Raw genomic sequence first — 56,758 nt, 5'->3', positions numbered from 1 at the left:
AGGAGCGGCCCCGTCGCCGGCATTCGGGCCATAGCCGCGCAAGCGGTCATAGAGCGCGACCTGCTGATCGTTCAACAAGGCCCGGGTGCTGAGATGGTAGCGCAGATGGGCAAAACGCAGGCGGCCCTGCAGGTCGCCCAGGGCAGCGACCTCTTCGCGTAAGTTTTCTTCCGTGACCGCGCCTTCGCGAAAGATGCGATCGAGCTGCGCCTCGCGCATCAGGATCTCACGGCCCAATCCCTGCGCTTCGGACTGCATCTCTGCAAAGAGGCTTTCGACGGCCCCGCGCTGCGCCGGCGACAGGCCCAGCGCCTCGGCCAGGTCCAGCACGTGGCGCGGTCCCGGGTAGCCGTTCAGTTCCGCGGCCAGCGCGAGCCCCATCCCGCGCCCGACACTCAGGTCCTCGATCTGCTGGGGCGACAGCGCCTTGATGGGGCGGTCCTGCCAGCCTGCATAGGGATTTGCATCCTGCGCCGCGGCAGCGACGCCGGGAACGAGAAACAGAGCAACAGCGACCAGAGCGGCTTTGACCATGACCAAGGTCCTTTCCTGTAGAGCGATGGGTTCTCAGCCCCGCGCTGCGCGGTTGATGGCGTCGTGCCGCGCCCGCACCGACGCAGGCCAGCGGCTCTTGATGTAGGACAGCACGGCCCAGATCTCTTCGTCGGTCAGGATGCCTTCATAGGCCGGCATGTCGCTTTCGTAACCGCCGCCGGCAATGGCCGCGGGCCCGTACTTAGTGAGCGCGAAAAGCTGGACGTCGGGGTGATGCCAGGTGTGGCCGCTGGGATCGTGCGGCGGCGCCGGCAGGCGCCCGTCGGCGCGGCGCTGACGCCAGTCGGCCTGCCCCTCCAGGTTGGCACCGTGGCAGACGGCGCATTCGGCGGCATAGACGTCGCGGCCCAGCGCCACCAGCCGGGCGTCGTCCGGATCGATCCCGCCGGCTACCCGATCCTGCACGACGGCGAGGGTGCCGGCCGCCGCCGCAGCCAGGATCAAGGCAACAAAGGCGATGGTGACCCTCCGCCGTCCGACTCCGCGCACCGCAACAAGCCCGTTGTTCGTTCCAGACCCGGCAAAGGCTGAAGCTTCCCGCCGCTGGAAGGTCAAGCTGCCCCACTGGGCAGCGTCAGGGCGGCGCGACGGCTGAGGTCAGCACGGCCGTTGCCAGTAGGATGGCGATCACGAGCGCGATCTCCGCGGCGATCGAACGCCGCAGCCGCAGCGCTGCGCCCGGCTCGCCGGCGGCGAGGCGCGGAACCAGACGCCACTTGTTGAGCGCGGCAAAGCCGAGCAGCAGCACGACCAGCGCCAGCTTGACCAACAGCACCCGGCCATAGGCGGTGGTCACGAGCGGCGCGATGCCGCCGAGGAGCAGAGCGGCGAGACCGGCCCCGGCCAGCAGCAGACAGGCGACAAAGACGCCAGCGATGCGCCCGAAGCGCTGCATCACCGCCGCCACCCGCGCGCCCTCCGCCGCGCCCGCAAGCTGCAACAGCGGCCAGAGGCTGCCGATCCAGAACGCGACCGCCGCCAAGTGCAGGGTCAGGAGGGCGTGGAGCCACGGGGAATTCGGATCGTCCTGCGTATGCCCGACGAGGCCGAAGGACAGCGCGACCAGAAGGCCCCCGGCCAGCAGTGCCGGCAGGCACAGACGGGCATGCAACAGTCCGACGGACAGCAGCGCCAATCCGGCAAGGCGCAGCCAGACGGCGTCGCCCGCCGCCGTTCCGGCCACCAGCGCCCAGAGTTCCGCATCGAAGCCCCCGGCAAGCCCGGCCCCGCTGAGCAGCGCCACGGTCGCGTAGACTATGGCCAGCGATGCCGGAACCGCGATCACCAGAAGCAGCCCGACATGACGCCGGATCACCGCGACCTCGGCAGCGGTGAGCAGGGAGCGGAAGACGATCATGAAGGAAAGCGCACCGGTCGCCACCAGGGCCGCCCCGTAAGAGAGCAGCTTGGCGGCGAGAGTGACGGCTTCGACGGAAGACAAGAGAGACCCGGCCCCGCTTGACGGCGACCGTTACGGCGGCGGAGCGATGGTGAAGCTGAACGCGCCGCTCACCGGGTGACCGTCGGCGGAGAGCACGCGCCACTCCACGCGATACTGTCCGGCCTCCAGCGGCGGCAGGGGAACACGGCGTTCCCGTACAGGATCGAGACTGCGCCTGCCAGGCAGTTCGACTTCGTCACCTGCCGCGTTGTAGAGGCGCAGGGAGGTCAGCCGTACCGCTTCTTCAAAGGTCAGCGTCAGTTCCCGGGGCGCTTCGGCCAACGCGCTGCCGTCCGCCGGCGAGACCATGGGGCCCTTGGCGTGGGCGACGGCGTCGCTCCCAGGCAGGCAAAGCGCGACAGCCAGAAGGAACAGGCCTGCGGCACGGGCAGGCGTTCTAGTCCAGGAACGGATGGTCGGCATGACGGGCGCAGCTCCTCAGCAGTGTCCTGGTCCGGGCCGGACGTTCAGCTTATCAGCCTTCTCGCGACGGAAAGGTCAAGGATCAGGGAGGCCGGACCTCCGGGCGGGCCGTTCCGACCGGCCCGGAGGTGCCCAGCCCCCTACATTGCTGATCCTACTGCAGAGCCCGCTTCAGCGGCGGGATCCGCGAAAGAACCAGCAGGTCCAGCGCCAGAACCGTCAGCAGCGTGAGCCCGACCAGCGGGAACGCCAGGGAGAGCAGGAGCATCAGGAAGACAGCCCCCTTCCACAGCGGCAGATTGGCCGGCAGCGGCGGTGCGGCGAGGCGGGCGATCCCGCTCGGGCGACGCTTCCACCACATCACCACGCCGCTGATGCAGAGGAAGACAACCGCGAGGCAGAACAGCGCGTTCAGCGCCGTGTTCCACAGGCCCATGTCGCCCTGGTGCAACGCGATGCCCACCGCCATGGCCTTGGCGGCAAGGGCGTAGTCGTCGTAGCCCACCTCGGCCAGCACTTTGCCGGTGTATTGATCGACGTGGACGGTGCGGTCGCCGGTCGGGGTTTCGGTATCGCCGTCCATGGAATCGGCTGAGATCGTGTAGACGCCTTCGGCGCCATCCGGCAGGTTGATGCGGAACTGCTTTTCGAAGCCGATCGTCCGCGCCAAGGCCTCCACGCTGGTGAGGTTGACCGCGGTTCCCTCCGGCACGCCGGCAGCACCAGCTTGTGAGCCGGAGCTGGGCATCGGCGTCTGCTCCAGGCCCCAGGGCACCTCCTTCAAGGCACCGTGGTTCATGCTGGCATGGGTCTGGTCCGACAGCGGGACGTTGTCCCACTTCTCCGCTGGAAAGGTGCTCCAGGCCTGGACGAACTGGCCGCCCCAGATGCCGGCCCAGGCAAGGCCGGAGATCAGGAAGAACACCAGCAGCAGGGAGAGATAGAACCCGATGCTGACATGCAGCTCCTTCCACAGCGCCCGGCCTCTCGCGCTGAGCCGGGGAAGGAGCGCCCGCGCAAGGCCGGTCCCGTCGCGCGGCCACCAGAGATACAGGCCCGTGACCACCATGACGATGGCAAGGCCGGCGGCGACTTCGATCAGGCGGTCGCCCAGGTCGCCGATCAGCAGCGTGCCGTGGATGTCGCTTGCGAAGTAGTACCAGGTCGAATCCTTGTCGACCGATGACAGCACTTCGTTGGTGTAGGGATCGACGGCGACGATCATGCTGAGATCGTCCACCTTCACCCGGACCAGGGCGGTGCGGTCGGCGGCCGGCGGCGGCATGTATTGGCTGACCGTTCCGCCGGGATGGGCATCAAGCGCGGCCCGGGCCTGGGCGACGGCGGTGGTCATCTGCGCCTGCGGCACGACATAGAGCCGCTCGCCGAAGCGCGTTTCCACCGAATTGAAATAGACCATGATGAGGCCGGTCACGGCCAGCATCAGCAGGAAAGGAATGACGAAAAGCCCGGCGTAGAAATGCCAGCGCCAGGCGGCGAGGTAGAACTTGCGCGAAAACGCGGAGGTCGAATCGCGGGGCTCTGCAGAGGCTGCAGGCTCCGCCGAGACGGAAGAGGTGTCCATAAGACGATTCCCTTTGCGGCGGCCGGGGCCGCCGAAGCTGAGTGGTGCGGTTGAAGCGAAGGTCAGCTTTGGGAAGAGGGCGGCGCACGCGGGGCCAGGGAATGATGCAGCCAGTCCGGCCCCGCCGCCAGATCCGCCGGCAGAGCGGGAAGGGGTTTGCCCATCGCCAGGGGCGCGAAGGCGTAGGCATCGCCCAGGAGGGGCAGGGACAGCGTGAAGGTGCAGGCGCCGGGGCAGGTCCGGAAGGTATCGCCGTCAGCCGGTGCCGGCTCCTCCGACGGCTGCTCCCCATCGTTCTTCCCGGCACTGTCCCCGAAGCCGGCCGCAGCAGGATCGAGGCTGCGCAGGTCGATGATTCCGTTGGGTGTGCACAGCAGAAAGAAGTCGTCGCTGCCGCCGGGAGCGCCCGGCATCGCCTGGGCCGGCATGCAGGGCAGCAGCAGCCGCACGACCAGAACGAAGGCGATCACCGCCGCGGCCCACTGCCGCGGCGTCGCTGTGCGGCTACGCCCGCTCGCTCCCTGCCTGCCTGTTACCGGCGCGATCGCCATAGAGATTTGGAGCCCGCGCTTACACAGCGAGCCTCCCTGGCTTGTCCCGTCTTCGGGTCCCCTGTTCGATCCGGCAGTCTAGGCGCGGTGTTGGGCGGCCTCACCGGGACAATGTGTCGCGCCCCTGGTAGTGGGCATTGGGGGTGGGCATCGGGGGTGTCGCGCCCCGCAGAGACCGTCCCCAAGACTCCGCCCTGCTAACGGATGGCGCGCAGCACCGCTTCGCCGCAGGCCTTGGTGTCGGCGCTGCCGCCGAGATCGCGGGTGCGTGTCGCCGGGTCGGCCAGGGCCGCTTCCATGGCACGCTCCAGCGCCGCCGCCGCTGCGCTTTCACCCAGGTGGTCCAGCATCATGGCCGCAGTCCAGACGGCGGCGATAGGGTTGGCGATGCCCTGGCCGGCGATGTCCGGCGCCGAGCCGTGCACCGGCTCGAAGAGCGACGGGAACTCCCGCGTCGGATTCATGTTGGCCGCCGGCGCAATGCCGATGGAGCCGGCCACGGCCGGGCCGAGGTCGGAGAGAATGTCGCCGAAGAGGTTGGAGGCGACCACCACGTCGAACCAGTCCGGGTGCTGCACGAAGTGCGCCGTCAGGATGTCGATGTGGTACTGCGCGGTTTCGATATCCGGAAAGCGCGCCGCCGCCGCGGCGAAGCGCTCGTCCCAGTAGGGCATGGTGTGGACGATGCCGTTGGACTTGGTCGCCGAGGTGACGTGCCTGCGCTTGCGCTTGCGCGCCAGTTCGAAGGCGTAGTCGAGAATGCGGTCGACGCCGCGGCGCGTGAAGATGGAAAGCTGGGAGGCCATCTCGTGGTCGGAGCCGTGGTAAAGGCGCCCGCCGACCTCGGAGTACTCGCCTTCCACGTTCTCGCGCACGACGATGAAGTCGATGTCCTCCGGCCCGCGGCCGGCCAACGGCGAGGTGATGCCCTGGAGCAGCCGCACCGGGCGCACGTTGGCATAGAGATCAAGTTCGCGGCGCAGCGGGATCAGCAGGCCCCAGAGGGAGACGTGGTCCGGCACGCCCGGCCAGCCGACAGCGCCCAGGTAGATCGCATCGAACCCCTTGACCTCTTCGATGCCGTCCTCCGGCATCATGCGCCCGGTTTCGGCATAGCGCTGGCAGGACCAGTCGAAGCTCTGCCATTCGATGGCGAAACCATGCACGTCGGCCACCGCCTCGGCGGCACGCTGGCCGACCGGGATTACCTCCTGGCCGATGCCGTCGCCGGGAATGACGGCGATGCGGTAAGTCTTTCCTGTCATCAATCCTGTCCTTTGAAAAACGCGAGGAAGGCGTCCAGCACGGCGTCCGGGCATTCCTCGGCAAGATAGTGGCCACCGGGCAGAGGGCCGCCGCGCACATCCTCGGCACGCCGGCGCCAGAGGTCCAGCACGTCGAAACAGCGGTCGACGGCGCCGCCGGCTGACCACAGCGCCAACAGCGGGCAGGCGACCTTGCGACCGCCGTCCTCGTCGTCGTGGCGGATGTCGATCCCGGCGGAGGCGCGGTAGTCCTCGCAGGTCGCGTGGATGGTGGCGGGGTCGCGAAAGGCAGCCAGATAGTCCGCCAGCGCCGCGGCGCTGAACGGGCTCATGCCGGCCGCCCCGGCGCCGCAGCGCCAGCGCCAGAAGCCCTCCGGGTCGGCGGCCATCATCTGCTCCGGCAGGGGCGCCTTCTGGATCATGAAGAACCAGTGCCAGTAGGCGCGGGCGAAGGCCTCGGTCGTGCCGCGGTACATCTCGCGCGTCGGCGCGATGTCCAGCACCGCCAGACGCTCCACCCGCTGCGGCCAGTCCAGCGCCAGGCGGTGGGCGACCCGGGCGCCGCGGTCGTGGGCGCCGATCAGGAAGCGTTCGTGGCCGAGCTGGTCCATCACCGCGACCATGTCGGCTGCCATGGCGCGCTTGGAGTAAGGCGCATGCTCGGCATCGCTCGGCGGCTTGGACGAGCGGCCATAGCCGCGCAGATCGGTGGCGACGACGGTGAAATCCTGGGCCAGCCGCGGCGCCACCTTGTGCCACATGGCATGGGTCTGGGGATTGCCGTGCAGCAGCAGCAGGGGCGGCCCCGCACCGCCGGCAACGCCATGGATCGTCGCGCCGTCGCCGGGCAGGTCGAAACGTGTGAAGCCGTCGAACATGGCTTTTTGGGTAGCGAAGCGGCGGCGGCAAGTCCAATCGCCGCCATTGATCGCCTCAGGCTATTAATCGGTCTTTTGTCAGACCGTTTGGGGCGCCGGGAGATAGTCGAGGAAGCTGAGGGCGCTCTGCATCACCTCGCGCTCCCGCCAGACGACGTAAACCTCCACCAGCGGACCGCCGCCCTCCAGCGGACGGTAGACCACGTCGTCGCGGCGGAACTGGGTCACCCATTCCGGCACCAGGGAAACGCCGAGTCCGGCTGCGACCATGGCGATGATGACATGGCGCTCGTTGGCTTCCTGCAGAATGCGCGGTTCGTAGCCGCGGCTGCGGAAGTAGTCGTGCACCACGTCGAAGAGGATCGGCCGGTGGGAGCGGGCCGGGATGACCAGCGGTTCCTTGGCGATCTCCTGGGCCGGCACGGCCTCCCGCGCGGCCAGGGGGTGATCGGCCGGCAGCGCGGCGACGATGGGTTCGGTCAGCACCTGGCGCGCGGCCAGATGGCTGTCCTTGGGCCAGACCCGGACAAAGGCTATGTCCAGGTGACGATTGGATAAAGCATGCAGGGCCGGGGCCGAGAGCATCTCGTTCACCTTGATCTCGACCTCGGGGTGGTCGCGGCGGAAGCGGCGCACCACCTGCGGCAGCAGCCCGGCGGTTGCGGAGTCGACGCCGCCGACCTTGAGCAGTTCGGCCCCCTCGCCCGCGACGGTGCGCGCCGCCACCGCGGCGGCCTCCGCCTGCGCCAGGGTGGCCCGCGCCTCCGGCAGGAAGCTCTCGCCCGCCCGGGTCAGGCTGACCCGGCGGGTGGTGCGCAGGAACAGGCGCACGCCCAACTCGTCCTCCAGCCCGCGGACCTGGGCGGAGAGGGCCGGCTGGGCCATGTGCAGCCGCTCGGCGGCGCGGCCGAAATGCAGTTCGTCTGCGACCGCCAGGAATATGCGCAGTTGCTTAAGTTCCATTGGGGCATCGATTGGACGAGAGACCGGATCAGCTTGAATTCTTCATGGGGATTGTTCAATAAATTCTTCTCAATCCCGGAGCGACCGCCGCATAGCATCGCCCAACCGTAAAAGAGCAACAATCTACCAATCAGGGAGGATTTCCATGCGCATTCTTGCTGCCGCAGCCGCACCGGCCGCTGCGCTTGTCTTGGGAGCCGCGCTGCTGGCGCCCGCCGCCATCGCCGCGGACTACCCCAGCAAGCCCGTGACCTACATCGTCCCCTACAATCCGGGCGGCGAATCCGACGTCACCGCACGCTTCCAGGAGCCCTACTTCAAGGAAGTGACCGGTGAGGACGTGGTGATCCAGTACAAGCCCGGCGCCGGTGGCGCCACCGCCTGGGCCCAGCTGAACGGCTTCGAGGCCGACGGCTACACCATCATGAACGTGAACTTCCCCCACGCCATCCTGCAGCCGGCCATGAAGGACGTCGGTTACCAGACCGAGGATGTGAGGCCGGCCTTCGTCTTCCACTACACCCCCGATGCGATCCTGGTGCGCGCCGACAGCCCCTATCAGACGCTGCAGGACCTGATCGACGACGCCAAGGCCAACCCGGGCGCCACCACCTTCTCCGGCTCCGGCACCAATTCGGCCAACCACCTGGCCACCGTGCGCTTCGACCAGATGGCGGGCACCAAGTCCACCTACATCCCCTTCAAGGGCTCCGCCCCCTCCATCGCCGCGTTGCTGGGCGGCCAGGTGAAGGCGGCCATGAGCTACACCACCCAGGGCATCAAGGCCGGGGATCAGGTGCGGGTGCTGGCCATCGCGACGGAAGAACGTGTCGCCGCCTATCCCGACGTGCCGACCTTCAAGGAACTGGGCTTTGACTACGTGGCCGGCGCCTACCGCGGCGTCACCCTGCCGCAGGACGCCCCGGCGGAGGTGCGCGCCCGGCTCTCGGCCATCATCGGCGAAATCAACGCCAAGCCGGAGTTCAGGCAGAAGATGGAGGAGAACGGCTACGTCGTGACCGACATTCCGCACGATCAGGTCGATCAGTTCATCGCCGACCGCCGGGCCGAATACGCCTCGGCCATCGAGGCGCTGAAAGCGGCCAACTGACGCGCAGGCCGAAAGTCCTGACCTAAGTCCGGCGCGCGCCGATGCTCGAAGCCCTGGTTGCGGCTGTCTCGCCGCTGAACCTGGCCCTCGCCCTCTGCGGGGTGATGGCGGGAACGATCATCGGCGCGCTGCCCGGCCTCTCGGCGACCATGGCAGTCGCCGTGCTGGTCCCCTTTACCTTCACCATGGACCCGGCCTCCGGCCTCATCGCCCTCGGGGCGGTCTACACCGGCGCCATCTACGGCGGCGCCTACGCGGCGATCCTGGTGAACACGCCGGGCACCCCGGCGGCCATCGCCACCGCCATGGACGGCTTTCCCCTGGCCAAGAGCGGCCATGGCGATCTGGCGGTGACCCTGTCCTGCCTGGCCTCCGTCGTCGGCGGCCTGGTAGGCGCCCTGGCGCTGTTGTTCCTCGCACCGCCGCTGTCGCAGATCGCGCTCGCCTTCGGGCCGGTGGAGTATTTCTGGCTGGCGATCTTCGGCCTCTCGCTGATCGCCACGCTCTCGGCGGGCAACACCCTGATGGGGCTGATCGGCGGCTGTATCGGTCTGCTGCTGTCCACCGTCGGCTCGGCAGTGGTGGGCGGCGACGTGCGCTACACCTTCGGCCAGACCCAGTTGCTGGGCGGCATCCCCATCATCCCGGCGATGATCGGCCTCTACTGCATCCCCGTGCTGATCGATTTGGTGATCCGCCCGGAAGCCCACCTCGAACGGCGCAGCGAAAGCATGGCGGGCTTTCGCCTGCTGGAGGCGCTGGGCACCGTCTGGCGCTCCAAGTTCAACCTCGTCCGCTCGGCGGTGATCGGCACCGCAGTGGGCATCCTGCCGGCCGCCGGCGGGTCGGTGGCCGGGCTGGTGTCCTATGCGGAGGCCAAGCGCAGCTCACCGGAGTCCGAGCGCTTCGGCAAGGGCGCCAAGGACGGGGTCATCGCTTCGGAGGCCGCCAACTCCGCCACCGTCGGCGGCGGCTTCATCCCGACCCTGGTGCTGGGCATCCCCGGCACGCCGCCCGATGCCATCATCCTGGGCGCGCTGCTGGTGCAGGGCATCCGCACCGGCCCGCAGCTCTTCACCCAGCAGGGCGACATCGTCTACACCTTCGTGCTCGGCCTGATCATCGCCACCCTGCTGATGCTGCCCACCGGGCTGGTGGTCGGGCGCTATGCCTTCCGCCTCATCATCTCGGTGCCCAAGACCGCCCTGGCACCCGCCATCGCGCTGCTCACGGTGATCGGGTCCTACGCCATCGAGTCCAACGTCGTGCACGTCCTCATGATGGTGTCCCTGGGCCTTGCCGGCTGGCTGCTGGCCCGCATCGGCCTGGCCGCCTCGCCCATCGTCCTCGGCCTCATCCTCGGGCCCATCGCCGAGGCCGGCTTCGTGCAGGCCTGGCTGATCGGCGGCGCCCAGGGCAACATTCCGGCGATGTTCTTCGGGCGCCCGATCTCCCTGGCGATCATCGCGCTGATCCTCCTGACCCTGGTCTGGCCCCTGATCGCCAAGGCACGGCGCCGCCGTCTGGCAAAGGCGGTCAGCGATGGATAAGGGCGACTCGCGCATCGCCGACCTGCTGGCGGCCGCGCTCGCGCTCGGGCTCGGCGTCTTCGCGCTGTCGCGCACCGGGGAAATGTCGGAACTCGGCGCCGTCTTTCCGCGCACGGCGGCCATCCTGCTGATCCTGGCGGCGCTCGGTCTCGCCCTGCGCAGCCTGCTGCGCCGGCGCAGCACGGCGCCCGAAGCAGCAGAGCCGGCACCATCGCAATCAGCTAGCGAAGGCCCGGCGGTCTCCACCGAGGTTCTGGAGGCGCCGCGGGTCGACCGCCCGCGTCTGGCGGGAATAGCCCTGACCCTGCTGGCCTGGGCGCTGCTGCTGAAGCCCCTGGGCTTCCTGGTGACCGCCGCCGTTGGCCTCGTCGCCGTCGGCCTTGTCACCTACCGGGAGCGCATGAGCCTCACCGCCGCCCTGCTGCACGTGCTGGCCGGCGCGGTGCTGGTCGGCGGCTTCTACAGCCTCTTCGTCTGGGTGCTGAAGATCGCCGTGCCCTGAGCTGCGACGGCCGCTCAGAAAGGCAAAACCCCCGGGCCGGCCGGGGGTTTTGGAAACTGGTGGAGCCGGACGGAATCGAACCGACGACCTCTACAATGCCATTGTAGCGCTCTCCCAACTGAGCTACGGCCCCTTAGGGAAGACAGGCGATCGCTGCGGGACAGGCGCCCCGGACCGACTGTGCGCGGGAAATTAGGTATCCCACCGCCGCAAGGCAAGGAAAATCTCGCCGGGGAGACCCGCCACCAGCGCTTCCGGTTTCGGGCCCGTTTCGCCCCCGCGGCCCAGGGTCCGGGCCAGGTTGCCGGGCCAGGTTGCCGGGCCTTCAGGTGTCGTCTTTGTCTTCCTTGACCACGACTTCGGCCACATCGTCGTCGTCGCCCAGGTCGGAGGTATCCTCGATGAAATCCTCCTCCTCGTCGTCGCCGGCCTCCTTCAGCATGGCGTCGGCCTCGGCATCCTCGAGGTCGATGTCGTCATCGCCGGTCGCCTCCTCTTCCGTCTTAGGGGCGGCCTTCTTCGCCTTCGGTGCAGGCTCGGGCTTCGGCGCCGGGCGCGTACGGCGCGATTTCAGCAGAGCTTCGGGGTCGAACTCCACCCCGCATGACGGGCAGATGATCGGTGATTTCCGCAGGTCGTAGAACTTGGCTCCACAACTCTGACAGATGCGCTTGGTCCCCCACTTCGGATTAGCCACCAGCGCGTCCTCCAAGGATCTTCGAATTGTCTGGTCCCGGGTTTGGCAATTGCCATGATCGTGCATCGCTGTCAAAAGGTAATTCGGTGATGCGCCGAACGGCAGGTCTTGGCGTTTCGGCGGCAGCGCAGTCCCCGCCAGACCTGCCGCTCGGCGCAGGACAGAGAAAGACGTTCAGGTGCGACCCCAGAGCATGCAAGCCCAAGGTGCAAAAGGCGACAACGCGACGACGCGTCCCATGACGGCGCATCCCATGACGGCGCGGCCGACGGATGCCCTGACCGGCACCGTGCGGCTGCCGGGGGACAAGTCGATCTCGCACCGCGCGCTGATGCTGGGGGCGCTCGCCTGCGGCGAGACCACGGTGGACGGGTTGCTGGAAGGCGAGGACGTGCTCTGCACCGCCGCCGCGATGCGCGCGCTCGGCGCGGAGATCGAGCGCGACGAGGCCGGGCGCTGGCATGTCTGGGGGCGCGGCATCGGCGGCCTGAGCGAACCGGCGGATGTCATCGACATGGGCAACTCCGGCACCGGCGCGCGGCTTCTGCTGGGCATCCTGGCCAGCCATCCGCTGACCGCGGTGCTCACCGGCGATGCTTCTCTGCGCAGCCGGCCGATGGCGCGGGTGACCGATCCGCTGTCGGCCTGCGGTGCCCGCTTCATCGCGCGGGAGGGCGGGCGGCTGCCGGTCACCGTGATGGGCAGCCGCGATCCCCTGCCGCTCGACTATGAACTGCCGGTTCCCTCGGCGCAGGTGAAGTCGGCGGTGCTGCTGGCAGGGCTGAACGCCCCCGGCGAGACCCGGGTGGTGGAACGGGAGGCGACGCGCGACCACAGCGAGCGCATGCTGGCCTACTTCGGCGCGAGCCTGCGCCTGAACGAGATCGCGCTGGAGGACGGCACAGCGCGCGAGATCGTGCTGACCGGCCAGCCGGAGTTGACCGGACGCCCCGTGGAGGTGCCGGCCGATCCTTCCTCCGCCGCCTTTCCGCTGGTGGCCGCCCTGCTGCTGCCGGGATCGGAAGTACGCCTGCCCGGGGTCGGCATGAACCCGCAGCGCAACGGACTGGTAACCACCCTGCAGGAGATGGGCGGCGACATCGTCATCGAGAACGCCCGGGAGGTGGGCGGCGAGCCGGTCGCCGACCTGCTGGTGCGCGGCTCTGCCCTGCACGGCGTGACGGTGCCCGCCGAACGTGCGCCCTCCATGATCGACGAGTACCCGGTGCTGGCCATGGCGGCTGCGGCGGCGGAGGGACGCACGGTGATGGAAGGACTGGCCGAACTGCGGGTGAAGGAAAGCGACCGCCTGGCCGCCGTTGCCCGCGGCCTCGCCCTCTGCGGCCTTGCGGTCGAGGAAGGCCCCGACAGCCTCGTGGTCGACGGCGTGAGGGGCCGCCCGCCCGGCGGCAACAACCAGCCGATCGAAACCGAACTGGACCACCGCATCGCCATGAGCTTCCTGGTGCTGGGCATGGCCAGCGAGCGGCCGGTGCAGATCGACGACGCCACGCCCATCGCCACCTCCTTTCCGGACTTCACCGCCCTGATGCAGGGCCTGGGCGCGCAACTGGGCGATGTGTGAACCGGGTCCACGAGAACGCCGCGCAGGCCGCCCCGGCCGCGCGACACCGCAGGCTATGATCCCCGTCCTATGATTATCGCCGCCATGAAGCTCGCCTCATGATCATCGCTGTCGACGGGCCGGTGGCCGCCGGCAAGGGCACCCTGGCCCGGCGGCTGGCCGCCGCGCTCGACTTCGCCTACCTGGACACCGGCTCCATCTACCGGGCCGTGGCCGCCAGGGTTCTGGCCGCCGGCGGCGATCCGCAGAACCACGACGAGGCGGTCGAGGCCGCCCGAAGCCTTGGTCCCGCCGACCTGGAGCGCAGCGACCTGCGCAGCGAGGCGGTCGGCCAGGCGGCCTCCAAGGTCGCCGCCAACCAGGCGGTGCGCGAGGCCCTGCTGGCCTTCCAGCACCGTTTCGCGGCGCAGCCGCCGGAGGGCAAAGGCGGCGCGGTGCTGGACGGCCGCGACATCGGCACGGTGGTCTGCCCTGACGCTGATATGAAATTCTTCCTAACAGCGTCGATGGAGGCCCGCGCCCGGCGGCGCCATAAAGAGTTGCTAGAACGCGGGGAGAAGAGTATATACGCCCGCGTTTTGCAGGACTTGCGCGAACGGGATGCGCGCGACAGCGGGCGGGCGACCGCCCCGTTAAAGGCCGCGGCAGATGCCTTGCGGCTCGATACCAGCGAGATGGATGCCGACCAGGCCTTCGCAGCCGCGATGGCCGAGATCGAAAGGCGTCTGAAGCTGCCCGGCCTCTAGCGACAGGGCCCGGTTCACAGCGCGGACGCGGACAGGTCGGGGCCGGCCATGCGGATCGCTGTTTTGGGGATGGATCCGACAGTAAGCAGAGGATCACGCGGAAGACCCAGCCGCGTCCCGCGGAGTTTTGCAAAACTAGAGTGGTGCCCGGGATGGTCCCGGGAAGACCGGCGGGTGCAACCGCCCGGCCTGGATAGTGCAGAGACGAGAAAGGACGAACCGAATGGCTGAAGCAGCCAGCGAGAATGCCCCGGCGGCGGGTGAGAGTTTTGCCGCCCTCCTTGATGAATCCCTTGGCACTGACGACTCCCTTGAAGGCAAGGTTCTGCGCGGAACGATCGTGTCGATCGAAGGCGACAGCGCCATTGTGGACGTCGGCCTGAAGTCGGAGGGCCGCGTCGCGCTGAAGGAATTCGCCGAAGCCGGCCAGGTGCCGGAGATGAAGGTCGGCGACGAGGTGGAGGTCTACCTCGAGCGCATGGAGAACAAGAACGGCGAGGCCATGCTGAGCCGTGAAAAGGCCAAGCGCGAGGAAGCCTGGACCCAGCTGGCCAAGGCCTTCGACAGCAACGAGCGCGTCACCGGAACCATCTTCGGCCGCGTGAAAGGCGGGTTTACCGTCGATCTTTCCGGCGCCGTGGCCTTCCTGCCCGGCAGCCAGGTCGATATCCGCCCGGTGCGCGACGTCAGCCCTCTGATGGGCACGCCCCAGCCCTTCCAGATCCTCAAGATGGACCGCTCGCGCGGCAACATCGTCGTGTCCCGCCGCGCCGTCCTGGAGGAAACCCGCGCCGAGCAGCGCTCCGAACTGGTCGCCAACCTGAAGGAAGGTCAGGTGCTGCAGGGCGTAGTGAAGAACATCACCGACTACGGCGCCTTCGTCGATCTCGGCGGTGTCGACGGCCTGCTGCACGTCACCGACATCTCCTGGAAGCGCATCAACCACCCGACCGAGGTGCTGTCCATCGGCCAGCAGGTGAACGTCCAGGTGATCCGCTTCAATTCCGAAACCCAGCGCATCAGCCTGGGCATGAAGCAGCTTGAGGCCGATCCCTGGGAAGGCGTCGGCGCCAAGTACCCGGTGGGCACCAAGTTCATGGGCCGGGTCACCAACATCACCGACTACGGCGCCTTCGTGGAGCTGGAAGCCGGTATCGAGGGCCTGGTTCACGTCTCCGAGATGAGCTGGACCAAGAAGAACGTCCATCCGGGCAAGATCGTCTCCACCTCTCAGGAGGTCGAGGTCATGATCCTCGACGTCGACGAGCAGAAGCGGCGGATCAGCCTGGGCCTGAAGCAGTGCGGCTCCAACCCCTGGGAGGCTTTCCTGGAAAGCCACTCCGCGGGGACCGAGCTGGAAGGCGAGATCAAGAACATCACCGAGTTCGGGCTCTTCGTCGGCCTGCCGGGCGAGATCGACGGCATGGTCCATCTCTCCGACCTCGACTGGAACCTCTCCGGCGAAGAAGCGGTCAAGCAGTACAGCAAGGGCGACAGCGTCAAGGTGAAGGTGCTGGACGTCGACGTGGAGAAAGAGCGTGTCAGCCTGGGCATCAAGCAGCTTGGCGACGACCCCTTCGCCGGTTCCACCGAGAACCTGAAGAAGGGCGACGTGGTCACCTGCACGGTGCATCAGGTTGTCGACAACGGCATCGAGGTTCAGGTCGGCGACGGCGCCATCGGCTTCATCCGCAAGGCCGAACTGTCGCGCGACCGCAGCGAACAGCAGCCGAGCCGCTTTGCCATCGGCGAGAAGGTCGACGCAAGGATCACCGCCATCGATCCCAAGACCCGCAAGATCGCGCTGTCGATCAAGCAGCGCGAGATCGCGGAGGAAAAAGAGGCGGTGGCCGAATACGGCTCCACCGAGTCCGGGGCAAGCCTCGGCGACATCCTCGGCGCCGCCATCTCGGAGGCCCGCGCCAAGGCCGAAGGCGAAGAGAAAAAGGAAGGCTGAGCCGGCAACGGCCCCTCCTTTCCGGAAAGACCATTCTGCGGCCCGCCGATCCCCGGCGGGCCGCATTTTCTTTGGGCGGCCGTGGCCTTTCCGCCGCGGAATCTTGGAGCGAAGCAAAAAAACGTTTGTTCTGAAAGACTTACCTTGACGGCGCGCGCGTCCTCTGGCAACGTTTTGGGTACTTGAGATGAAAACCGCTTGCAGGCGGCGCTCAAGGGCAGCGCGGGCTCCGTCGCCGCACTCTGGCTGATTGCCACGTCAGGGGAACAACAGGGCGCAACAGCCTTGAGAGAACAGCGGCGCAGATCGGTGAGCTGCGGGAGGCAAACGGGCAGGGGACACCCGACCATTGCCGCGGTCGGGAGGGGAAACATGTCGTTATGACGAAATCGGAATTGATACAGCATATCGCTGATTTGAATCCGCATCTCTATCACCGCGATGTGGAACGTATTGTTACGACGATTTTCGACGAGATCTCCGAAGCGCTGTCCCGGGGGGACCGGGTCGAGCTCAGAGGCTTTGGCGCCTTCTCGGTGAAGAAGCGCGAAGCGCGCATCGGCCGTAATCCGCGCACCGGCGCGGCGGTCAACGTTTCGGAAAAGCACGTGCCGTTCTTCAAGACCGGAAAACAGCTGCGCGAACGCCTGAACGGACGCGAGGGCTGAAACGGTTTCGGTGCCGGCCCGCCGCGCGGCCTCGGTACCGGACACCAGCCGGTTAGACGCCGCCGCAGGCGCTGGGGACCCCGTCCCTCGCTTCATGTTTTTGCACGCTCGTGCGTCCGTCCAAGACGGCCTCGCGCAGTGCCTGCGCTTGGGCTAGACTGCCCCGATTGAGCGTCCAACAGCTTGGGTGGCACCCCCCGTGCGTTACATCTTCTGGTTCATGACCCTGTTGCTGACCCCGGTGTTCATTGTCTTCACCGTGGCCAACCGCGACCCGGTGGTGATCGACTTCTGGCCTTTTGAAATCCAGCAGGCGCTGCCCTTCTCCCTGGTCGTCCTGGCCTGCCTACTGTTCGGTTTCGTGGTCGGCGCCTTCCTGATGTGGCTGCGCTTCGGCGCGGCGCGGGCACGCGCCCGCCAGGCCCAGCAGCGCGCGGCCGTGCTGGAGCGCGAACTGACGAACCTGAAACGCAGCGCCGCCGCACATAGCCCCGCAAGCGCCGCCGGCCTGCCCTCGGCTCCCCCGGCATCCACCGCCGCCGACCAGACCCCAAGGCTTCCCGCGGCAGCCGGAAGTCCGTAATGCGCATCCTCTCCTCGGCGGAGGTGGAAGCGGTGCTGGACTATCCGAGCCTGATCGAGCGGCTGCGACAGGCCTTCCGCCGCGACATCAAGGTCCCCGTCCGCCACCACCACGACGTCGAGGTCACCGGCGCCAGTACCGGCACGTTGCTGCTGATGCCCGCCTGGCAGGTGGACCGCCACGTCGGCATCAAGATGGTCACCATCTTTCCCGACAACGGCGCCCGCGGTCTGCCGGCCGTCATGGGAATCTACGTCCTGCTGGACGGCAAGACCGGATCGCCGCTGGCGCTGGTGGACGGGCCGACCCTGACGGTCAAGCGGACGGCGGCCGCGTCCGCCCTTGCGTCCAAGTACCTGTCGCGGCCGGACAGCGAACGGCTCCTGATGGTCGGGACCGGCGCCATGGCCCCGCAGCTGATCATGGCCCATGCCGCGGTGCGGCCGGTCTGCAACGTGCTGGTCTGGGGGCGCAGTCTGGAGAAGGCCGAGAAACTCGCGCGGCGCCTCAATCGCCGTGACCTGCGGGTGGAAGCGACCGAGGATCTGGAAGCGGCTGCGCGAGGCGCCCATATCATTTCCTGCGCCACCTTGAGCCATGATCCGCTCATCCGCGGCGACTGGCTGCAACCCGGCCAGCACCTGGACCTGGTCGGCGCGTTTCGGCCGGAGATGCGCGAGAGCGACGACCGCGTCATGGAACGCGCGCGCGTCTTCGTCGACACCCGCGCCGGCGCGCTGAGCGAAGCCGGCGATATCCTGCTGGCCATCGAGGCGGGGGCGCTGAGCGAAGAGGATATCGCCGGCGACCTCTTCGAACTCACCCGCGGCGAGCGCAGCGGCCGGCGGTTTTACGATCAGATCACGGTTTTCAAGTCGGTCGGCACCGCGATCGAGGATCTGGCGGCCGCGCAGTTGGTCCACGAACGCGGCTGATCGCATTTCCCACCGATATCTCCCACTGGTATTTCCCACCGGTATTTCCCACTGGCCGGAGCCCCCTGCGGCAGGCATGCTCTCCGGACCGCAAGCGGTCTCGGGAAGGCAGCGCATATGCAGGTGATGCCATGGCTCAGAGGGGCAATGCTGTGAGGCTGCGCGCATGAAGGTGCTCATCGTCGGCGGCGGCATCGTCGGTCTTGCGACCGCCTGGGCGCTGGTGCGCCAGGGTCATAACCCGGTTCTGTTCGAGCAGGGGCCTCTGCCGCACGAAGGCGGGGCGTCCTACGACCAGCACCGCCTTATCCGGCTGCCCTATGCCGATCAGCGCGGATACTGCGCCATGGTGATCGACGCCCTGGCGGCCTGGAGCCGTCTGTGGGACGACCTGGGCGAGACCCCATACGCGGAGATCGGCAGCCTCGCGGTCTCCACGGAAGAAGACGACTGGACCGATCGCTCCCGCATTACGCTGGATGCGCTCAGCCTCGACTACGACACCCTGGACGCCGCGGACATCCACGCGCGCTATCCCTTCCTGGCGTTGCCGGCGGGGGCCTGGGGCCTGTTTAACCGGCGCGGCGGCCTTTTGTTCGCGGCGCGCATTGTCGATTCCCTGGTGCGCTATCTGCGGCACCGCGGCGTCGAGCTGCGCGACGAAACCCGGATCGTCGGCGTCGACCCCGCCGCCGGCTGTTTGAGCCTCGCCGACGGCAGCCGCGAGAGTGCCGAGGCCATTGTCGTCGCCGCCGGCGCCTGGACCGCCAAGCTGTTCCCGGAGCTGGCGCGCCGCGCGGTGCCCCACCGCCAGGTCGTGACCTATCTTGAGCCGCCGGAGGCCTATGCGGAGGCCTGGGCCGCCGCGCCGGCAATGGTGCATCTCTCCAACGCAGCCGACATCTATGCCGCCCCGCCGGTGGCCGGAAGCGAGCTGAAGTTCGGCGCCGCTGCCCACCGCCGCCCCGCCGACCCGGACACCCTCGATCCGCTGGGCGACGGCGAAGCGGCCGGCGTGGCCGCCGCCTTTCGCGGAGTGCTGCGGGATCTCGACGATTACAGAATCCTGCGCGGACGCCTCTGTCCCTATGGCATCGCGCCGGACAGCCGCTTCGTCACCGAACGCACCGGCGGCGTGACGGTGATCGGCGGCTGCAGCGGCCATATGTTCAAGTTCGGGGCGGTCATGGGTGAGGAACTGGCCAGGACCGCGACAGGCGAGCGCCCTTACGAGGACTTCCGCACCTGGGCGGAAGGGCGCGGCGGGCGCTTGGAAGAGGACTGAGGTCACCCGCGACAAAAGGCGGCGAAGCACCCGTTCACTGCCTCTGGTCGAGCGCGCGCGGCTCTGCTAGGTAGAGGCCATGACCGTGAAATCACAAGACGGCGCGATCGCGCCGCAGGAGCGTGTCTTCGTGGCCCTGGACACGCCGGACATCGAGCGTGCCGCGGCCTTGTCCAAAGCCGTCTTGGGCGCCGTTGGCGGCGTCAAGGTGGGAAAGGAACTGTTCACCGCCCAGGGGCCCGACGGTGTCCGCGTGGCCGCCGGCGGCGCGCCGCTGTTCCTGGACCTGAAGTTCCATGACATCCCCAACACCGTGGCCGGCGCGGTCCGGGCCGCGGTGCATCTGCGCCCGGCCATCTTGAATGTCCACGCCTCCGGCGGGCGGGCAATGATGCAGGCGGCCGCGCAGGCCGCCCGGGAGACCGCCGAGGACCTGGGGATCGAACGGCCGAAGGTGATCGGCGTCACGGTGCTGACCAGCCTCGACGCCGCCGATCTGGAAGAAGTCGGACAGCGCGGGCCGGCCGAGGATCAGGTCCTGCGCCTGGCCCGCCTGACGCAGGACAGCGGTCTTGACGGCGTGGTCTGCTCGCCGCGGGAAATCGCCGCTCTGCGCCAGGCCTGCGGCGCGGACTTTCTGCTGGTCGTGCCCGGCATCCGTCCGACCTGGGCGGCCAGCGGCGACCAGAAGCGGGTCATGACTCCGGCAGAGGCCATCGCCGCCGGGGCCGACCACCTGGTCATCGGGCGCCCGATCAACGCCGCCGACGATCCGCGCGCCGCGGCCCGGCGCATCGCCGAGGAACTGGCCGCGGCCGCAGAGCACGACGGTGGCCCCCACTCGGGCGGCCCCCACTCGGGCGGCCCCCAGTCGGGCGGCCCCCGGTCGGGCGGCACTACGGGATCGGGCGGCGCCACGGGGTCGGCTGGCGGCCCCCAAGAGGCGCGGGCCGGGTAGCACATGACGGCACAGCAATCCCCCCCGTCGGGACCGGTCGCCGAAATCCCGGTCGCGGCCACGGTCATGGCCAGTTTCGCCGCCGTCTTCGGCCGCCTGGCGCTGGTCGCCGAGGCCGCCAAAGGCGCCGCCGCCCTGCTGGTCGGCGCCTGGGTGATCTCGCTGATCCTGCCGGCCGGCGGCGGGGTCAGTCTGTTCCTGGTTCTGGTGAGCTTCGCCGCCAGCTGCCATTTCGGGGTGAACTGGTGCCGGATCATCCTCTTCGGGCCGGAAGCACTGCCCGCCAAGGCCCTCTCCTGGGGCGAGCTCCACTGGCGCTTCTTCGGCTACAGCGCCTTCCTGGTGCTCGCTATGATGCTGATGGCCGTTCCCCTGGCCTTCATCGGCTCCGTGCTTGCCGCGATCCTCGGTCTGATGGGCCCCACCGGACAGGTCGGCCCCGGCGCGGTCCTGGTGCTGCTGGTGATGTTCGCCGGGATGATCTATGCGCTTGCACGCCTGGGCTTCGTCCTGCCGGCGGCGGCGGCTGGAGAAACCTATGGCCTCGGCCTGTCCTGGCAACACACTGCCGGCCAGGGTTTCCGGCTGACCGTCGCCCTGGCGGCCGTCGCCCTGCCGCTCACCATCGCGCAGATCGCCATCTCCCTCGTTCTCCTGCAACTGTTCTTCGGGCTGTCCATGGCGGACCTGATGCCGCAGATCCCGGGGGAAGGATTGCCCGCCGAGCGCCCGGCCCCCGCCGTCAGCCCGGGTGAACCGCCCTCGATCCTGGGGGTTATCGTCTTCAACCTGATCCAGGCCGTCGCCAACTTTCTTGCCTTCGCGGTGGTCTTCACCTTCCTCAGCTTTGCCTTTCGCACCTGCACCGGCTGGGTTCCGGATACAACCGGCAACCTGCCGTCCACGCAGCCCCCGTCGAGCAGGGAAAACGACAAGACGTCCTGAACCGCCGGCTTCGGACTCGCGACCCAAAGCTGCCGTTCCTTGGGACGGCCGGCTGTGGCTGGGACGTCCGTGGACGCGACACTGGCGCCGAAACCGGGCGCGACGGGCCGCCGGCAGCGTGCTTTTCCTTGCCGTTCCCCGTTTCAGTCGAATAGACTCGCGCCAATTATCGTATTGGTTGATGGATGCGCAAGGGAGCCGAGGATTGACCCTGCAGGAAACACAGCCGCCGCTGGAAACGCAGCCTCTGATGAAGCTGGGCATCGCGGCCACCGTCAGCGGCGCCTACAGGGCTGTCTTCGGACGCTTCTGGCCGCTCTGCAAGGCAGCGGCCCTGCCCTTTGTCCTCAGCATCGTGATCGGCGCCGCCGGTGTTGTCGTCGCGGATACCCACTTTACTCTGGACCTCGCGGTTCAGCTTCTCAGCTTGCTGCCCCTGGTCATCTTCGGCATCGCCTGGGGCCGCATCGTGCTGCTGGGGCCGCGCAGCGGTGCCATACCGAGGCCCCTGCTGGGTATGCGGACCTGGATCTACTTCGGCTATCTGCTGGTCTACCTGCTGTTGTTCATCATACCGTTCCTGCTGCTGTTCGCGGGCAGCATCGGTCTCACCTACCTGGCCGGAACCACCGCGGCGGGCCCGGACCCCATGGCTCTGTTGGCGCAGGCGCTCTGGGTGGTTCCAACCGGCTTCCTGCTATACCTGCTGCTGCTCTACGTCTCGCTGCGCCTGGCCCTGGTGTTTCCGGCGGTGAGCGTGGATCAGCGACTGAGCCTCGCCGGCTCCTGGCGCCTGACCCGCGGCAACGGCCTGCGGTTCTTCGCAGCCATGATCCTGACCATGCTTCCGGTTGTCTTCGCGGTCATGCTTTTCGGCAGCTTCTTCAGCAACCTGCTTGTATCGAGTATCGATCTTGGGCAGCCGGGCGGAGGGCTGATCGGCCCGGACGGGTCGCTGAGCCTGACCGCCATGGCCCTGTTCTTCGGACCGACCATGGTCTTCTCGATCATCGTCCAGTACATCGCCTTCGGGCTGGTCGCGGCGGCGGTTGCTAAAGTCTATGCCCAGTTCAGCGGCTGGAGCGAAACCGGCGAGGACATGCTGAAGCGCTTCGAGTGACCTGCGCGGCCGAGCCCTCCGGCCCCGGTCGGCTGTCGATCGGCCGCTGTGGATCGCGTCCTCTGTGATACCCTGCAGCCCGGCTCTTCCCCGGCTTGGAGGTTTTGTTGTGATCGTCATCCTGTCCGTGCTGGCCCGCCGCCCAACCGGCCGCTCCCATTCTGGAAACGCACAGAGAGGGATCGTACGGGGGAGGATCGTACGGGGGGGATCGCACGGGGGGAGATCGCACGGGGGGGGATCGCACAGAGGCAGCTTGGAGCGCGTTGAATGATCACCAGCGAGCCGCCGCAGCAAGCCACCGGTCCGCTGCCCGTTGCGACGACCATTGCCGAGGTCTACACCGCGCTGTATCGCCACGCCGGATCCCTGCTGTGGTGCCTTTCGCTGCCGATTGCCTTGTCGATCATCTTTCTCGTGATCGTCAGCACCCAGATACAGTCTCCCAGCGCCTATGTGCTCTGGTATCTCTTCCTGGCGGTCCCCACCACCATGCTGGGGGTGCCCTGGCTGCGCCTTCTGCTGCTGGGGCCGGCCGCCCAGCCGCTGACCGTGTTCTCCAACTTCGGCGAGCGCCACTGGACCTTCCTGAAGTTCAATTTCCTGATCTCCCTCATCACCCTGCCGCTGGTCTTCCTGCAGTTCTGGCTGGAGGCGGGCAGTCTCGGCACCGCCGAAACGGCACCCGAGGGCGGACAGCCCCTGGCGCCTTTCGAAGATGAGGAAAGCACCCATCTGCTTTCAGGAGACCTGATCTACTGGGCGGTCTATCTGCCGCTGTTCTATATCCAGATACGCCTTTCCTTCGTGCTGCCGGCCGTGGCGGTGGACGAGCACTACGGCTTTGCCGAGTCCTGGCGGCACACCCAGCCGCTCGCCGGGCGGCTGTTCCTGATCGCCGTGATCGCGGTGCTCGGGCCCTGGCTGGTATGGTTCTACAGCCCGAGCTGGTCGGACAGCGCGGGCTGGCAGCTCATCGCCTTCCTGTTCTATCACGTGACCATCTTCCTTCATCAGGCCGCCCTCTTCGCGCTGCTGGCCTTTGCCTTCCGCAGCACGACCGGCTGGGTCCCCGCCGCCGACCGCAACGTCCTGCAGCGCTTTGAATGAGCACTATTGCGGCGGAAGGATCGTCCCTGCCGAGGCTGCCGGTTTGGCGGACCGCGAAGGCAGGGTACCGGGACACGTACAACAACCGTGACGCCTTGGTGCGGGCCGCAGCTTTGCCCCTCGTCATCGCCGTGCTGCTGGAAAGCTTCATTCCCGAGGGATCATCCGATCCCGGGCTCGGCATCCTTCGCACCGTGCTGTCATTTGTCGTCATTACGCTGTTCCAGGCTCTCTGGCTGCGCTTCTTGCTGCTGCGTTCGCCCGAGGCGCGGCCTGGCCTGATCAGTTACCCGGGGAAACGCTTTCTGCCCTTTCTCGGATACTACGTACTGCTCCTGGTCCTTTATATTCCGGCGCTTCTTTTCCAGTTCTCCGCCGCAAACTACGAAGGTCCAACGCCGGCTCTCACGATCATACTGATCGTCGCTCTCTATGCTCTTGCCTTCTACTTCGGTGCCCGTCTTGGCTTCACGTTTCTGTGGATCGCCGTCGACGCACCGCAGCGTCTCGGTGCTTCCTGGCGTGCCACCAGAAAGAACGGAATGCGCATCGTCATCGTGCTCTGCCTTACCGCGGTTCCCCTCTTGCTGCTGCCGTTCGGCGTGGGACTCCTCATGGCAGCAATGGATTCAGGGGTCGCCGCCCAGCTCGAAACAACGGCGTATGAGAGTTGGCTGCTCTGGATCTTGATCCCAGCCGGCAACGTTATCCTCTACCTTTACTACGCCCTCGCCTGCTCCGTTCTGGTTCAAGCGTTTTCAACCCTGACCGGCTGGAGCCTCCATCGCCGGGAAGTTCTGGAGCGCTTCGAGTAGGCGCCCGTTGACTTAAGCGCTCCAAGCAGCCTCCGTTAGGGTCGACGCGCAAGTCTGCAGCATTTCGACGCTGGAGGATGCCGCAGCACCGGGAGGCCGACCGCATCTTCAAGACCGGCCTGCTGGTCGATGCCGACGACGCCCCCATCGCTATCGTACCTCGGTTCACTGCTGGTCAGCCAACGGGAACGCTTGCAACGCGCTTGTCAGAACCCACCTATCAGGATCGAAGGACTTGCTAATGAATGCAGGAAGGACGCGAATTCTCCTCGACACCGCGATCCGACGGGGATGATGCCGGCTGGAGTTCATGATGCAAGCGAGCCCTGCCTCTTGAGTTGCCCTGCTTATTGAATTGAATGTGAGCGAGGCGGACCGATGAAGCTGCCTGTTACACGCATCGTGATTTCAGCTTATGGAGCTGTCATCGCAGACCTCTGGCGCTTTTTCCTTCTTACGGTTCCTGCTCTGGCCGTCATTGTGGCGCTCTGGCTTGTTCGGCTTTCGCTAGGCCCTCAGCTGCAGGGTTTCGCCAGCGCCTGGCTGTTGGTCGAGGCGCTGCCCTACATTCTTTTTGGTCTGATGTGGTTTCGAATTCACGAGTCGCCGGGAGCTCTCTTTCCGAAACCACTGTTCGGGACAGGAAGCTCCGCTTTCATTATCTTTGCAGTCCTTGCCTGTCTGCTCATCTGGCTACCGGTTTACCTCTTCGCCTTTCCGATGCTGTTCCAGTTTCTTGAAACAGCCCGGACCGGTGCACCACCGTCACTGTCGATGCAGTTCCAAGGGTATGTTCTGCTTCCAGGTACAATGCTCGTCTGGCTCTACGTGCTGAGCCGCTTGAGCCAGGTTCTGCCCGCTGCCGCACTCGATGAAGACCGGAGCTTAAAGGCCACCTGGGATGCCACCGCCGGCAATGGAGTACGTCTGCTTGCCGCCTACCTGCTGGCCGGGCTCCCGGTCCTGACCCTTGTCGGTTTGCTGGTTATCTTCAGCATTTCGCGTGGGCACTTCGGCGCCCCCAACAGCATCGCGATGGCAACCCAAGGAAGCTACGTCGCGGAGCGTGTACTGACAGGCCTCATGACCGCCGTCCTATGGCTTGCCTTTACGGCCCTTCTCGCAACCGTCGCCGCTGAAGCATATCGTCGTCTCACTGGGCGTCCCCCAAGACACCAGGTCTAGGTCTTGCCAAGCCAATCCCATTGACTTGACCGCTCCAAGCCGCCCTAATCCGGCGCCCGGAAGCCAAGCGACCGAAATGAAAATGAGCGTTGACGTAAAAATCTGCGGCATCTCGACGCCGGAGGCGATGGACGCGGCGGTGGAGGCCGGCGCGGCCTTTGTCGGGCTGAACTTCTATCCGCCAAGCCCGCGCGCCGTGACGCCGGAGCATGCGGCGGCCCTGGCTGCCCGCGTGCCCCAGGCGGTCATCAAGACCGGCCTGCTGGTCGATGCCGACGACGCCACCATCGCAGCCATCCTCGCGGCCGCGCCGATGGACCTGCTGCAGCTTCACGGGTCCGAGACGCCGGAACGGGTGGCCGCGGTGAAGGCGCGCTTCGGCCTGCCGGTGATGAAGGTGGTGAAGCTGCGCCAGGCCGGCGACCTGGAGGCCGTCGACCCCTACCTCGCCGTGGCCGACCGCCTGCTGTTCGACGCCAAGCCGCCGGCGGAGATGAAGGAGGCGCTGCCCGGCGGCAATGCGCTGGCCTTCGACTGGTCGATCCTGAAGGGCCGGCGCTGGCCGCTGCCCTGGATGCTGGCCGGCGGCCTGACGGCGGAGAACGTGGCCGAGGCGGTCGCCACGACCGCCGCACCGGCGCTCGACGTGGCCTCCGGCGTCGAGGATGCGCCCGGCGAGAAAAGCCCTGAAAAAATCAGGGTCTTTCTGACCGCCGCGAAAGCGCTCTAGCGGACCGCCTGGCGCCGCCCCTGGGCCGCCCGGGGGCCGCCCGAGGCCCAACCGGACGCGATAATCCGCCGAAAACGGGGCCGCGCGCGGGCATTGCGGCAGCGGCGCGTTTGGGGCACTCTCCGCCCTTCATCAATAAGAAACGCTGCGAACAAGGACAGAACGTCCCCCATGGGAACGCTGAACACTTTCCGCGCCGGCCCGGACGAGGCCGGTCACTTCGGGCTTTTCGGCGGCCGCTTCGTCGCCGAGACGCTGATGCCGCTGATCCTGGACGTCGAGCGCGCCTACACCGCCGCCCAAAAGGACCCGAGCTTCCAGAGCGAGTACGACTACTACGCCAAGCACTATGTCGGGCGGCCGAGCCCGCTCTACTTCGCCGAGCGCCTGACCGAGGAACTGCGCAAGGACGCGGCCCCGGACAAGGGCGCCAAGCTCTACTTCAAGCGCGACGAGCTGAACCACACCGGCTCCCACAAGGCCAACAACGTGCTGGGGCAGATCCTGCTGGCCCGGCGCATGGGCAAGACCCGCATCATCGCCGAGACCGGGGCCGGCCAGCACGGCGTCGCCACCGCCACCTTCTGCGCGCTCTTCAACCTGCCCTGCGTGGTCTACATGGGCGCCACCGACATCGAGCGGCAGGCCCCCAACGTCTTCCGCATGAAGCTGCTGGGCGCCGAGGTGAAGGCCGTGACCAGCGGCACCGGCACCCTGAAGGACGCCATGAACGACGCCCTGCGCGACTGGGTCGCCAACGTCGAGGAGACCTTCTACATCATCGGCACGGTCGCCGGCCCGCATCCCTATCCGGCCATGGTGCGCGACTTCCAGTCCGTCATCGGCCGCGAGGTGCGCAAGCAGATGAACGAGGCCGAGGGCCGCCTGCCCGACGCGCTGGTCGCCTGCATCGGCGGCGGTTCCAACGCCATGGGGCTGTTCCACCCCTTCCTCGACGACAAGGAGGTGCGCATCGTCGGCGTCGAAGCGGCCGGGCGCGGTATCCCGACCGGCGAGCATGCCGCCTCGCTGACCGGCGGGCGCCCCGGCGTGCTGCACGGCAACCGCACCTACCTGCTGCAGGACGACGACGGCCAGATCATAGACGCCCATTCGATCTCCGCCGGCCTCGACTATCCGGGCATCGGGCCGGAGCATTCCTGGCTCAACGACATCGGCCGCGCCGAGTACGTCTCCGCTACCGATACCGAAGCGCTGGAGGCCTTCCAGCTCTGCTCGCGGGTCGAAGGCATCATCCCGGCGCTGGAGCCGGCCCATGCGCTCGCCCACGTACGCAAGCTGGCGCCGGAAATGGACCGCGACGCCCTGCTTGTCATGAACATGTGCGGGCGCGGCGACAAGGACGTCTTCACGGTGGCCGAAGCCCTCGGCGTGAAGCTTTGAGGGGTGTGAAGCTGTGAGCGCAGAGAGCAGAATTGAGCGGCGCTTCGCCGCCCTGAAGGCCGAGGGCCGCGGCGCCCTGGTCACCTTCGTCACCGCCGGCGACCCGGACCCGGAGACGGCGCTGGAACTGTTGAAGGGCCTGCCGGGCGCGGGTGCCGATCTGATCGAACTCGGCATGCCGTTTTCCGATCCCATGGCCGAAGGGCCGCCGATCCAGGCCTCCAGCCTGCGTGCGCTGAAAGCCGGCATGACGCTGGCGAAGACGCTGGAGACCGTGCGCGCCTTTCGCGCCGGCGATGCCGACACGCCGATCATCCTGATGGGCTACTACAACCCCATCTACAGCTACGGCGTCGAGCGCTTCGTCACCGACGCCAAGGACGCGGGCGTCGACGGCCTGATCATGGTCGACCTGCCGCCGGAGGAAGACGAGGAGCTCTGCCTGCCGGCACTGAAAGCCGGCATCCACTGGGTGCGCCTGGCCACCCCGACGACCGACGACGCGCGCCTGCCGGTGGTGCTGCGCAACACCAGCGGCTTCGTCTATTATGTTTCCATCATGGGGATCACCGGGACCAAGGCGGTGCCGGTGGACCATGTGCGCGAGGCGGTGGCGCGCCTGCGCCGCCACACCGAGCTGCCGATCGCCGTCGGCTTCGGCATCCGCACGCCCGAAGCCGCCGCCGCGATCTCCCAGGCCGCCGATGCCGCCGTGGTCGGCTCGGCCATCGTCGACGCCATCAAGGCTGAGCTGGACGCGGACGGCAAGGCCAGGCCCGGGCTGGTGGCCAAGGTGCTGGCCTTTGTCGAGTCCCTGGCCGACGGCGTGCGCGGCAACCGCGCGGCCTGACCCTTTAACCCCGGAGGTATCGCCTCATGAACTGGATCACCAACTACGTCAGGCCGAAGATCCGCGCGCTGGTGACCAAGCCGGATGTGCCGGAGAACCTCTGGGAAAAGTGCCCGAGCTGCAGCCAGATGATCTTTCACCGCGAGCTGGAGTCGAACCTTCGGGTCTGCCCGCACTGCGGCTATCACATGCGCATTTCCGCGCGCCGTCGCCTGGAGATGCTGTTCGACGAGGGGGCGTTCAAGACCATCGAGCTGCCGGAAGTGCCGCTGGATCCCCTGCGCTTCCGCGACCGCAAGCGCTACACCGACCGCCTGCGCGAGGCCCAGGCCAAGAACGACGGCGACGAGGCGATCATCGTCGCCCACGGCACGCTGGGCGGCCACCCCACCGTCATCGCCGTCTTCAACTTCGCCTTCATGGGCGGCTCCATGGGGATTGCGGTGGGCGAGGGGCTGCTGGCCGCCGCCCGCCTGGCGGCTCTCCAGGAGGCCGCGCTGATCGTCATTCCCGCTTCCGGCGGCGCACGCATGCAGGAGGGTATTCTCTCCCTCATGCAGATGCCGCGCTCGGTGGCGGCGGTGGAGATCGTCAAGGAAGCGGGCCTGCCCTACATCGTCGTGCTGACCGACCCGACCACCGGGGGCGTTTCCGCGTCCTTCGCCATGCTGGGCGACGTGGCCCTGGCCGAGCCCGGCGCCATCATCGGCTTTGCCGGCCAGCGGGTGATCGAGGAGACGATCCGCGAATCCCTGCCCGACGGCTTCCAGCGGGCCGAGTACCTGCTGGAGCACGGCATGGTCGACATGGTGGTGACCCGCGCGGAGATGCGCGAGACCCTGGCGCGGATTCTGGGGCTGCTGCGCGACAAGGTGCCCAGCGCCGAGGTGGTCACCCTGCCCGTGGGCGATGAGGGTGCGCCGGAGGACGAGCCGGAGCCGGAGATCCCGCCGCTGCCGGCGGAAGAGGGCAGTGACGTCCGGACCTGACGGGGCCGCCGCGGCCCGCGGTGCTCCACCACCGAACACACCCACCAGCGATGCGGTGCTGGAGCGGCTGACCCGCCTCCACCCGAAGATCATCGACCTCTCCCTCGGCCGGGTGGAGCGGCTGCTGGCACGCCTGGGGCATCCCGAACAGCGTCTTCCCCCGGTGATCCATGTCGCCGGCACCAACGGCAAGGGCTCCCTACTGGCCTTCCTGCGCGCCATGCTGGAAGCCGGCGGCCGGCGCGTGCAGGCCTATACCTCACCCCATCTCGTGCGCTTTCACGAGCGCATCCGCCTGGCAGGCGGGCTGATCGACGAGGCGGCACTGATCGCGCTGCTGGAGCGCTGCGAGGAGGCCAACGGGCCGGAGCCCATCACCTTCTTCGAAGTGACCACCGCCGCCGCCTTTCTCGCCTTCGCCGAAGAAGCCGAGGGTAAAGCGGGCGCAGGGGACAAAGAAGGAGCCGACATCCTGCTCCTGGAAACCGGCCTCGGCGGGCGCCTGGACGCCACCAACGTCCTCGACAAGCCCCTGCTGACCGCCATCACCTCCATCGGCCTGGATCACCAGCAGTATCTCGGCGACACCCTGGCGGCCATCGCCGGGGAGAAGGCGGGCATCCTGAAGCCCGGCGTGCCTTGCGTCGTCGGCCCGCAGCCGGACGAGGCCCTGGCGGTGATCGAGGCGGCGGCGCAGAGGGTCGGTGCGCCGCTGCACCGGCACGGCCGGGACTGGCGCTTCACCCCGAGACCGGACGGCTTCCGTTTCGAGGATGCGAACGGCGTTCGCGACTGTCCGCGGCCCAATCTGCCGGGTCCGCATCAGGTCGCCAATGCCGCCCTCGCGGTTGCCTGCGCGCGCCGGCTGGAGGGTTTTGGCCTGGACGAGGCCGCCATCGGCAAGGGCATCACATCAGCCGACTGGCCGGGCCGCCTGCAGCGCCTGACCCGCGGGCCCCTGGCCGAGGCGCTGCCGCCGGGCTGGGAGCTCTGGCTGGATGGCGGCCACAACCCGGACGCCGGCGCCGCCCTGGCCGGGACCCTCAAGACCTGGCAGGACCGACCGCTGCACCTGATCTACGGCATGCTGAACACCAAGGGGGCGGAGGGCTTCCTGGAGCCGCTGTCGCCGCTCGCAGAAGACCTGAAGGCCGTCGCCATTCCCGGCGAGAAAGCCAGCCTCAGCGCCGAAGACGCCGCCGCCCGCGCAACCCGGGCCGGCCTCGACGCCGCCCCGGCCGCAGCCGTCGCCGACGCCCTGCAGGCCATCCTCCGCGACGCGGAAAGACCCGGCCGCATCCTCATCTGCGGCTCCCTCTACCTCGCCGGCCAGGTGCTGCGCGACAACAGCTGAAACCTCTCGGGTGCAGCGCCCCGACCACTCTCCCCGGTCACCCCTGATCAAGTCCGGGATGACCGGTGGTTATGCGCCTTAACCGACCAGATCTTCCGCCTGCTCCGCCAGAAAGTCGATGAAGCGCTGCTTGACCGGCGAAAGGGTGTCCTGGTTCCAGACCGCCACCGTCGGCACCGTCGCCGCGCAGTCTCTCAGGGGCCGCGTCTTCAGGCCCTTGCGCAGGCAGTTCTCGATCGAGGTCGCCTGAACCGAGATCCCCATTTCGCAGGCGATGAGCCCGAAGATCCCCTCGCTGTTGGAGGCCTGCTGCACGACCCGCGGCTCGAAGCCGGCCTCCCGGCAGAGCCGGTAGAGGTGGTCGTGGTAATAGGTCCAGTTGGCGGTCGTGCCCAGCACGAAAGGCTCGCCGGCCAGATCGGCCAGCGCAATCTCCCGCTGCTTTGCCAGCGGATGGCTGCCGTAGAGCACGACGATGAAGCCGTCGTGCTGCACGGCCAGGGAGGCGAGCCCCTCCGCGGCCACCGGGCCGGTGACGAAGCCGACGTCCAGAGCGCCGGCCTCCACGGCGTTCAATTGCGCGCGGGTGTAGTCGTGGCGCGGCTCCAGCGTCACCTCCGGATAGCGCTGGCGAAAGGACTTCAGGATCTGCGGCAGCCGTCCGGCGATGGCAATGTCGGTGTAGCCGACCACCAGGTGCCCCTTCTCCCCGGTAGCCGTCTTCTGGGCCTGGTCGACGGCCCCGTCCATATAGGCCAGCGCCGTCGAACAGCCGCGCAGGAAAGTGGCGCCGGCGCGGGTCAGGGCGACATGGCGGTTGCTGCGCTCGAAAAGGCTGACGCCGATTTCCTGTTCGATATGGCGGATCGCCCGGCTGAGCGCCGGCTGGCTGACGTTCAGACGCTCCGCGGCGCGGCGGAAATGCAGCTCCTCGGCCACCGCGGCAAAGTAGCGGATGTGGCGCATACCGATATGCATGATGCAACTCCGGCATCAATCAGGGCGTTATTGCTATTATACACCGCATTACCGCAGGACTAAGCTTTTCTGACAAACCCATAAAACAGGGAGCAGAGAGATGGATTGGGGAACGAGAGGGGATTGGGGAACGAAAGGCGCCACGCTCGCGGCGGCGGCGGTCTTCGCCCTGGGTCTGGGGCTGGCCGAGCGCGCTGAGGCCGCCGATACGGTGGTGATGAACCTGGGCTGGGCGACGCCACTGGAAAGCGACTACGGCATCCTGGCCGCCAAGTTCGAAGAACTGGCCGAGAAATACTCCAACGGCACGGTCGACGTGAAGCTGCGCTGCTGTGCGCAGATCTCCACGGAGGACGACGCCTTCAAGGCCCTGCAGCTCGGCACCGTCGACGGCTACTTCATCTCGCAGAACAACGTCTCGCCGCACTGGCCGCTGATGGACGTCTTCGTGCTGCCCTACATCTTCCAGAACACCGACCACATCCTGAAGGTGGCCGACGGTCCGGTGGGCCAGAAGATCCGCGACAAGATCCAGGCCGACACCGGCGTGCATCTGCTGACCTTCGGCGGCCCGGGCTACCGCGATATGTTCAACTCCCGCCGTCCGGTCAACACCATCGAGGATCTCGCCGGACTGAAGCTGCGCGTGCCCAAGAACCAGGTGATGCTCGCGACCTTCGAGGCCTTCGGCGCCGAGCCGGTGCCGCTGGCCTGGTCGGAAACGCCCACCGCGCTGCAGACCGGCACCATCGATGGCGGCGACAACGGCACCTCGGTGATCCGCGAGATGAAGTTCTTCGAGTTCGCCAAGCACCTGATCATTCTCGATCACTTCGCCGGCTTCGCGCCGGTCTTCGCCTCCAACCGTTTCATGAACAAGCTGGACGAGGATCAGAAGGCCGCGGTGCTGCGCGCCGCCCAGGAAGCGGGCGCATACCACACCCAGGTGAAGGTCGCCGAGATCGAGGAAATCCGGACCTGGCTTTCCACCGAGGGCGGCATGTCGATCACGCGCCCGGAGCGCGGGCCCTTCATCGCCGCCGCGCAGGAGGTGCAGCAGCAGTTCGCCGCCGACCGCGGTGACGCGTTCAAGGCGCTGGTCGACGAGATCCAGGCCGCCGCGGACTAGCCCCCATCAGACCTCATTCCTGTCGACTGCCGGGCGGGATCGCCTCCGGGTTTTCCCGCCCGACTTTTTCACAAACGGTAGCGTCGTCACCCGTCGCAGGGTGACGGAACGGAGGCAGGCTGGATGATTCTGCACACGCTGCGGCAGGTCGAACGGCACTTCGAAGAGGCGCTGTCCTGCTTCGGCCTCGCCGTCGTCGCGGTCTGCGTCTTCCTGCAGGTCATCATGCGCTACGGCTTCAACTCCGCCCTGCAGTGGTCGGAGGAGGTCGCCGCCATCGCCATGGTCTGGGCGGTCTACATGGGCGCGGTGCTCTGCGTGCGCGAGCGCTTCCATATCCGCATCATGGCCGGGGTGATGCTGCTGCCGACGAAGGCGGCCACCGGCGTGGTGATCCTCGCCGACGTCATCTGGCTCGGCTTCTCGGTCTTCATGGTGAAGATCAGCATTGATTACCTGGAGGTGCTCTGGACCTTTACCTCGACGACGCCGCGCCTGGGCATCAACGAGTTCTATCCGCAATCCATCGTCTTCATCGGCTACACGCTGATGATCGTGCGCCTGCTGCAGCTCTATGCCGGATGGTGGCGCGGCGGGCGGCGCGGCATTCCGGGCATGCGCCCGGAACATAACCGCGAAACGCCGGAGACCTGAGCGATGAACGATCTCGTCCTCATCGCCCTCGTCTTCACGGTGCTGACCCTGATCGGCCTGCCGCTCTTCGCGGCGGTGGGCATCAGCACCATCCTGGCGCTTTTCCTGATCGACATTCCCTACACCCTGATGGCGCAGACCGGCTACACCAGCCTGACGCCCTTTCCGCTGCTGACCATTCCGCTCTTCGTGCTGGCCGGGCGCCTGATGGAGGTCGGCGGCATGGCCGAACGGCTGATCGGCATCGCCACCAACCTGGTGGGCGCCTACCGCGGCAGCCTGGGCCTCGTCACCGTCTTCGCCTGCATGCTCTTCGCCGCGCTGTCGGGTTCCGGCCCGGCGACCACGGCGGCCATCGGCTCGGTGACCATTCCGGCCATGCGCCGCGAGGGCTATTCCGTGCCCTTCGCCGCCGCCATCGCCGCCTCCGCCGGGGCGCTGGGCAGCGTCATCCCGCCCAGCAACCTGATGATCATCTACGGCTTGGTTTCGGAGACCTCGATCCCGCGCCTCTTCCTCGCCGGTGTCGTGCCGGGCATCCTGGTGACCATCCTGCTGATGATCACCACTTACATCATCGCCCGCCGCAAGGGCTATGGCGGCACCGGCGAGCGCTTCTCCTGGACGCCCTTCCTGAAGGCGCTCTGGGACGGCAAGTGGGCCATCGGCGCACCGGTGCTGATCCTCGGCGGCATCTACGGCGGCGCCTTCACGCCGACTGAAGCGGCAGCCGTGGCGGTGTTCTATGCCCTCTTCGTCGGCCGCTACGTCTACAAGCAACTGACGGCGAAAAAGATCCTGGAGAGCCTGCGCTTCACCGCCCTGATGGCAGGCCTGCTGATCCTGCTGACGCCGACCCTGGCCTTCGGCCAGCTCTCCGCCTTCTACGACGTGCCGGCGGCGGTGGAGACCTCCATCACCGCCATCACCGACAGCCCGATCCTGATCATGATCTTCATCGGGATCTTCTACATCATCATCGGTACCTTCATGGAGTCGCTGGCGCAGATCATCCTCTTCACCTCGGTCTTCCTGCCGCTGGTGGAGAGCCTGGACATCGACCCGGTGCTGTTCGGCGTCTTCACCGTGATGACCTGCGAGATCGGCTTCCTGACGCCGCCGCTGGGCGGCAACCTCAACGTCGCCTCGCGCATTTCCGGCATCACCATCGAACAGGTCTCGGTCGCCGTGCTGCCTTTCATCCTGGCCTACGTGGTGGGATTGCTGTTCATGATCTTCATTCCCGAGGCAACGCTCTGGCTGCCCAACGCCTTTTACGGCGTCGCCACCTACTGAGCCGGCCGGGGCACGAGAAGCCAAGGCGCGACAAGAAAGAGCACACTAGATGCTGGATATCGTTCTGGAAGGCGGCACAGTCTACGACGGCAACGGCACGCCGCCGGTGGAAACGGACGTCGGCATCGCCGGCACCCGCATCGCCGCCATCGGCGACCTGTCCGAAAGCGCGGCAAAGGAACGGGTTTGCGTGCGCGGCCTCGCCGTCTCACCGGGCTTCATCGACCTGCACACCCACTCCGACTTCACCCTGGCCGCCAACGGGCGCGCGGAGAGCCAGGTGCATCAGGGCGTGACGACGGAGGTCGTCGGCCAGTGCGGCGTCTCCTGCGCGCCGGCCCGCAGCCGCCGCGACATCGAACTGATGGCGCCCGGCTATCTGCCCGGCGCCGTAGAGCCCGACTGGCTGAGCTTCGGGGAATACCTCGATCACCTTGACGGCAAGCCGCTTGGCGTCAACGTCGCCGCCTTCGTCGGCCACGGCACCATTCACCGCGCGGTGCTGGGCGATGCCCTGCGACCGGCGCGCGACGAAGAAGTGGAGGCCATGGCCGAACTGCTGGGCTGCAGCCTGGACGAGGGCGCCTACGGCTTTTCCTCCGGCCTGGAGTACTGGCCCGGCAGCCTGGCGACCCCTGACCAGCTGGCCCGGCTCTGCCGCGTGGCCGCGGCGCGGGACCGGCTCTATGCCACCCATGTGCGCAACCGGGATCTCTTTTATGATCTCGGCTTCGGCGAGGCGATCGCAACAGCACGCGTGGCCGGCGCACGCCTCCAGATCTCCCACATCCAGCCCAAGTACGGCGCGCCGCGCCATGCCATGGCCCACAGCCTGGAGATGATCGATCAGGCCAAACGCCAGGGCGTCGATGTGGCCTGCGACGTCATTCCCCACGACTGGTCCCACACGAGAGTCATGGCGATCCTGCCGCAGTGGGCGCAGGAGGGCGGCCCGGAGACCGTGCGCGCGCGCCTGCAGGACGAAGAAACCCGCGCCCGGATCAAACGCAATCCTCGGCCCATGTGGCGCCTGGTCAGCGACGGACGCTGGGAGGAGATCGTGCTGATGCAGTCGGAGGCCAACCACGCCCTGGTCGGCCTTACGCTCGCCGAGATCGGCGCCAAGCGCGGCTGCGACCCCTACGACGCGGCGCTGGACCTGCTGCTGGAGGAGGACGGCGATGCGATGAACCACCTGATGTGGACATCGCATTCCTTCTCCGAGGACGACATCCGGCTCGCCCTCTCAGGCACCGACTGCGCGGTGATCTCCGACACCCTGGCGCTGGCGCCCTACGGCTGTCTGAAGCACTCCATCGGCTCGCTCAGCGGCTACGGCTGGGCGGCGCGTTTCCTGCAGCACTACGTGCGCGACCACGAGGTATTATCGTTGGAGGAGGGGCTGCGGCGCCTCACCGCCCTGCCGGCCGACCGTCTCGGCCTGCGCGACCGTGGCCGGCTGGCCGACGGGAACTTCGCGGACATCACGGTCTTCGATGCGGCGGGCATCGCCAGCCACTTCGATCTGAAGGAACCGCGGCGCTATGCCAGCGGTATCGCCCATGTGCTGGTGAACGGGCGTTTCGCCATGCGCGACGGCGCCCGCACGGAGGTCGACAGCGGCACCGTGCTGCGGCCAGCCTGAGAGGGAACCAGGGAACGCCCTTCACGGTGCCGCGCCTCGCCCTTCGAGACGGCCCTTCAGGCCTCCTCAGGGTGAGGCCTCAGCTCACTGACCTCATGCTGAGGAGCGCGCGCAGGCGAGCGTCTCGAAGCACGAGGTCAGCTGCCAATCAGACTGCTGCCAAGACCGGCTAGAAGTTATAGGTGGTGGCCACGTAGTCCGGGTCTTCCTGGGCTTCGCGTTCGAAGCTCAGGAACTCGTAGTAGCCGCAGCGCTTGCGGCCCGGAAACTCCCGGCAGATCTTCGGGCGCGCTTCATAGACCGTGCAGCGGCGCTTGTCGGTATCGAAGAAGCGGCAGATGGTTCCGTAGTGCTCGTCCTTCTGGTGACGCAGCACCCGCGGCGCCTTCTTCTGGCCGTCTTCCTTGTAGCCCTTTTTCGTGAAGCGCTTCTGCGCCTCCTCCGGCGTGATTCCGAAATGCTCGGCCAGGCGCCTGATGTCCTTGGGCTTCGCATGGATATTCGGGTAGGAGCAGCAATAGCCCGGACACTTCAAACAGTCGTACTTGACCTTCCCCACGGCGATCCTTTGCCCTTCTTGCCGGCGGCGCGGCTCCTGCGCCACGCGGCTGCACTCTCGCGGTGATACAAAACCGAGGCGCGACCATCGTCGCTCCCCCTCATGCTGTCAAGGCATCACCAGGGGGCAAGGCAACCCGGGCGGAGATTTCTATGCTGCGGAAGCGCTGTCCCGGCCCGCCAAAGGAAAAGCCCCGCCGGGGGGACAGCGGGGCTTTTGGGGCATCTTACTGGGGAAAACCGTATTTGGGAGCTATACGTTTCTCTGTACTGTACCTAGCTATGTAGGGGCTCACACCACGGATTCAACCCATTCCAGCAACTGGGTCTTGCCGACCGCGCCAACCTTGGTCGCGGCGACTTGGCCGTCCTTGAACAGCATCAGGGTTGGAATACCCCGCACGCCGTATTTCTGGGGCGTATGGGGGTTGTCGTCGATGTTCAGCTTGGCGACGGTGATGCGGCCGTCCATCTCGCTGGCGATCTCCTCCAGGGCCGGTGCGATCATCTTGCAGGGGCCGCACCATTCGGCCCAGAAATCGACCAGAACCGGGCCTTCGGCCTGCAGAACATCCTGCTCGAAGGTGCCGTCGTTGGTCGCCGTCGTCGCGGAGGCGGAGGTCGTTGTCGCAGTCGTCGTTGTCATGGAAACATCCCTATAGCGGTGGGGCGGCGGGGCTTCGGCAAGCCCCGGACTCGCTATTGCCTTGAGCGCCAATGTAGGGAGCCGCGTGGCGGAGCGTCAAGGCGCGTGACCTGCCAGCAGCGCATCGCTGAGTTGCATGAGCCGGGGTTGATCGGTCCACAGCAGGTAGCTGTGGATTGCCCGGTCCGGGTAGATTCGGGCCAAAAGCGCCCGGTAGGCGGCCATTTGCCGGAGATAGACGGACGGAACCGCCTCCGGCGTCTCCGGCGCCGGCCGCCGACTTTTGAAGTCGACCAGGGAAATCGTCCTATCTTCAACCAAAAGACGATCCACCTGGCCTGAAATCACCGCCGGGCCGGCGGCCGTTTCGATCACCCCGGTCAGCGGCACCTCGGCCCGGCTGCCCGATCCGAAAAGAGGGGTCAGGGCCGGGTCCGCCAGAACCCGCAGCGTCTCCTGCAGAATGTCCGCCGCTTCCTCGTCCTCCAGGTCGTGCAGCGGGCTGTCCAGGAAGCGCCGCCCGGCGGCGGCGCGCTCCGCCCTCGGCAGGTCCGGCAGGGTCTGCAGCAGACGGTGGATGAGACGGCCACGGCGAAAACGCCGTCCGTCATCGCGCGCCGCCTCGCTGCGCAGCAGGGGCGAGCGCAGCGGCGGTTCGCTTTCGCTGGGCTGCGAGGGCGCGAGCGGCTGCGGCGGCGACGGCTCAGCAGGGGCCGCGGTCCGCGCCCAGGCCGGCAGAGGATGAACGCGCGCCGGCTGCCCGATCTCGGGCGCCGCAGCCTCCTGGACGGGCGGGGTCTCTGCCGGCCGGCCCGGCGCAAAGCGCCACCCTGGACCGGCCCAGCCTTCGGTGCCGAGGTCGCCTGTGAAATCGAAGTCGACCGCCTGCGCGGCGCCGCCCTCGTCTTCACCGGCGCCGAGCGTGCCCAGCGCGGATTCGGCGAGCTGATACCAGTTGCCGGCGGAGGCCCTGCGCCGGGTTTCCCAGCCGCAGAGGTAAAGCCGGTCCTCGGCGCGCGTGAGAGCGACATAGAGCAGGCGGCGGTATTCCTGTTCCTGGGCGCGCTGGCGGTCGGCACGGGCCTCGCCGAGAATCGGCAGGTCGTAATCGCGCTTCACCGGCCAGACCGTCAGCGCGGGCGGCCCCTTGGCGTCCTCGATCCACAGCAGTCCGTCGTCGGGCCGCGGCAGCTGCAGCGTGTCCGGCAGGATGACCACCGGCGCCTCCAGGCCCTTTGAGCCGTGCACCGTCATCAGGCGGACGGCCCCTTGAGCCTGCTCAAGGTCGCGCTTGATCTCCAGATCGCCGGCCATCAGCCAATGCAGGAAACCTTCCAGGGAGGCGGCGTTCTCCCGCTCATAGGTCAGGGCGAGGGAGAGGAACTCCTCGATCGGATCGGCGGCATCGGGGCCGAGGCGCGCCAGCAGTTTCTCGCGCCCCCGCCCGGCGCCCAGCAGCGCCGAGTAAAGCTCGAAGGGCGCGACGAAGTCGGCGCGGGCAGCGAGGGCGGTAAGAAAATCCCGCGCGCGGGCGAAGGCCGGGTCGCCGCCGCCGTCGGCAGCGAAACCGCGCAACCGGTCCCAAAGGCTGGCGTCGCCGCGCTCATGGGCGAGCTGAAAAAGCTGCTCTTCGTTCAGGGCCACGAAGGGACCCTTCAGGACCGTCGCCAGGGTAAGGTCGTCCTCCGGCAACAGCAGCACCCGGCCGAGGGCCACCAGATCCATCACCGCAAGCTGCTCGGTCAGGCGCATGCGGTCGACACCGGCCACCGGCACGCCCCGGTCCTTCAGGGCGCGCACCAGTTCGGTGAGGAAGGCATTGCGCCGGCGCACCAGGATCATGATGTCCTCGGGCCGCAGGCGCCGCCCGCGCGCGGCGAGCCGGCAGGCCGGATCTTCAGCCCCCTCCGCGCTCTGGGTCCAGTACCAGATGCGTTGGGCGATCAAGCGGGCGAGGCGCAGGGGCGCCGGACTGTCGCTGGCGCCGGCCAGAGGCAGCGACCAGGGCTGCGGGTCCTCCACCTCCGCCGCCGGCGCCGGCGGCCAGATTTCCACCAGGCCCGGTTCGCCGACGCGCTTGGCCCTGTGGCGGATGCGGTGCTCGCCGAACAGCACGCCGTCCTGCGCCTCCGCGCGGGCAAAGACAGCATCCACGGTCTGCAGCACCGCTTCGGTGGAGCGAAACGACACCTCCAGAGCAACCGGCCGCCAGGTCCGGCGGGCTGCCTCGGCCCGGCTGTGGAACAGCTTGCGCATCGCTTGGAATTCCGCCGGGTCGGCGCCTTGGAAGGAGTAGATCGACTGCTTGGGATCGCCGACGGCGAAGACCGTGCGCGCCTGCGCATCCTCCCCGCGCGCCGCGTCCTCATGAGCACCGGCGCCGGCGAAGAAGTCGCCGGTGAGCAGTTCGACGATGCGCCACTGTTCCGGCGAAGTGTCCTGTGCCTCGTCCACCAGGATGTGGTCCAGACCGCCGTCCAGCTTGAAGAGCACCCAGGACACGCCGCCCTGGCGTTCCAGCAACCGCACGGAGAAGTGGATGAGATCGTCGTAGTCGAGCAGAACCCGCGCCTGCTTGTGGCGCTGGTAGGCGGCGATCACCGCATCGCCCAGGATGAGAAGCGCCCGCGTCGCCCGCGCCACGGTGACGGCGTTGCAGCGTTCCAGCACCGCCTGCAGACGCGCGGCCTCGTTCTCCAATGCCTCCAGGGCACCGGGAAACTCGGCGGCGGGCTTTTTGGTCAGCAGTCTGGCGAGGGGCTTGCGGTCCCTGGTGAGGAAGAGATCGCAGTGGGCCGCGAAAGCCTCGGCGCGGGCCGATGCGTCACTCGCGAGCCAGGCTGCGAGACGCGCAGACTTCGGCTGCTCGGTCTTCCCGGAGCCCTTGGCCCAGGCCCCGGCGGCGAGCCGCAGGCCGGCGCGGTCGAAAGCGCCGTCTTCGCAGGCCGCGGCCTCGACCGCCTGTGCCGTGTCCTCGGGGCTGACGCCGAGCAGGGCGAAGACGTCGTGGGCCAAGCGGTCCACGCCGCCGCGTGCTTCGCAGAGCGCGGCAAAGCGGGCGCGTTCGTGGATCAGCTTCTGCACCACCTCGGTGAAGCGCTCTTCCTGCAGGTGAGCGGTCAGGAGGCCGATCTCGTCGGAGAGGCGTCCCTGGCCTTCCAGAGCCTGGGACAGCACCTCCAGCCGGGCGCTTTCCAGCAACTCGGAAGCTTCGTGCTCGTCCAGAACCTGGGCGTGGGGCGCGACCGAAGCCTCGAGGGGAAACCGTCCGAGAAGCGACTGGCAGAAGGCGTGGATGGTGAGGATCTTGATGCCGCCGGGGGTGTCGAGCACGCGCGCGAAGAGTGCACGGGCACGGCGCAGCACCGCATCCTCCGCCTTGCCCTGCAGCAGGCCCTCGACACTGGCGCGCAGCGCCGTGTCCTCCGCCGTCACCCAGCCGGCGAGGCGTCCGGAAAGGCGGTTGGCCATTTCCGCCGCCGCCGCCTTGGTGAAGGTGAGGCAGAGGATCTTTCCCGGGTCGTTGCCGCTCAGCAACAGGGCCAGCACCCGGTCCACCAGCACCTTGGTCTTGCCGCTGCCGGCAGAAGCGGAGACCCAGACCGAGGCGGCGGGATCGGCGGCCTGGCGCTGCGCCGCCGTGGCCTCGGCGACGACCCGCTCGGCGGTGATGCCGGGTGACGCGGCGCTCATCCTTCCTCCGCCTCCACCGACCACTCGGCGATGCGCGAGAGGTGGTCGTAGTCGTTGAAGCGCGGCGCCAGCGCCGGGCGCGGCTTGCAGGCATAGGGCGTCGCCGGGTCGTCGAAAGCGGCGACCAGCTCCGCAAGACCGGCGAGCGCGCCTTCCGCAAGGCTCTCCGGCGCGCTGCGGCCGGCCCGTTCGATCGTCGCGGGTGGCGTGCCGCCGGAAAGCCGCCAGAAGGCGAGCTCACCGACCGGCGCCTGCGGCAGGCCGGCAAAGCCGCCGGCCTGCCCAATCGCCGCTTCCAGGGGCAACTGCGGCGCAAAGCCTGCCTCGACCATCTTCGCCGTGGGCGGTGCGCCGGTCTTGTAGTCGACGATGGCAAGGCTGCCGTCGTTCATGACATCGATGCGGTCGGCCTTCGCCTTCAATAGAAAGGCGCCGCCCGGTGCCGCCAGGGTAAGGCTGCCGGCGATCTCGACGAAGCTTTGCCGCAGGCCGGCGCGGCGCTCCCGCTCCGTGGCGACGAACCAGGCGGCAATCCTGAGAAAGCGCGGCCACCAGAACGCAAAGGCGCCGGGCTTGGCCTTGATGGGTGCAAAGACTTCGTCGCCGATCTCGATCAGGGCATCGAGCGCGGTGTCGGGCAAGCCATCGGGATAGGTTCGCAGAAAGCGTTCGAGGGCGGCATGAACAAGCGTACCGCGCTCGGCGGCGCCGGGATCGGCATCCAGAGGGTCGAGCGGGCACAGCTTCAAGACCTCGCCGGCGTAGAGCGCATAGGGATCGCGCATCCAGGTTTCGATGCGCGTCACCGAAAGCTCGCGCGGCCGCGCCTTCAGCGGCGGGCGCGGTTCCGGCTTCTCGATGGGCTTTACCTGCGCCGGACGATCCAGCGCCTCTGCCCAGGCGCGCAAGCGCTCCGTTTCGCCGCGCAGATCGACCGGCAGCGCCAGCCCCTTGCACAGCGCGTCGATGCGGCGCAGCCAGCGGGCGGCCACCGTCGGCGTGCCGTCGACCCTCTCGGCCCGCGTGAGATAGACCTGCGGCGCGGAGAAGCCCTGACAGAAGTCGTGGGCGGCCAGACCGATACGCCGCTCCGGCAGGGGCAGGCCGAAGGCGCTCTGCATCGGGCGACTGAGCCAGGGACCTGCGTCCACCTCCGCCGGCCAGGTGCCTTCGTTCAAACCGCCCATGACCAGAACGTCGGCGTGCTGCAGCCGCGCCTCCAGTGGCCCGAGGATGGCGATGCGCGGATGCAGGCCGAAGCGCGGCCGGACCGCACGGCCGGCCATCAAGGCTTCCAGGGCCGCCGGGTAGCGCCGCGGGCTGAGCGCGGGCGCTGCGGCGGCCGCCTCCTGCAACTCGCCGGCAAAAAGCGCCACCGCCTCGCCGGCTTCGCCGAGCCACAGCCGCTCGGCGCCGCTCTCGCTTGCCGTTGCGGCCAGGGCCTCGACCGTCAGCAGGTGCGCCTCGGCAAGATCAGCGAGGGACGCGCGCCTTTGGGACATCAGCGCCGCCAAGGGCTCCAGGCGCTGGGCCAGGCCGTCGAACCAGGGCAGCAGGTCCCGCGCCGCCTTGGCCGCCGTGAGAGCCCGGCGCAGACCGGCGAGACCCGGTGCCGGGCGCGGCCCCCGAAGCACCGCCACCTCCAGCCGCCTGACCTGGCGGCGAAACGCCGCCGGCTCTTCCCCCCCGGCCGCCAGGGGATGTTTCAATGCCGCCAGCAGCGGCACCGGCGCAAGGTCCTCCGCCGCCATCTGGGCGACCAGACGCAGGAAGCTGCCAACGGGTGTCGCCGTCAGGGCGATACCGGCCGAGTCGTCGACGCGGATCTCCCAGCGCTGCAGGTTGACCGCCACGCGCCGCGCCAGGTTGCGGTCCGGGGTGACGAGGGCAGCGGTTCTGCCCGGGTCCTCCGTCGCGCGGCGCAGCAGCAGGGCGATGACCAGCGCCTCTTCGCCCGGGTCGGCGCAGTCGACGCGGGTGACCCCCGCCAGCGCCGCCGCCAGGTCGTCGCGGTCGCTTTGCGCCGCCAGTTCATGCCAGCGGGCCGTCGCCTCCGGCGGGCGCATGGCGAGATTGGCGAAACGGGCGCGTGCCCGTGTGCTGCTGATCGATGTACGGGCAACAGGCGCGCCGGCCGCTGTGCCGACGTGCTCCTCCGGCCAGACCTGCACGGCGTCGCGCGCCACACCCAGGCGCTGCAGCAACTGGGCGAGACCGTACTGAGGATGCCCCGGATCGCGACGGATCTCCGTCCAGGTCTCGGCATCGCTGTCCAGGTCCAGGCCCGGCAGGACCACCGCGCCGGCCGGCAGTGCGGCGACCACGGCCAGCAGGTCCGCCGTCGCCGGAATCGACCCGGTCGAGCCCGCGGCGATCACCGGCGCCGTTGGCGGGGTATCCCGCCAGGCCGCAGCCTGGGCCTCGGCCAGACGCCGTCTGCGCTCCGCCGGGCCGATGGCGCCCAGGCGCGCCAGGATCGCCGGCCATTGCTCGGTGACGATGCCGAGGAATTCCAGGGTGATCTGCCAATGTGCGGCATAGTCCTCCGGCACCAGTCCCCTCAGCGCCGCGAAGTCCAGGCCCTCGGTCTCGACCTGGTCGAGCAGGCGCGCCAGTTCGCCGGCCAGGCGGATCGCCTGGTCTTCGCTCATCGGCGGCAGCGCGCCTTCGGCAGCCAGGCTTTGACTGTGGGTCTGGATGCAGGACGCCAGAAGGAGCTGGCGCTGCAGGCCGGAGATGGCCGGCGGCAAGGCCGCCGCCGCGCCGCCGCCCACCCCGGCGTCGGACGCAGCGCCGGTCAGCAGCAGTTCTTCCGGATCGAGATCGCCCAGCGCCAGCATGCGCGGCAGCAGCAGGGGCCGCCCGCCGGACGCCCTGAGAAAGGCATCCTGCAGCGCCCGGCCTGCACGGCGCGTCGGCAGCAGGATCGTCGCCTCCGCCAGACCCGCCGCGGCGCCCCCGTGGCGCTGCAGCAGCCCCTCGGCCAGGCTGTCGACGAAGCTCCGGCCCGCCGGAATCGTGAAAACGGCCGGCGCGGTGGCAGACTCTGTCATGCGGTCTCGGGAAGGGTTTCGGTGCCCGACGAGATCACGCCGGGTCGAGGATCAGGTTTGGGCCGAAGACGGACCGAAGTGGTGAAGCGCATCCTCGACCTCGCGCAGGCTTTCCGGGGTGCCGACATGATACCACTCGCCGTCATGACGGATACCCCAGAGGCGCTCGGCCTCCTGCGCCTTGTCGTAGAGCCTGTTGAGGGAGAAGGGCCCCTCCGGCGCGCCGGCGAAGAGCCGGGGATGCAGGATCTGGATGCCGGCGAAGATGAAGGGGGCGATCTCCCGCTCCCGGCGGCGGCGCAGGCGCCCGTCCGGCGCCATGACGTAATCGCCGACACCCTCGTAGGCCAGCAGCAGGGCCGTGGGGTGCAGCAGCAGCAGAGCGTCCATCTTCTCCGGGTCCCAGGCGGCGGCCAAGCGCCGCAGGGCCGCGGTCTGGCCGTCGAGCCAGCAGACATCGCCGTTCAGCGCGAAAAAGGCATCCTCGCCCAGCAGCGGCAGGGCCTTCTTGATGCCGCCGCCGGTTTCCAGCAGATCGTCCTCCGGCGAAAAAACGATCCGCGGGGTGCCCCGCGCGGCGAGGTGATCCTGGATCATCTGGCCGAGGTAGTGGGTGTTGATCACCACCTCCTCGATCCCCGCCGCCTCCAGGCGATCGAGGATGGTGTCCAGCATCGCCCGCCCCTGCACCGGCACCAGCGGCTTGGGCAGGCTGTCGGTGATCGGTCGCATGCGCTCGCCGAGACCGGCGGCCAGCACCATGGCTTTGCCGATTGGGGTTTTGCTTATCGGGGCCTTGCGCGTCGATGCCTCGCCGGGTCCGCCGTTCAAGGGCTTAGCGGTCATTGTCACTGGTTCTCCTGTGGCGTCACGCGCAGTTCGGGCGGTATTTCGCGGGCGAACCACTCGGCAAGCTCTGTCAGGGCCGGGTGCTGGAGGTCGCCCTCCAGCAGACGCCAGACCCGCGGGATGTGTTTCAGGTAGTGGGCCTTGCCGTCGCGGCGGCAGAGGCGGGTGAAGATGCCGATGATCTTGGCGTTGCGCTGCGCGCCGAGGGCGGCGTAGGAGGCTGCAAAGGCCCAAGGGTCGGTGTGGCGGAAGGCGTCGCGGTAGCGGGCCAGCATCTCCGCCGCCAGGTCCGGCGCCACGTCGCGCCGCGCGTCCTCCAGCAGCGAAACCAGATCGTAGCTGACGGGACCGATCACCGCGTCCTGGAAATCCAGCAGGCCGCAGCGGGCGATCCCTTCGCGGCCCTCCAGGATCATCAGGTTGTCGACATGGTAGTCGCGCAGCACCAGGCTCTGCGGCACGGCCAGCATGACGGGCACAGCCGCGCGCCAGGCCTCCAGATAGCTCTCGCGCAGGGCCGGCGGAGTCTCGCGGCCGGTCACCGCCGGCAGGTACCAGTCGACCAGCAGGGCGGCCTCGTCCAGCAGGCGCTGCTCGTCATAGGACGGCAGGCCGGTCATGTCGGAGTTGTACCAGCGCTGGTGCAGCGCGATGAGGGTATCCACCGCCAGGCGGTAAAGATCCCCTTCGTCGGCGCCTTCGGCCAGGGCGCGGGTGAAAGTGCGGTCGCCGAAATCCTCCAGCAGCAGGAAGCCGGCCTCCCGGTCCATGGCCAGCGGGCGCGGCGCCGAGAGCTCGATGTCCAAGAGCAGATCCGCGATGTTCCGGAAGACCTGAACGTTTTCCTGTGGTGGCGGCGCGTTCATCAGCACGGCCGTCTCACCGCCGCGGCTGAGGCGGTCGTAGCTGCGGAAGGACGCATCGGCGGCCAGCAGACGGCGCTCGGCGCTGTCCCAGCCGGCTGCGGCCAGGAAGCGCCGGCAGAGCTCTTCGCGGCTGTCGCTCACGCCGCCAACTCCGCCAGGCGCGCCGGCCAGTCGCCGCCGCCCTGCAGGTGGGCGCGGCGGCTGCGGCCATCGGCCTCGAAGCGCAACGTCACATCCAGCCGGTCCTCGGGCAGCAGGGCCTCCATGCGCTCCGGCCACTCGATGAGCGCGATCCCGCCTTCCAGAGCGTCTTCGATGCCCAGTTCATGGACCTCCTCCGCCCGTTCGAGGCGGTAGAGGTCGAAGTGCCAGACCTCCGCGGGATCGCGCTCATAGGCCTGCACCAGGGTGAAGGTCGGGCTCGGCACCTCTTCCTGGGCCGGGTCCTCCGTAGCTCCCGGGGCCGCCGGCAGCGCGCGGATCACGGCCCGCGCCAGCGCCGTCTTGCCGGCCCCCAGGTCGCCGCGCAGGGCGACCAGGTCGCCGGCCCGCAGGAGCTTGGCCAAGGCCCGGCCCAGCGCCTCCGTATCGGAGAGCGCAGGCAGGGGAAGATCGAGGGCGGGAAGGGTCGACATTACGCTGGCCATCGCCCGCTTTTTAGCGAGCCCCGGGGCCGGCGGCAACCGTTGCGCCGGTCCAAGGCATGCCGTCGGCCGGAGCGGCCGGCGTACTTGTCTTTCCGCCCGGCGGCCGCCATTTTAGGCCCAGAACCTACCCCCCGGGCCCCTTCTGGAGATCTCATTGTCGTCATCCCCCGTGACCACCGATGTGGCGATCATCGGCGCTGGGCCTGTCGGCCTTTTCGCCGTCTTCGAGTGCGGCATGCTGAAAATGCGCTGCCATGTCATCGACAGCCTGGCGGTGATCGGCGGCCAGTGCGCGGCGCTTTACCCGGAAAAGCCGATCTACGACATCCCCGGCTATCCGGAGGTTATGGCGCAGGACCTGATCGACCGCCTGACCGAGCAGGCGGCCCCCTTCAAGCCGGTCTACCATCTGGATCAGCAGGTTACGGCGCTTGAGCCCGGCGCGCCCGGCCGCTGGCGGCTCACCACCGCCAAAGGGACGGTCATCGATGCGGCCGCAGTCATGATCGCAGCCGGCAGCGGGGCCTTCGGTCCCAACCGTCCGCCGCTGCCGGGAATCGAGGCCTATGAGGGCACCTCGGTCCACTATCTGGTGCAGCGCCGCGCGGATTTTCAGGGTCAGCGGGTGGTGATCGCCGGTGGCGGCGACTCGGCGGTGGACTGGGCGCTGTCGCTGGCCGAGGTGGCGGAGAAGATCTACGTGGTCCACCGGCGCCCCAAGTTCCGCGCCGCACCGGAGTCGGTCGACCGCCTTCACCGCCTGGCGGAGACCGGCAAGCTGGAGCTGGTGATCCCCTATCAACTGGCCGGACTGGAGGGCGCCGAGGGCCGCCTGAACGGCGTGGAGGTTGCGGACCTGGAGGGCCACAAGAAGGTCCTGCCGGCCGACAGTCTGCTGCCTTTCTTCGGTCTTTCGATGAACCTGGGGCCGATCGCCGACTGGGGCCTCAACTTGGACCACCACCACATCACCATCGATCCGGCGACCAGCCAGACCAGCAGCGAGGGTATCTACGCGGTGGGCGACATCACCGCCTACCCCGGCAAGCTGAAGCTCATTCTCTGCGGGTTTTCGGAAGCCGCCATGGCGGCCCATGCCATCCGCCCTCGGGTCTATCCGGACGAAGAGCTGCACTGGGAATACTCCACCACCAAGGGCGTGCCTCAAGCATAGCGGCGAAGCCGCTTCGGGATTCCGCCTTCACGCGACGTCGCGGGGCGCTTCCTTGTCATCGCGGGCGACAGGCGGCGCGGCGATGGGGACATGGCAGATCACCCGGGTGCCGCCGCCGACCTCGGAGTCCAGTTCCACCTGGCCGCCGTGCAGTTCGATCAGGCTCTTCACCAGGGAAAGGCCCAGCCCCGCACCGGCCTGGCGATTGTCGCCCGAACCCCGTTCGAAGCTGCCGAAAACGCGCGCCTGATCTTCGGCCGGAATGCCGATCCCGGTGTCCGAGACCTCCAACTGCATCTCGCCCTCGACCCGGCGCGCGGTCAGGGTGACGACGCCGCCTTCCTTGGTGAACTTCAGCGCGTTGGAGAGCAGGTTAAAGAGCGCCTGGCGCAGCCGCCGCCCGTCGGCCAGCAGCTCGCCCGCGTCTTCCGTGCACTCCAGGCGCAGGTCGATCTCGCGGCTGTGGGCGCGTTCGCGGCCCAGGGTGTAGATCGACTCCAGCAGGGTATAGACGTTGATCGGCTGCAGATCGAGATGCAGGTAGCCGGCCTCGATGGAGGCGAGATCGAGGATGTCGTTGATCAGCGCGATGAGCTGCTGGGAGGACTGCACGATGGCATGGCTGTATTCCAGCTGGCGCTCGTTCAGTTCGCCGAAGAATTGGTTCTCCAGCACCTCGGCAAAGCCGATGATGGCGTTCAGCGGCGTGCGCAGCTCATAGGAGATGTTGGCGATGAACTCCGACTTCAGGCGGTCGGCGGTCTCCAGCGCCTCGTTGCGCTCGATCAGCGCGCGCTCGACACGGATGGTATCGGTGACGTCGATGAAGCTGAACAGCACGCCGCCGTCGGGCAGCGGCACCTGGCCCCAGTCGATCACCGCGCCGTCGGTGCGTTCGTGGCGGCCGCTGCGCACCTCCGGCTCGGTGGTGCGGGCGACCACCCGGGTGGCGAAGTCTTCCCAGTCCTCGTCAGCCACCGGGAAGAGGTAGCGGGCCTGGGGCAGCACGTCGCGGATATGCGGCTCGCCGTTCAGGAAGTCCGCGTCCAGGTGCCAGATCCGGCAAAGGCCGGGATTGAAGAGCTTCAGACGCCCGTCGGCGCCATAGACCGCCACGCCTTCGTGGAGGTTGTCGATGGTCTCCCGCTGGACCTCGGTCAGGGTGTTGTACGACCGCTCCAGCGCCAGGCGGTCGGTGACGTCCTCGTAAGACAGCAGGATGCCGCCGAAGGGATGGGGCGTGACCACCATGCGCAGCGTCGAGCCGTCGGGCAGGTGGACCAGTTCCTCCTCCTGCGCGATGAGGGTGGCGTACTTCTGCAGCACCTCTTTCTTGTAGGCCGGGAAGTTCGGATACTCCGGGAACCGCCGGCGCTCCCTCAGCGCTTCCAGAACGTCGCCCAGATGCGGGTTGCTCTGCAGGAAGCCCTCGTCGATGTCCCAGAGGCGGGCGTAGGCGGTGTTGGCGAACATCAGCCGCAGGTCGCGGCCGAAAATGGCGATGGCGGTGGAGAGGTTCTCCAGCATCTCCGACTGGACGCGGATGTAACGGCCGAGTTCGGCCTGTACCTCTTCAAGCTGGGTGCGGTCGATGGCAAAACCCAAAGTGCCCCTGTTCGCACCCTTGCCGCCGAAGGGCAGTTCGCAGACCTCCATCAGGCGCCGCGCGCCGTCGATCACAACATGATGGGTCTCGGCACTGGCCTCGCCGCTGCTGCGGGCCTGTTCGGCCAGCGCGCGGGCGGCACCGGCCTTGGCCTTGCCGAGAAACTCCGCGCCCTGCGCGACGGCCTCCGGCACGGCGCGGTCCACCGCCGCGGCATAGGCCCGGTTGCAGTCGACGAGAGCTCCTTCCTCGTCGCGCAGCCAGAGCGCCAGGGGCAGGGCATCCAGGATGGCGCGCTGCTGCTTGGCCCGCGCCTTCACCGCCGCCTCCTGGCGCGCGATCTCGCTCACATCCTCCAGCCACAGCACTGCGGGTGCGCTTTCATCAGTCTGCGCGGGCTGCCCCCGCAGCCGCAGCACCTGGGCCCGGTCGCCCAGGCGTACACGGATGTCAAAGGCCTCGCGCTCGCGCTCCAGGCCCTGCAGGGCTGTCTCCAGGGTGCTTCGGGAAGCCTCGCCCAGCCGCTCCAGCAGCAGCGCCAGGCTCACATCTGACTGTGTGTCGAGACCCAGCAGCGCCGCCATGGCCGCGGCGTCGGGCTGTGCGACCGGGTCGCCACCGGCAGCACCGATCAGCAGGCGGGGCGAAGGTGCGGCTGAAAGCTGGGCGGCCAGGGCTGCGGCGTCATTTTCGGCCTCGCGCGCGCGGGCCTCGCCGGCCTGCAGACGGCTGCGGGTATCGCGGAGCTGCCAGATGCAGAGCCCGAGGGCCACAAGGGCCAGCAACAGCAGGATCAGCCAGAGCAGTTCCATCGTCTCAGCCAAGCCCGTCCCCACCGGGCCTCAGGCCAAGGCCCCGCCCGGCCGCCGCAAGGCCCATGGCCGCCTGCGGTTCAGCTTCGGGCCGGAAGAGCCCCCGGTCGCACCGGGCCTTCCGAACGGATGTCGTGCCCCCTGTCACAGTCCGGGAGTCTAAGCCCAAGCGCACGCAGCGGCAAGGCGGCGCTGGGCGCCCCGGCACCGCAACGTGTCAGGCAGGGCCTGCGGGTCCGACCCGCCGTGGCGGCGCTCAGCAATGAGGGCGCTCAGCGGCGACAGGGCTCAGTAGCGGTAGGCGTCGGGCTTGTGCGGGCCGTCGACGTTGACGCCGATGTAGTCGGCCTGCTTCTGGCTGAGCTTGGTGAGGGTGGCGCCGACCTTCTCCAGATGCAGCGCGGCCACCTTTTCGTCCAGGTGCTTGGGCAGCACGGCGACGGTCTTGCCGTACTTCTCGGCATTGGACCAGAGCTCCATCTGCGCCAGTACCTGGTTGGTGAAGGAGGCGCTCATGACGAAGCTCGGATGGCCCGTGGCCACACCCAGGTTCACCAGGCGGCCTTCGGCCAACAGGATGATCTTCTTGCCGTCCGGGAATTCGATCTGGTCGACCTGGGGCTTGATGTTATCCCACTTGAAGTTGCGCAGCGCCCCGACCTGGATCTCGGAATCGAAGTGGCCGATGTTGCAGACGATGGCCCGGTCCTTCATCTCGCGCATGTGGTCGACGGTGATGACATCGACGTTGCCGGTGGCGGTGACGAAGATGTCGGCCTGGGGGGCCGCCTGCTCCATGGTGACCACCTCGTAGCCTTCCATGGCCGCCTGCAGGGCGCAGATCGGATCGGCTTCGGTCACCACCACGCGGCAACCGGCCGAGCGCAGGGATTCCGCCGAGCCCTTGCCGACGTCGCCGAAGCCGGCCACGGCGGCGACCTTGCCGGCCATCATCACGTCGGTTCCGCGGCGAATGGCGTCGACCAGGCTCTCGCGGCAGCCGTACTTGTTGTCGAACTTGGACTTGGTGACCGAGTCGTTCACGTTGATCGCCGGGAACAGCAGACTGCCGTTCTTCTGCATCTCGTAGAGCCGGTGCACGCCGGTGGTGGTCTCCTCGGTCACGCCGCGGATCGCCTGGCCCAGGGTGCTGTACCAGCCGGGCTTCTCAGCCACCCGCTTCTTGATGGCGGCGAAGAGCGCTTCCTCCTCGTCGTTGGTCGGATTGCCGACCACCGAAAGGTCCTTCTCCGCCTTCATGCCGAGGTGGATGAGCAGGGTTGCGTCGCCGCCGTCGTCGAGGATCATGTTCGGCGTGCCGCCGTCGCTCCACTCGAAGATGCGGTGGGTGAATTCCCAGTATTCCTCAAGACTCTCGCCCTTGAAGGCAAAGACGGGAATGCCGGCGGCGGCTATGGCCGCGGCGGCATGATCCTGGGTCGAAAAAACATTGCAGGAAGCCCAGCGGAGGTCGGCGCCCAGCGCCTTCAGCGTCTCGATGAGCACCGCCGTCTGGATCGTCATGTGCAGCGAACCGGCGATCCGCGCGCCCTTCAAGGGCTGTGCTCCGCCGAACTCTTCGCGCAGGGCCATCAGCCCCGGCATCTCGGTCTCGGCGATGTCCAGTTCCTTGCGGCCCCAGTCGGCGAGGGAAATGTCGGCGACTTCGTAGTCGTTGAACTCGGCCATGCTGTCTTTCCTTCCTGCATGCCGCCCGGGCGACCATGCCTGCCCGCGGCAGGCGGCCTGGCCCTGTTCCGGCGCACGGCACCATTGATCTGCGATGCCAAGAGACTGAGTGCCGGCGCGTGCCCAGTTGCCCGCTCTCCGGCGTATGGAGCCGGTCATTTAACAGCGAAAGAGGCGCGCCGCAAGGCCGCCCGCCGGAGGAAGCGCAGCCGGGCGCGCCGGGCGATTTCGCATTCCGGCCAATTCGCGTCAGGCGCGCCGGATGCGGCGAGTACGGCGGGAATCGGGGTCAGGCGACGGTTTCGTTGAAGTCGTCCACCAAGGTGGCGATGCGGGTGCTGTCGACCTGGTCCATGATCATCTGGGCGCGCCGGGCGGCGGCCTGCATATCCAGGCCCAGGATGCGGCTCTTGACCCGCGGGACCGCCTTGACCGTCATCGAAAGCTCGCGCACACCAAGGCCCAGCAGCAGCGCCGTGAAGCGCGGATCGCCGGCCATCTCGCCGCAGACCGAGACCGGGATGCGGGCGCGCAGGGCCGCCTCGACGGAGAACTGGATCAGCCGCAGCACCGCCGGGTGCAGGGGGTTGTAGAGATAGGCGACCTGCTCCTCGCCGCGGTCGATGGCCAGGGTGTACATGGTCAGGTCGTTGGTGCCGATGGCGAAGAAGTCGCAGTTCTGGGCGAGGGAGTCGGCCGCCAGCGCCGCCCCCGGCACCTCGATCATCACCCCCAGCGGCGGCAGGGGTTCGGCAACCTCCAGACCCCGGCGGCGCAGACGCCGGGCGGTCTTCTCCAGCTCCTTGCGCACGGCAACGATCTCCCCAGGGGTGGAGATCATCGGCAGCAGAATGCGCAAGGGCCCATGGGCGGCGGCGCGCAGCATCGCCGCCAGTTGGGTGCGCAACAACTTGGGTTCCTTCAGCGACAGCCGGATGGCGCGCAGGCCCAGCGCCGGATTCTGGGCCTCGCCGAGATGATCGCCCAGGGAGGAGGCCAGCTTCTCGCCCCCGACATCCAGCGTACGGACCGTCACCGGCCGGCCCTTCATGGCCTTCACGATCTTCGCCAGCTCGGTGTACTGCTCCTCCTCGTCCGGCAGGTCGTCGCGGTTCATATAGAAGAACTCGGTGCGCAGCAGGCCGACCCCCTCGGCGCCCACCACGGTGGCCTGGGCGGCTTCGCGCGGCAGTTCCAGGTTGACCTCCATGAGGATACGCTGACCGTCGCGCGTCTCGGCGGGGATGTCGCGCAGGCGCGCCAGCGAGCGGGCCTCGCGCGCCATCGCCTTGAGGCGCTTCTGATAGGCGGCGAGGCGTTTGCCCGTGGGGTTCAGGATCACAAGGCCGCTGCTGCCGTCGACGATGAGCATGTCGCCGGACCTGATGGCCGGGATCAGCCCGGCGACCCCCAGGACCGCCGGCAGGCCGAGGGACCGCGCCATGATGGCGGTATGGCCCTCGGCGCCGCCCATAACGCAGGCGAAACCGGCAATCTGCTCCGGGTCCATCAGCGCGGTATCGGCAGGCGAAATCTCCTCGGCAATGACAATGCTGCCCTTCTCGACGCCGCCGAAGCCGCGGTAGGCCGTGTCTGTGAGGTTGCGCAGGATGCGGTGACCCACCTCGCGCACGTCATCGGCGCGGGCGCTCAGGTAGTCGTCCTCCATGGCGACGAATTCCTGCGCCAGGGCCGAGATTTCCGACATCACCGCCGCCTCGGCATTGCGGCGTTCCTTTTCGATACGCGCTTCGATGCCGCCGATGAGCCGGCGTGACTTCAGCATCTGCAGGTGGGCATCGAGCAGGTAGCCGAGCTCTTCGGCGGCAAGCCCGTGAATGCCGAGGGACTTGGCCTTCAGCTTGCCGACCTGGCGGACGGCCTTGGCCGTGGCATCGGCGAAGCGCTTCTTCTCGCGGCGCACCCGCCCGGCGGGCACCTGGTACTCGGGGACGTGCAGGTCCCCGGATTCCCGCACGAAGGCCGGCCCGATGCCCACACCGGGAGAGACGGCCAGCCCTTCGAAGACCTGTTCGCGGGGCCGGCGGCGGCCTTTGCTAGCCGTCTTCATCGAACTTGCCGTTGACCAGCCGGGCCAGCGCGTCGACCGCCTGGGCCGCCCCCAGGCCGCTGGCTTCGACGTCGATCTCGCAGCCCGGACCGGCAGCCAGCATCATCAGGCCCATGATCGAGCAGCCCGACACCCGCGTGCCGCTCTTGATCACCGTGATCTGGGCATCGAAGGATTCCGCCAGCTTGACGAACTTGGCGGCGGCCCGCGCGTGCAGGCCCTTCTGGTTCTGAATCGTCAGGCGCCGGGTGATGCGGTCCGCGGCGCCGGACCCCTGGGCCTCAAGCGGCTTGTCCATCAGTCCCGATCCGATTCCAGGAGCTGGGAGGCCACGTTGATGTATTTGCGTCCGGCCAGCTGCGCCTGGGTGACGGCCTCGGCCAGGTTGGCGGTGTTGCGCAGCCCGGTGAGCTTGATGAGCATAGGCAGGTTTATGCCGGCGATCACCTCGACACGGCCCTTGTCGAGAACGGAGATCGCCAGGTTGGACGGCGTGCCGCCGAACATGTCGGTCAGCAGGACCACGCCGTCGCCCTGCTCGGCGCCGGACACGGCATCGATGATGTCCTGGCGGCGCTGCTCCATATCGTCCTCCGGTCCGATACAGATCGCGGTGACGTTCTCCTGCGGCCCGACGACGTGCTCCAGGGCCTGGACGAACTCTACCGCGAGGCGCCCATGGGTTACCAAGACAAGACCGATCATTCTTTGCTCCCTGCCGGCTTTGACGGCTGCCCCTACCGCAGCGACCCCACGGCGGCGGGTCAAGCCTTATTGTCATGATAAGGACCCGAAGCGATGCCCCCGGTCAATGGCCGATATCAACCGTCAGTTTATTTCCGGACCGCCTTCACTCCGCCGGATCGCGCCGTCTTTCATCGGCCCGCCGGAGGGGCCCGCTGCGGATCGCGGGCAATGTCGCGGTGGCCCAGATGCACAGGGCGGCCCTGCTCGGCCAACCATGCGGCGAGCCGTTCCGCGGTGAAGACGGAGCGGTGGCGCCCACCGGTGCAACCGATGGCGATGGTCAGGTAGCTCTTGCCCTCCCGCTCATAGCGCGGCAGCAAGGGCGCCAGCATATGCGTCAGATGGTCGAAGAAAGGGGTGAAACCGGGGTCACGCGCCACATAGGCCGCCACCGCCTCGTCGCGGCCCGAGAGCGGGCGCAGATCGGGGTCGTAATGCGGATTCGCCAGAAAGCGCACGTCGAAAACCAGGTCCGCTTCCCGCGGCAGGCCCTGGCGGAAGGAGAAGGAGGTGACGAAGACCGCCATGCCGCTGCCGCCGGCAAGGCCGACATGGCCGAGCAGCTGGGCGCGGAAGTCCGCCGGGGTCAGGCGCGAGGAATCGATCATCATGTCGGCGCGTTCGCGCAGGGGCGCGACCAGGCGGCGCTCCGCGGCGATGCCGTCGGCCACCGGCCGGTCCTGCGCCAGAGGATGGCGGCGGCGGGTCTCCGTAAAGCGCCGCCCCAGAACCTCGTCCTCGCAGTCCACGAACAGCAGCGTGGTGGCAAAGCGCGGATTGCGGGCCAGCGCATCGAGCTGGTCCACGACGGGCCCGACGGCAAAGTCCCGCGTGCGGATGTCGACGCCCACGGCAATCGGCCGCTTGAGACCCACCTCCCCGACCACGGCATCGAGCAGGCTGAGCGGCAGGTTGTCGATGGCTTCGTAGCCCTCGTCTTCGAGGATACGCAGTGCCGTCGAGCGGCCGGCCCCGGACATGCCGGTCACCAGCACCAGCGGCAGCGCCTCGCGGCTTTCCCCTCGTGCTTCGGTCACTGTCTGATCGCTCACAGTCGCACCGCCAAAGGTATCGCCGCCAAAGGTATCGCCGCCAGGGGTTCCGCCGACGGGGGTTCCGCCACGCAGGATCTTTTCGTTCCCGCCGACGACGGCGGACGCCTCGTCCGCAAAGGCGCGCATTATAAGCGCGGCCGCATGCCGCAGTGCAAGGCGCAGCTTCTCCGGTGCGGAGATGCCGCTCGGATCGAGAGCGATGACCGGCAGATCGACTCCGTGAAGCCGGCGCTGCCGGGGCGTGGGCAGCCGCTCGATCTCCGCCCGGGGACGCAACTCCACCAGCAGCGCGAGCGGCGCGGAGGCACGATGCGGCATCTCGACAATGCCCAGTCCGCGCACTTCCAGCTTGCCGGCAATGCTCTCCGGCGGCCGCGCGACGAGACGGCCGGCAGCGGCCTGCAGCAGGGTCTGATCGTCGCTGACCAGAACCGCGCCCTGGTCGATCATGCGCAGCGCCAGGTCGGACTTGCCGGCGCCGGGCGGACCCAGCAGCGCCACCGCCCAGTCGCCGAGCGCTATCGTCGTCGCGTGGAGATTCTGCTCCGGCGCCCGATCATCGTTCACCGGCATCGTCCCCCATCGTCGTGCTCAAAGGCCGGCCGCGCCGGGCTCACTCGGCCGGCAGGACGACGACAAAGCAGGCGCCCACCACCTCTCCGTCGGCATCGCAACGGTTTTCAGCCTCGATGATGCCGCCATGGGCTTCGACGATCTGCTTTGAAATGGACAGGCCCAGGCCGGAATGCGTCCCGAACTTCTCGCCCGCCGGGCGCTCGCTGTAGAAGCGCTCGAACACCGCCTCCAGCTTGCCCTCGGGAATGCCCGGGCCGTCGTCGCAGACCGAGAT

The 56,758-nt window shown here is 68.1% G+C and carries 51 protein-coding genes and 1 tRNA gene (2 of these 52 cut by a window edge); 26 read left to right on the top strand and 26 right to left on the bottom strand.

All coding sequences use genetic code 11. The annotated features are described in order from the left end of the window. From ACO06P_RS15465 to ACO06P_RS15425, 9 genes are all read right to left on the bottom strand, one after another. Positions 1-534 carry the 5' portion of a hypothetical protein gene (locus tag ACO06P_RS15465; RefSeq protein WP_420346130.1) on the bottom strand. It extends 27 nt beyond the left edge of the window, so only the first 534 of its 561 coding nucleotides appear in the window; the start codon lies at positions 532-534; the stop codon falls past the left edge of the window. A 33-nt stretch (positions 535-567) separates the two neighbouring features. Next, positions 568-1,044: a c-type cytochrome gene (locus ACO06P_RS15460; RefSeq protein WP_420346129.1), complete on the bottom strand. Its 477-nt coding sequence runs from the start codon at positions 1,042-1,044 to the stop codon at positions 568-570. Between the two features lie 85 nt (positions 1,045-1,129). Further along, the gene (locus ACO06P_RS15455; RefSeq protein WP_420346128.1) at positions 1,130-1,996 is read right to left on the bottom strand and encodes a CopD family protein; all 867 of its coding nucleotides are present in this window, start codon (positions 1,994-1,996) and stop codon (positions 1,130-1,132) included. Between the two features lie 30 nt (positions 1,997-2,026). Then, positions 2,027-2,419, bottom strand: a complete 393-nt coding sequence (locus ACO06P_RS15450) for a copper resistance CopC family protein (protein ID WP_420346127.1) — start codon at positions 2,417-2,419, stop codon at positions 2,027-2,029. 154 nt (positions 2,420-2,573) lie between these two features. Next, positions 2,574-4,004, bottom strand: a complete 1,431-nt coding sequence (locus ACO06P_RS15445; protein WP_420346126.1) for a PepSY-associated TM helix domain-containing protein — start codon at positions 4,002-4,004, stop codon at positions 2,574-2,576. Positions 4,005-4,066: 62 nt separating this feature from the next. After that, positions 4,067-4,474 carry a hypothetical protein gene (locus ACO06P_RS15440; RefSeq protein ID WP_420346125.1) on the bottom strand — a complete coding sequence of 136 codons (408 nt, stop codon included), beginning with the start codon at positions 4,472-4,474 and terminating at the stop codon, positions 4,067-4,069. Between the two features lie 278 nt (positions 4,475-4,752). Beyond that, positions 4,753-5,820, bottom strand: coding sequence for a tartrate dehydrogenase (locus ACO06P_RS15435; protein ID WP_420346124.1), 1,068 nt, complete (start codon positions 5,818-5,820; stop codon positions 4,753-4,755). Continuing rightward, positions 5,820-6,698 carry an alpha/beta fold hydrolase gene (locus ACO06P_RS15430; RefSeq protein ID WP_420346123.1) on the bottom strand — a complete coding sequence of 293 codons (879 nt, stop codon included), beginning with the start codon at positions 6,696-6,698 and terminating at the stop codon, positions 5,820-5,822. Before ACO06P_RS15430 ends, ACO06P_RS15435 begins: the two co-directional genes overlap by 1 nt. 78 nt (positions 6,699-6,776) lie before the next feature. Then, entirely contained in the window at positions 6,777-7,661 is an 885-nt protein-coding gene (locus tag ACO06P_RS15425) for a LysR substrate-binding domain-containing protein (RefSeq protein ID WP_420346122.1), read from the bottom strand. A 145-nt stretch (positions 7,662-7,806) separates the two neighbouring features. On the opposite strand from ACO06P_RS15425, the gene ACO06P_RS15420 reads away from it, so the two are divergent. From ACO06P_RS15420 to ACO06P_RS15410, 3 genes are read left to right on the top strand one after another with little or no spacing between them, the layout of a single operon-like run. Continuing rightward, the gene (locus ACO06P_RS15420; protein ID WP_420346121.1) at positions 7,807-8,772 is read left to right on the top strand and encodes a tripartite tricarboxylate transporter substrate binding protein; all 966 of its coding nucleotides are present in this window, start codon (positions 7,807-7,809) and stop codon (positions 8,770-8,772) included. Between the two features lie 41 nt (positions 8,773-8,813). Beyond that, the gene (locus ACO06P_RS15415; protein ID WP_420346120.1) at positions 8,814-10,322 is read left to right on the top strand and encodes a tripartite tricarboxylate transporter permease; all 1,509 of its coding nucleotides are present in this window, start codon (positions 8,814-8,816) and stop codon (positions 10,320-10,322) included. Further along, positions 10,315-10,824 (top strand): tripartite tricarboxylate transporter TctB family protein, encoded by a 510-nt coding sequence (locus ACO06P_RS15410; RefSeq protein WP_420346119.1) that lies wholly within the window; start codon positions 10,315-10,317, stop codon positions 10,822-10,824. The genes ACO06P_RS15415 and ACO06P_RS15410 overlap by 8 nt, the downstream gene beginning before the upstream one ends. Positions 10,825-10,881: 57 nt before the next feature. On the opposite strand, the gene ACO06P_RS15405 is transcribed toward ACO06P_RS15410, so the two are convergent. Next, positions 10,882-10,957 (bottom strand) — tRNA-Ala (locus ACO06P_RS15405). A gap of 192 nt (positions 10,958-11,149) precedes the next feature. Beyond that, positions 11,150-11,521 carry a TIGR02300 family protein gene (locus tag ACO06P_RS15400; RefSeq protein ID WP_420346118.1) on the bottom strand — a complete coding sequence of 124 codons (372 nt, stop codon included), beginning with the start codon at positions 11,519-11,521 and terminating at the stop codon, positions 11,150-11,152. Positions 11,522-11,759: 238 nt separating this feature from the next. Between ACO06P_RS15400 and aroA the strand changes: the two genes are divergently transcribed. From aroA to ACO06P_RS15310, 18 genes are all read left to right on the top strand, one after another. Further along, positions 11,760-13,106: a 3-phosphoshikimate 1-carboxyvinyltransferase gene (gene aroA / locus ACO06P_RS15395; RefSeq protein ID WP_420346117.1), complete on the top strand. Its 1,347-nt coding sequence runs from the start codon at positions 11,760-11,762 to the stop codon at positions 13,104-13,106. Positions 13,107-13,204: 98 nt separating this feature from the next. Continuing rightward, a complete protein-coding gene (cmk, locus tag ACO06P_RS15390) occupies positions 13,205-13,852 on the top strand; it encodes a (d)CMP kinase (RefSeq protein ID WP_420346116.1) in 648 nt (215 codons plus the stop codon). Between the two features lie 223 nt (positions 13,853-14,075). Then, a complete protein-coding gene (rpsA, locus tag ACO06P_RS15385) occupies positions 14,076-15,809 on the top strand; it encodes a 30S ribosomal protein S1 (protein WP_420346115.1) in 1,734 nt (577 codons plus the stop codon). Positions 15,810-16,189: 380 nt separating this feature from the next. Further along, positions 16,190-16,477, top strand: a complete 288-nt coding sequence (ihfB, locus tag ACO06P_RS15380) for an integration host factor subunit beta (protein ID WP_299398774.1) — start codon at positions 16,190-16,192, stop codon at positions 16,475-16,477. A 199-nt stretch (positions 16,478-16,676) separates the two neighbouring features. Then, the gene (locus tag ACO06P_RS15375; RefSeq protein ID WP_420346114.1) at positions 16,677-17,060 is read left to right on the top strand and encodes a lipopolysaccharide assembly protein LapA domain-containing protein; all 384 of its coding nucleotides are present in this window, start codon (positions 16,677-16,679) and stop codon (positions 17,058-17,060) included. After that, entirely contained in the window at positions 17,060-17,995 is a 936-nt protein-coding gene (locus tag ACO06P_RS15370; RefSeq protein ID WP_420346113.1) for an ornithine cyclodeaminase family protein, read from the top strand. The genes ACO06P_RS15375 and ACO06P_RS15370 overlap by 1 nt, the downstream gene beginning before the upstream one ends. A 166-nt stretch (positions 17,996-18,161) precedes the next feature. Next, positions 18,162-19,280 (top strand): NAD(P)/FAD-dependent oxidoreductase, encoded by a 1,119-nt coding sequence (locus tag ACO06P_RS15365; RefSeq protein WP_420346112.1) that lies wholly within the window; start codon positions 18,162-18,164, stop codon positions 19,278-19,280. 79 nt (positions 19,281-19,359) lie between these two features. Next, positions 19,360-20,238, top strand: coding sequence for an orotidine-5'-phosphate decarboxylase (gene pyrF, locus ACO06P_RS15360; protein ID WP_421938128.1), 879 nt, complete (start codon positions 19,360-19,362; stop codon positions 20,236-20,238). A 3-nt stretch (positions 20,239-20,241) separates the two neighbouring features. Further along, positions 20,242-21,183: a hypothetical protein gene (locus tag ACO06P_RS15355; protein ID WP_420346110.1), complete on the top strand. Its 942-nt coding sequence runs from the start codon at positions 20,242-20,244 to the stop codon at positions 21,181-21,183. A 205-nt stretch (positions 21,184-21,388) separates the two neighbouring features. Then, positions 21,389-22,303: a hypothetical protein gene (locus tag ACO06P_RS15350; protein WP_420346109.1), complete on the top strand. Its 915-nt coding sequence runs from the start codon at positions 21,389-21,391 to the stop codon at positions 22,301-22,303. 270 nt (positions 22,304-22,573) lie between these two features. Continuing rightward, the gene (locus ACO06P_RS15345; RefSeq protein ID WP_420346108.1) at positions 22,574-23,413 is read left to right on the top strand and encodes a hypothetical protein; all 840 of its coding nucleotides are present in this window, start codon (positions 22,574-22,576) and stop codon (positions 23,411-23,413) included. After that, on the top strand, positions 23,410-24,228 hold the full coding sequence (locus ACO06P_RS15340; protein ID WP_420346107.1) for a hypothetical protein: 819 nt from the start codon (positions 23,410-23,412) through the stop codon (positions 24,226-24,228). Before ACO06P_RS15345 ends, ACO06P_RS15340 begins: the two co-directional genes overlap by 4 nt. Before the next feature lie 378 nt (positions 24,229-24,606). After that, on the top strand, positions 24,607-25,413 hold the full coding sequence (locus tag ACO06P_RS15335) for a hypothetical protein (RefSeq protein ID WP_420346106.1): 807 nt from the start codon (positions 24,607-24,609) through the stop codon (positions 25,411-25,413). Between the two features lie 82 nt (positions 25,414-25,495). Further along, complete coding sequence (locus ACO06P_RS15330) at positions 25,496-26,143, top strand: phosphoribosylanthranilate isomerase (protein ID WP_420346105.1); 648 nt, start codon at positions 25,496-25,498, stop codon at positions 26,141-26,143. Positions 26,144-26,314: 171 nt separating this feature from the next. Further along, positions 26,315-27,547 (top strand): tryptophan synthase subunit beta, encoded by a 1,233-nt coding sequence (gene trpB / locus ACO06P_RS15325; RefSeq protein ID WP_420346104.1) that lies wholly within the window; start codon positions 26,315-26,317, stop codon positions 27,545-27,547. Positions 27,548-27,560: 13 nt separating this feature from the next. Continuing rightward, entirely contained in the window at positions 27,561-28,397 is an 837-nt protein-coding gene (gene trpA / locus ACO06P_RS15320) for a tryptophan synthase subunit alpha (protein WP_420346103.1), read from the top strand. Between the two features lie 26 nt (positions 28,398-28,423). Continuing rightward, a complete protein-coding gene (gene accD, locus ACO06P_RS15315) occupies positions 28,424-29,386 on the top strand; it encodes an acetyl-CoA carboxylase, carboxyltransferase subunit beta (protein WP_420346102.1) in 963 nt (320 codons plus the stop codon). Further along, positions 29,370-30,740, top strand: a complete 1,371-nt coding sequence (locus ACO06P_RS15310; protein WP_420346101.1) for a bifunctional folylpolyglutamate synthase/dihydrofolate synthase — start codon at positions 29,370-29,372, stop codon at positions 30,738-30,740. The genes accD and ACO06P_RS15310 overlap by 17 nt, the downstream gene beginning before the upstream one ends. A gap of 78 nt (positions 30,741-30,818) precedes the next feature. Here the strand turns inward: ACO06P_RS15310 and ACO06P_RS15305 are convergent, their stop codons facing one another. Next, on the bottom strand, positions 30,819-31,718 hold the full coding sequence (locus ACO06P_RS15305; RefSeq protein ID WP_420346100.1) for a LysR family transcriptional regulator: 900 nt from the start codon (positions 31,716-31,718) through the stop codon (positions 30,819-30,821). Positions 31,719-31,818: 100 nt separating this feature from the next. Here ACO06P_RS15305 and ACO06P_RS15300 point away from each other — a divergent pair, with 100 nt between their 5' ends. The 4 genes from ACO06P_RS15300 (at position 31,819) to ACO06P_RS15285 (ending at position 36,442) form a co-directional block, all read left to right on the top strand. Next, on the top strand, positions 31,819-32,847 hold the full coding sequence (locus tag ACO06P_RS15300) for a TRAP transporter substrate-binding protein (protein WP_420346099.1): 1,029 nt from the start codon (positions 31,819-31,821) through the stop codon (positions 32,845-32,847). 123 nt (positions 32,848-32,970) lie between these two features. Further along, positions 32,971-33,501, top strand: coding sequence for a TRAP transporter small permease (locus ACO06P_RS15295; RefSeq protein WP_420346098.1), 531 nt, complete (start codon positions 32,971-32,973; stop codon positions 33,499-33,501). A gap of 3 nt (positions 33,502-33,504) precedes the next feature. Continuing rightward, positions 33,505-34,797, top strand: coding sequence for a TRAP transporter large permease (locus ACO06P_RS15290; protein ID WP_420346097.1), 1,293 nt, complete (start codon positions 33,505-33,507; stop codon positions 34,795-34,797). Between the two features lie 49 nt (positions 34,798-34,846). Continuing rightward, on the top strand, positions 34,847-36,442 hold the full coding sequence (locus ACO06P_RS15285) for an N-acyl-D-amino-acid deacylase family protein (protein WP_420346096.1): 1,596 nt from the start codon (positions 34,847-34,849) through the stop codon (positions 36,440-36,442). 169 nt (positions 36,443-36,611) lie between these two features. Here the strand turns inward: ACO06P_RS15285 and ACO06P_RS15280 are convergent, their stop codons facing one another. The 7 genes from ACO06P_RS15280 to tsaE form a co-directional block, all read right to left on the bottom strand. Then, on the bottom strand, positions 36,612-37,001 hold the full coding sequence (locus tag ACO06P_RS15280; RefSeq protein WP_420346095.1) for a YkgJ family cysteine cluster protein: 390 nt from the start codon (positions 36,999-37,001) through the stop codon (positions 36,612-36,614). Positions 37,002-37,292: 291 nt separating this feature from the next. Next, the gene (gene trxA, locus ACO06P_RS15275; RefSeq protein WP_420346094.1) at positions 37,293-37,646 is read right to left on the bottom strand and encodes a thioredoxin TrxA; all 354 of its coding nucleotides are present in this window, start codon (positions 37,644-37,646) and stop codon (positions 37,293-37,295) included. 96 nt (positions 37,647-37,742) lie between these two features. Then, the gene (gene addA, locus ACO06P_RS15270; protein ID WP_420346093.1) at positions 37,743-41,339 is read right to left on the bottom strand and encodes a double-strand break repair helicase AddA; all 3,597 of its coding nucleotides are present in this window, start codon (positions 41,337-41,339) and stop codon (positions 37,743-37,745) included. Beyond that, positions 41,336-44,392, bottom strand: coding sequence for a double-strand break repair protein AddB (gene addB / locus ACO06P_RS15265; RefSeq protein ID WP_420346092.1), 3,057 nt, complete (start codon positions 44,390-44,392; stop codon positions 41,336-41,338). The genes addA and addB overlap by 4 nt, the downstream gene beginning before the upstream one ends. Positions 44,393-44,443: 51 nt before the next feature. Beyond that, complete coding sequence (locus ACO06P_RS15260) at positions 44,444-45,238, bottom strand: nucleotidyltransferase family protein (RefSeq protein WP_420346091.1); 795 nt, start codon at positions 45,236-45,238, stop codon at positions 44,444-44,446. Positions 45,239-45,240: 2 nt separating this feature from the next. Continuing rightward, positions 45,241-46,248: an aminoglycoside phosphotransferase family protein gene (locus ACO06P_RS15255; RefSeq protein ID WP_420346090.1), complete on the bottom strand. Its 1,008-nt coding sequence runs from the start codon at positions 46,246-46,248 to the stop codon at positions 45,241-45,243. After that, positions 46,245-46,754, bottom strand: coding sequence for a tRNA (adenosine(37)-N6)-threonylcarbamoyltransferase complex ATPase subunit type 1 TsaE (gene tsaE / locus ACO06P_RS15250; RefSeq protein ID WP_420346089.1), 510 nt, complete (start codon positions 46,752-46,754; stop codon positions 46,245-46,247). Before tsaE ends, ACO06P_RS15255 begins: the two co-directional genes overlap by 4 nt. Before the next feature lie 154 nt (positions 46,755-46,908). Here tsaE and ACO06P_RS15245 point away from each other — a divergent pair, with 154 nt between their 5' ends. Further along, positions 46,909-47,928, top strand: coding sequence for an NAD(P)/FAD-dependent oxidoreductase (locus tag ACO06P_RS15245; RefSeq protein WP_420346088.1), 1,020 nt, complete (start codon positions 46,909-46,911; stop codon positions 47,926-47,928). 27 nt (positions 47,929-47,955) lie between these two features. Here the strand turns inward: ACO06P_RS15245 and ACO06P_RS15240 are convergent, their stop codons facing one another. From ACO06P_RS15240 to ACO06P_RS15210, 7 genes are all read right to left on the bottom strand, one after another. Next, positions 47,956-50,358, bottom strand: a complete 2,403-nt coding sequence (locus ACO06P_RS15240; protein ID WP_420346087.1) for an ATP-binding protein — start codon at positions 50,356-50,358, stop codon at positions 47,956-47,958. Between the two features lie 276 nt (positions 50,359-50,634). After that, positions 50,635-52,035 (bottom strand): adenosylhomocysteinase, encoded by a 1,401-nt coding sequence (gene ahcY / locus ACO06P_RS15235; RefSeq protein WP_420346086.1) that lies wholly within the window; start codon positions 52,033-52,035, stop codon positions 50,635-50,637. Positions 52,036-52,324: 289 nt separating this feature from the next. After that, positions 52,325-54,106, bottom strand: a complete 1,782-nt coding sequence (gene ptsP, locus ACO06P_RS15230; RefSeq protein ID WP_420346085.1) for a phosphoenolpyruvate--protein phosphotransferase — start codon at positions 54,104-54,106, stop codon at positions 52,325-52,327. Further along, entirely contained in the window at positions 54,093-54,404 is a 312-nt protein-coding gene (locus ACO06P_RS15225) for an HPr family phosphocarrier protein (RefSeq protein WP_420346084.1), read from the bottom strand. The genes ptsP and ACO06P_RS15225 overlap by 14 nt, the downstream gene beginning before the upstream one ends. Further along, positions 54,404-54,811: a PTS sugar transporter subunit IIA gene (locus tag ACO06P_RS15220; RefSeq protein WP_420346083.1), complete on the bottom strand. Its 408-nt coding sequence runs from the start codon at positions 54,809-54,811 to the stop codon at positions 54,404-54,406. The genes ACO06P_RS15225 and ACO06P_RS15220 overlap by 1 nt, the downstream gene beginning before the upstream one ends. A gap of 170 nt (positions 54,812-54,981) precedes the next feature. Then, positions 54,982-56,475, bottom strand: coding sequence for an RNase adapter RapZ (rapZ, locus tag ACO06P_RS15215; protein ID WP_420346082.1), 1,494 nt, complete (start codon positions 56,473-56,475; stop codon positions 54,982-54,984). Positions 56,476-56,521: 46 nt separating this feature from the next. Next, positions 56,522-56,758: the 3' portion of a stimulus-sensing domain-containing protein gene (locus ACO06P_RS15210; protein WP_421938127.1), read on the bottom strand. 1,512 nt of this gene lie beyond the right edge of the window; only the last 237 of its 1,749 coding nucleotides appear in the window; its start codon lies off the right edge, out of view; its stop codon occupies positions 56,522-56,524.

This window comes from Pelagibius sp., assembly GCF_965227505.1.
Classification (GTDB): domain Bacteria; phylum Pseudomonadota; class Alphaproteobacteria; order Kiloniellales; family Kiloniellaceae; genus Pelagibius.
Note: the sequence above shows the minus strand (reverse complement) of the source record. Positions and strands in the feature narration are given on the sequence as shown.

Bases quoted from the DNA above. Each gene is read 5' to 3' on its own strand.
- ACO06P_RS15345 (WP_420346108.1), top strand. From the start codon at position 22,574: ATGATCACCAGCGAGCCGCCGCAGCAAGCCACCGGTCCGCTGCCCGTT.
- ACO06P_RS15330 (WP_420346105.1), top strand. From the start codon at position 25,496: ATGAGCGTTGACGTAAAAATCTGCGGCATCTCGACGCCGGAGGCGATG.
- ACO06P_RS15220 (WP_420346083.1), bottom strand. From the start codon at position 54,811: ATGATCGGTCTTGTCTTGGTAACCCATGGGCGCCTCGCGGTAGAGTTC.
- ACO06P_RS15370 (WP_420346113.1), top strand. From the start codon at position 17,060: ATGCGCATCCTCTCCTCGGCGGAGGTGGAAGCGGTGCTGGACTATCCG.
- ihfB (WP_299398774.1), top strand. From the start codon at position 16,190: ATGACGAAATCGGAATTGATACAGCATATCGCTGATTTGAATCCGCAT.
- ACO06P_RS15430 (WP_420346123.1), bottom strand. From the start codon at position 6,698: ATGTTCGACGGCTTCACACGTTTCGACCTGCCCGGCGACGGCGCGACG.
- ACO06P_RS15355 (WP_420346110.1), top strand. From the start codon at position 20,242: ATGACGGCACAGCAATCCCCCCCGTCGGGACCGGTCGCCGAAATCCCG.
- ACO06P_RS15435 (WP_420346124.1), bottom strand. From the start codon at position 5,820: ATGACAGGAAAGACTTACCGCATCGCCGTCATTCCCGGCGACGGCATC.
- ahcY (WP_420346086.1), bottom strand. From the start codon at position 52,035: ATGGCCGAGTTCAACGACTACGAAGTCGCCGACATTTCCCTCGCCGAC.
- ACO06P_RS15340 (WP_420346107.1), top strand. From the start codon at position 23,410: ATGAGCACTATTGCGGCGGAAGGATCGTCCCTGCCGAGGCTGCCGGTT.
- addB (WP_420346092.1), bottom strand. From the start codon at position 44,392: ATGACAGAGTCTGCCACCGCGCCGGCCGTTTTCACGATTCCGGCGGGC.
- ACO06P_RS15335 (WP_420346106.1), top strand. From the start codon at position 24,607: ATGAAGCTGCCTGTTACACGCATCGTGATTTCAGCTTATGGAGCTGTC.
- ACO06P_RS15295 (WP_420346098.1), top strand. From the start codon at position 32,971: ATGATTCTGCACACGCTGCGGCAGGTCGAACGGCACTTCGAAGAGGCG.
- ACO06P_RS15285 (WP_420346096.1), top strand. From the start codon at position 34,847: ATGCTGGATATCGTTCTGGAAGGCGGCACAGTCTACGACGGCAACGGC.
- ACO06P_RS15415 (WP_420346120.1), top strand. From the start codon at position 8,814: ATGCTCGAAGCCCTGGTTGCGGCTGTCTCGCCGCTGAACCTGGCCCTC.
- addA (WP_420346093.1), bottom strand. From the start codon at position 41,339: ATGAGCGCCGCGTCACCCGGCATCACCGCCGAGCGGGTCGTCGCCGAG.
- ACO06P_RS15290 (WP_420346097.1), top strand. From the start codon at position 33,505: ATGAACGATCTCGTCCTCATCGCCCTCGTCTTCACGGTGCTGACCCTG.
- tsaE (WP_420346089.1), bottom strand. From the start codon at position 46,754: ATGGCCAGCGTAATGTCGACCCTTCCCGCCCTCGATCTTCCCCTGCCT.
- ACO06P_RS15305 (WP_420346100.1), bottom strand. From the start codon at position 31,718: ATGCATATCGGTATGCGCCACATCCGCTACTTTGCCGCGGTGGCCGAG.
- ACO06P_RS15260 (WP_420346091.1), bottom strand. From the start codon at position 45,238: ATGACCGCTAAGCCCTTGAACGGCGGACCCGGCGAGGCATCGACGCGC.
- rpsA (WP_420346115.1), top strand. From the start codon at position 14,076: ATGGCTGAAGCAGCCAGCGAGAATGCCCCGGCGGCGGGTGAGAGTTTT.
- pyrF (WP_421938128.1), top strand. From the start codon at position 19,360: ATGACCGTGAAATCACAAGACGGCGCGATCGCGCCGCAGGAGCGTGTC.
- ACO06P_RS15410 (WP_420346119.1), top strand. From the start codon at position 10,315: ATGGATAAGGGCGACTCGCGCATCGCCGACCTGCTGGCGGCCGCGCTC.
- ACO06P_RS15450 (WP_420346127.1), bottom strand. From the start codon at position 2,419: ATGCCGACCATCCGTTCCTGGACTAGAACGCCTGCCCGTGCCGCAGGC.
- cmk (WP_420346116.1), top strand. From the start codon at position 13,205: ATGATCATCGCTGTCGACGGGCCGGTGGCCGCCGGCAAGGGCACCCTG.
- trpB (WP_420346104.1), top strand. From the start codon at position 26,315: ATGGGAACGCTGAACACTTTCCGCGCCGGCCCGGACGAGGCCGGTCAC.
- accD (WP_420346102.1), top strand. From the start codon at position 28,424: ATGAACTGGATCACCAACTACGTCAGGCCGAAGATCCGCGCGCTGGTG.
- ptsP (WP_420346085.1), bottom strand. From the start codon at position 54,106: ATGAAGACGGCTAGCAAAGGCCGCCGCCGGCCCCGCGAACAGGTCTTC.
- ACO06P_RS15365 (WP_420346112.1), top strand. From the start codon at position 18,162: ATGAAGGTGCTCATCGTCGGCGGCGGCATCGTCGGTCTTGCGACCGCC.
- ACO06P_RS15420 (WP_420346121.1), top strand. From the start codon at position 7,807: ATGCGCATTCTTGCTGCCGCAGCCGCACCGGCCGCTGCGCTTGTCTTG.
- ACO06P_RS15225 (WP_420346084.1), bottom strand. From the start codon at position 54,404: ATGGACAAGCCGCTTGAGGCCCAGGGGTCCGGCGCCGCGGACCGCATC.
- ACO06P_RS15300 (WP_420346099.1), top strand. From the start codon at position 31,819: ATGGATTGGGGAACGAGAGGGGATTGGGGAACGAAAGGCGCCACGCTC.
- trxA (WP_420346094.1), bottom strand. From the start codon at position 37,646: ATGACAACGACGACTGCGACAACGACCTCCGCCTCCGCGACGACGGCG.
- aroA (WP_420346117.1), top strand. From the start codon at position 11,760: ATGACGGCGCATCCCATGACGGCGCGGCCGACGGATGCCCTGACCGGC.
- ACO06P_RS15445 (WP_420346126.1), bottom strand. From the start codon at position 4,004: ATGGACACCTCTTCCGTCTCGGCGGAGCCTGCAGCCTCTGCAGAGCCC.
- ACO06P_RS15425 (WP_420346122.1), bottom strand. From the start codon at position 7,661: ATGGAACTTAAGCAACTGCGCATATTCCTGGCGGTCGCAGACGAACTG.